The 55,536-nt window shown below is 62.5% G+C and carries 57 protein-coding genes (2 of these 57 cut by a window edge); 20 read left to right on the top strand and 37 right to left on the bottom strand.

Features of this window, described 5'->3' with window-relative positions:
- From ACSQ3L_RS19425 to lexA, 4 genes are all read left to right on the top strand, one after another.
- On the top strand, nt 1-312 hold the 3' end of the coding sequence (locus ACSQ3L_RS19425) for an AMP-binding protein (protein ID WP_436161412.1). 1,314 nt of this gene lie to the left of the window's left edge; the window shows 312 of its 1,626 coding nt (coding positions 1,315-1,626); the start codon falls outside the window, past its left edge; it ends in the stop codon at nt 310-312.
- The gene (gene kynA, locus ACSQ3L_RS19420) at nt 309-1,145 is read left to right on the top strand and encodes a tryptophan 2,3-dioxygenase (protein ID WP_436161411.1); all 837 of its coding nucleotides are present in this window, start codon (nt 309-311) and stop codon (nt 1,143-1,145) included. Before ACSQ3L_RS19425 ends, kynA begins: the two co-directional genes overlap by 4 nt.
- Before the next feature lie 81 nt (nt 1,146-1,226).
- Nucleotides 1,227-2,474 (top strand): kynureninase, encoded by a 1,248-nt coding sequence (gene kynU, locus ACSQ3L_RS19415; RefSeq protein WP_436161410.1) that lies wholly within the window; start codon nt 1,227-1,229, stop codon nt 2,472-2,474.
- Between the two features lie 446 nt (nt 2,475-2,920).
- A complete protein-coding gene (gene lexA / locus ACSQ3L_RS19410) occupies nt 2,921-3,661 on the top strand; it encodes a transcriptional repressor LexA (protein WP_436161409.1) in 741 nt (246 codons plus the stop codon).
- Here the strand turns inward: lexA and ACSQ3L_RS19405 are convergent.
- Nucleotides 3,655-6,120, bottom strand: coding sequence for a ComEC/Rec2 family competence protein (locus ACSQ3L_RS19405; protein ID WP_436161408.1), 2,466 nt, complete (start codon nt 6,118-6,120; stop codon nt 3,655-3,657). The genes lexA and ACSQ3L_RS19405 overlap by 7 nt on opposite strands.
- Before the next feature lie 103 nt (nt 6,121-6,223).
- Between ACSQ3L_RS19405 and gltX the strand changes: the two genes are divergently transcribed.
- Nucleotides 6,224-7,648, top strand: a complete 1,425-nt coding sequence (gene gltX / locus ACSQ3L_RS19400) for a glutamate--tRNA ligase (protein WP_436161407.1) — start codon at nt 6,224-6,226, stop codon at nt 7,646-7,648.
- 185 nt (nt 7,649-7,833) lie between these two features.
- The gene (gltA, locus tag ACSQ3L_RS19395; RefSeq protein ID WP_292177476.1) at nt 7,834-9,162 is read left to right on the top strand and encodes a citrate synthase; all 1,329 of its coding nucleotides are present in this window, start codon (nt 7,834-7,836) and stop codon (nt 9,160-9,162) included.
- A 55-nt stretch (nt 9,163-9,217) separates the two neighbouring features.
- Here gltA and lpxB read toward each other — a convergent pair whose 3' ends face one another.
- The 13 genes from lpxB to ACSQ3L_RS19330 form a co-directional block, all read right to left on the bottom strand.
- On the bottom strand, nt 9,218-10,396 hold the full coding sequence (lpxB, locus tag ACSQ3L_RS19390) for a lipid-A-disaccharide synthase (RefSeq protein ID WP_436161406.1): 1,179 nt from the start codon (nt 10,394-10,396) through the stop codon (nt 9,218-9,220).
- Entirely contained in the window at nt 10,389-11,306 is a 918-nt protein-coding gene (locus ACSQ3L_RS19385; protein ID WP_436161405.1) for an LpxI family protein, read from the bottom strand. Before ACSQ3L_RS19385 ends, lpxB begins: the two co-directional genes overlap by 8 nt.
- Nucleotides 11,278-12,111, bottom strand: coding sequence for an acyl-ACP--UDP-N-acetylglucosamine O-acyltransferase (gene lpxA, locus ACSQ3L_RS19380; protein ID WP_436161404.1), 834 nt, complete (start codon nt 12,109-12,111; stop codon nt 11,278-11,280). Before lpxA ends, ACSQ3L_RS19385 begins: the two co-directional genes overlap by 29 nt.
- 13 nt (nt 12,112-12,124) lie before the next feature.
- Complete coding sequence (gene fabZ, locus ACSQ3L_RS19375; protein WP_027036657.1) at nt 12,125-12,592, bottom strand: 3-hydroxyacyl-ACP dehydratase FabZ; 468 nt, start codon at nt 12,590-12,592, stop codon at nt 12,125-12,127.
- Nucleotides 12,585-13,643: a UDP-3-O-(3-hydroxymyristoyl)glucosamine N-acyltransferase gene (gene lpxD / locus ACSQ3L_RS19370; RefSeq protein WP_436161403.1), complete on the bottom strand. Its 1,059-nt coding sequence runs from the start codon at nt 13,641-13,643 to the stop codon at nt 12,585-12,587. Before lpxD ends, fabZ begins: the two co-directional genes overlap by 8 nt.
- 75 nt (nt 13,644-13,718) lie before the next feature.
- Nucleotides 13,719-16,088 carry an outer membrane protein assembly factor BamA gene (bamA, locus tag ACSQ3L_RS19365; RefSeq protein ID WP_436161402.1) on the bottom strand — a complete coding sequence of 790 codons (2,370 nt, stop codon included), beginning with the start codon at nt 16,086-16,088 and terminating at the stop codon, nt 13,719-13,721.
- A gap of 217 nt (nt 16,089-16,305) precedes the next feature.
- Nucleotides 16,306-17,448, bottom strand: coding sequence for an RIP metalloprotease RseP (gene rseP / locus ACSQ3L_RS19360; protein ID WP_436161401.1), 1,143 nt, complete (start codon nt 17,446-17,448; stop codon nt 16,306-16,308).
- Nucleotides 17,449-17,550: 102 nt separating this feature from the next.
- On the bottom strand, nt 17,551-18,366 hold the full coding sequence (locus ACSQ3L_RS19355; RefSeq protein WP_436161400.1) for a phosphatidate cytidylyltransferase: 816 nt from the start codon (nt 18,364-18,366) through the stop codon (nt 17,551-17,553).
- Nucleotides 18,363-19,097 (bottom strand): isoprenyl transferase, encoded by a 735-nt coding sequence (locus ACSQ3L_RS19350; protein ID WP_436161399.1) that lies wholly within the window; start codon nt 19,095-19,097, stop codon nt 18,363-18,365. The genes ACSQ3L_RS19355 and ACSQ3L_RS19350 overlap by 4 nt, the downstream gene beginning before the upstream one ends.
- A gap of 35 nt (nt 19,098-19,132) precedes the next feature.
- Nucleotides 19,133-19,687, bottom strand: coding sequence for a ribosome recycling factor (gene frr, locus ACSQ3L_RS19345; RefSeq protein WP_292177496.1), 555 nt, complete (start codon nt 19,685-19,687; stop codon nt 19,133-19,135).
- A 102-nt stretch (nt 19,688-19,789) separates the two neighbouring features.
- Entirely contained in the window at nt 19,790-20,512 is a 723-nt protein-coding gene (gene pyrH / locus ACSQ3L_RS19340; protein ID WP_436161398.1) for a UMP kinase, read from the bottom strand.
- Nucleotides 20,513-20,658: 146 nt separating this feature from the next.
- Nucleotides 20,659-21,768 carry an aldo/keto reductase gene (locus ACSQ3L_RS19335; protein ID WP_436161397.1) on the bottom strand — a complete coding sequence of 370 codons (1,110 nt, stop codon included), beginning with the start codon at nt 21,766-21,768 and terminating at the stop codon, nt 20,659-20,661.
- A 36-nt stretch (nt 21,769-21,804) separates the two neighbouring features.
- Complete coding sequence (locus tag ACSQ3L_RS19330) at nt 21,805-22,332, bottom strand: nuclear transport factor 2 family protein (protein WP_436161396.1); 528 nt, start codon at nt 22,330-22,332, stop codon at nt 21,805-21,807.
- Nucleotides 22,333-22,448: 116 nt separating this feature from the next.
- Here ACSQ3L_RS19330 and ACSQ3L_RS19325 point away from each other — a divergent pair, with 116 nt between their 5' ends.
- Entirely contained in the window at nt 22,449-23,375 is a 927-nt protein-coding gene (locus ACSQ3L_RS19325) for a LysR family transcriptional regulator (RefSeq protein ID WP_436161395.1), read from the top strand.
- A 21-nt stretch (nt 23,376-23,396) separates the two neighbouring features.
- Here ACSQ3L_RS19325 and tsf read toward each other — a convergent pair whose 3' ends face one another.
- From tsf to ACSQ3L_RS19300, 5 genes are all read right to left on the bottom strand, one after another.
- On the bottom strand, nt 23,397-24,317 hold the full coding sequence (tsf, locus tag ACSQ3L_RS19320; protein ID WP_292177506.1) for a translation elongation factor Ts: 921 nt from the start codon (nt 24,315-24,317) through the stop codon (nt 23,397-23,399).
- Between the two features lie 109 nt (nt 24,318-24,426).
- Complete coding sequence (rpsB, locus tag ACSQ3L_RS19315; RefSeq protein ID WP_292177508.1) at nt 24,427-25,215, bottom strand: 30S ribosomal protein S2; 789 nt, start codon at nt 25,213-25,215, stop codon at nt 24,427-24,429.
- 203 nt (nt 25,216-25,418) lie between these two features.
- Entirely contained in the window at nt 25,419-25,697 is a 279-nt protein-coding gene (locus ACSQ3L_RS19310) for a DUF4031 domain-containing protein (RefSeq protein WP_436161394.1), read from the bottom strand.
- Nucleotides 25,698-25,740: 43 nt separating this feature from the next.
- Nucleotides 25,741-27,039, bottom strand: coding sequence for a hypothetical protein (locus tag ACSQ3L_RS19305; RefSeq protein WP_436161393.1), 1,299 nt, complete (start codon nt 27,037-27,039; stop codon nt 25,741-25,743).
- Nucleotides 27,040-27,154: 115 nt separating this feature from the next.
- Nucleotides 27,155-27,982, bottom strand: coding sequence for a cell envelope integrity EipB family protein (locus ACSQ3L_RS19300; RefSeq protein WP_436161392.1), 828 nt, complete (start codon nt 27,980-27,982; stop codon nt 27,155-27,157).
- 138 nt (nt 27,983-28,120) lie between these two features.
- Here ACSQ3L_RS19300 and ACSQ3L_RS19295 point away from each other — a divergent pair, with 138 nt between their 5' ends.
- The 5 genes from ACSQ3L_RS19295 (at nt 28,121) to ACSQ3L_RS19275 (ending at nt 32,470) form a co-directional block, all read left to right on the top strand.
- A complete protein-coding gene (locus ACSQ3L_RS19295; protein ID WP_436161391.1) occupies nt 28,121-28,585 on the top strand; it encodes a RidA family protein in 465 nt (154 codons plus the stop codon).
- 14 nt (nt 28,586-28,599) lie between these two features.
- Nucleotides 28,600-29,328, top strand: coding sequence for a glycerophosphodiester phosphodiesterase (locus tag ACSQ3L_RS19290; RefSeq protein WP_436161390.1), 729 nt, complete (start codon nt 28,600-28,602; stop codon nt 29,326-29,328).
- Nucleotides 29,329-29,384: 56 nt separating this feature from the next.
- Complete coding sequence (locus ACSQ3L_RS19285) at nt 29,385-30,599, top strand: GNAT family N-acetyltransferase (protein WP_436161389.1); 1,215 nt, start codon at nt 29,385-29,387, stop codon at nt 30,597-30,599.
- Nucleotides 30,600-30,690: 91 nt separating this feature from the next.
- Nucleotides 30,691-31,122: an HIT family protein gene (locus tag ACSQ3L_RS19280; RefSeq protein WP_436161388.1), complete on the top strand. Its 432-nt coding sequence runs from the start codon at nt 30,691-30,693 to the stop codon at nt 31,120-31,122.
- A 205-nt stretch (nt 31,123-31,327) separates the two neighbouring features.
- Entirely contained in the window at nt 31,328-32,470 is a 1,143-nt protein-coding gene (locus ACSQ3L_RS19275; protein WP_436161387.1) for a phosphatase PAP2 family protein, read from the top strand.
- A 28-nt stretch (nt 32,471-32,498) separates the two neighbouring features.
- Here ACSQ3L_RS19275 and ACSQ3L_RS19270 read toward each other — a convergent pair whose 3' ends face one another.
- From ACSQ3L_RS19270 to ACSQ3L_RS19255, 4 genes are all read right to left on the bottom strand, one after another.
- Nucleotides 32,499-33,125 (bottom strand): chloramphenicol phosphotransferase CPT family protein, encoded by a 627-nt coding sequence (locus ACSQ3L_RS19270; protein ID WP_436163482.1) that lies wholly within the window; start codon nt 33,123-33,125, stop codon nt 32,499-32,501.
- Nucleotides 33,126-33,197: 72 nt separating this feature from the next.
- Nucleotides 33,198-35,666, bottom strand: coding sequence for an ATP-dependent Clp protease ATP-binding subunit ClpA (gene clpA, locus ACSQ3L_RS19265; RefSeq protein WP_436161386.1), 2,469 nt, complete (start codon nt 35,664-35,666; stop codon nt 33,198-33,200).
- Between the two features lie 6 nt (nt 35,667-35,672).
- Nucleotides 35,673-36,002 carry an ATP-dependent Clp protease adapter ClpS gene (clpS, locus tag ACSQ3L_RS19260; protein WP_010909565.1) on the bottom strand — a complete coding sequence of 110 codons (330 nt, stop codon included), beginning with the start codon at nt 36,000-36,002 and terminating at the stop codon, nt 35,673-35,675.
- Between the two features lie 297 nt (nt 36,003-36,299).
- A complete protein-coding gene (locus tag ACSQ3L_RS19255; RefSeq protein ID WP_436161385.1) occupies nt 36,300-36,623 on the bottom strand; it encodes a phasin family protein in 324 nt (107 codons plus the stop codon).
- A gap of 285 nt (nt 36,624-36,908) precedes the next feature.
- Between ACSQ3L_RS19255 and ACSQ3L_RS19250 the strand changes: the two genes are divergently transcribed.
- On the top strand, nt 36,909-38,321 hold the full coding sequence (locus ACSQ3L_RS19250; RefSeq protein WP_436161384.1) for an SPOR domain-containing protein: 1,413 nt from the start codon (nt 36,909-36,911) through the stop codon (nt 38,319-38,321).
- A gap of 46 nt (nt 38,322-38,367) precedes the next feature.
- On the opposite strand, the gene ACSQ3L_RS19245 is transcribed toward ACSQ3L_RS19250, so the two are convergent.
- From ACSQ3L_RS19245 to ACSQ3L_RS19230, 4 genes are all read right to left on the bottom strand, one after another.
- On the bottom strand, nt 38,368-39,066 hold the full coding sequence (locus tag ACSQ3L_RS19245) for a DnaJ domain-containing protein (RefSeq protein ID WP_436161383.1): 699 nt from the start codon (nt 39,064-39,066) through the stop codon (nt 38,368-38,370).
- Nucleotides 39,066-39,797: a VWA domain-containing protein gene (locus ACSQ3L_RS19240; protein WP_436161382.1), complete on the bottom strand. Its 732-nt coding sequence runs from the start codon at nt 39,795-39,797 to the stop codon at nt 39,066-39,068. Before ACSQ3L_RS19240 ends, ACSQ3L_RS19245 begins: the two co-directional genes overlap by 1 nt.
- Before the next feature lie 72 nt (nt 39,798-39,869).
- Nucleotides 39,870-40,307 (bottom strand): DUF1489 family protein, encoded by a 438-nt coding sequence (locus ACSQ3L_RS19235; RefSeq protein WP_436161381.1) that lies wholly within the window; start codon nt 40,305-40,307, stop codon nt 39,870-39,872.
- 77 nt (nt 40,308-40,384) lie between these two features.
- Nucleotides 40,385-41,788 carry an L-serine ammonia-lyase gene (locus tag ACSQ3L_RS19230; RefSeq protein WP_436161380.1) on the bottom strand — a complete coding sequence of 468 codons (1,404 nt, stop codon included), beginning with the start codon at nt 41,786-41,788 and terminating at the stop codon, nt 40,385-40,387.
- Between the two features lie 179 nt (nt 41,789-41,967).
- On the opposite strand from ACSQ3L_RS19230, the gene ACSQ3L_RS19225 reads away from it, so the two are divergent.
- Nucleotides 41,968-42,681 carry a DUF599 domain-containing protein gene (locus ACSQ3L_RS19225; protein ID WP_436161379.1) on the top strand — a complete coding sequence of 238 codons (714 nt, stop codon included), beginning with the start codon at nt 41,968-41,970 and terminating at the stop codon, nt 42,679-42,681.
- On the opposite strand, the gene ACSQ3L_RS19220 is transcribed toward ACSQ3L_RS19225, so the two are convergent.
- The 7 genes from ACSQ3L_RS19220 to ACSQ3L_RS19190 all read right to left on the bottom strand — a co-directional run bounded on the left by ACSQ3L_RS19220 (nt 42,660) and on the right by ACSQ3L_RS19190 (nt 47,584).
- Nucleotides 42,660-43,451: a YdcF family protein gene (locus ACSQ3L_RS19220; protein WP_436161378.1), complete on the bottom strand. Its 792-nt coding sequence runs from the start codon at nt 43,449-43,451 to the stop codon at nt 42,660-42,662. The two genes, ACSQ3L_RS19225 and ACSQ3L_RS19220, sit on opposite strands and share 22 nt — an antisense overlap.
- A gap of 7 nt (nt 43,452-43,458) precedes the next feature.
- A complete protein-coding gene (locus ACSQ3L_RS19215) occupies nt 43,459-43,905 on the bottom strand; it encodes a hypothetical protein (RefSeq protein ID WP_436161377.1) in 447 nt (148 codons plus the stop codon).
- Nucleotides 43,906-43,990: 85 nt separating this feature from the next.
- Nucleotides 43,991-45,556, bottom strand: coding sequence for an amidase (locus ACSQ3L_RS19210; protein ID WP_436161376.1), 1,566 nt, complete (start codon nt 45,554-45,556; stop codon nt 43,991-43,993).
- Nucleotides 45,556-46,011: a GNAT family N-acetyltransferase gene (locus tag ACSQ3L_RS19205; RefSeq protein WP_436161375.1), complete on the bottom strand. Its 456-nt coding sequence runs from the start codon at nt 46,009-46,011 to the stop codon at nt 45,556-45,558. The genes ACSQ3L_RS19210 and ACSQ3L_RS19205 overlap by 1 nt, the downstream gene beginning before the upstream one ends.
- A 7-nt stretch (nt 46,012-46,018) precedes the next feature.
- Complete coding sequence (gene gatC, locus ACSQ3L_RS19200) at nt 46,019-46,306, bottom strand: Asp-tRNA(Asn)/Glu-tRNA(Gln) amidotransferase subunit GatC (protein ID WP_292179006.1); 288 nt, start codon at nt 46,304-46,306, stop codon at nt 46,019-46,021.
- 129 nt (nt 46,307-46,435) lie between these two features.
- Nucleotides 46,436-46,822, bottom strand: a complete 387-nt coding sequence (locus tag ACSQ3L_RS19195) for a hypothetical protein (RefSeq protein WP_436163481.1) — start codon at nt 46,820-46,822, stop codon at nt 46,436-46,438.
- Between the two features lie 54 nt (nt 46,823-46,876).
- Complete coding sequence (locus tag ACSQ3L_RS19190) at nt 46,877-47,584, bottom strand: metal-dependent hydrolase (protein ID WP_436161374.1); 708 nt, start codon at nt 47,582-47,584, stop codon at nt 46,877-46,879.
- Nucleotides 47,585-47,707: 123 nt separating this feature from the next.
- Here ACSQ3L_RS19190 and ruvX point away from each other — a divergent pair, with 123 nt between their 5' ends.
- A complete protein-coding gene (ruvX, locus tag ACSQ3L_RS19185) occupies nt 47,708-48,214 on the top strand; it encodes a Holliday junction resolvase RuvX (RefSeq protein WP_436161373.1) in 507 nt (168 codons plus the stop codon).
- Here ruvX and ACSQ3L_RS19180 read toward each other — a convergent pair.
- The 3 genes from ACSQ3L_RS19180 to ACSQ3L_RS19170 all read right to left on the bottom strand — a co-directional run bounded on the left by ACSQ3L_RS19180 (nt 48,132) and on the right by ACSQ3L_RS19170 (nt 50,853).
- Nucleotides 48,132-48,473, bottom strand: coding sequence for a DUF6105 family protein (locus ACSQ3L_RS19180; protein WP_436161372.1), 342 nt, complete (start codon nt 48,471-48,473; stop codon nt 48,132-48,134). The two genes, ruvX and ACSQ3L_RS19180, sit on opposite strands and share 83 nt — an antisense overlap.
- The gene (locus ACSQ3L_RS19175; RefSeq protein WP_436161371.1) at nt 48,473-49,030 is read right to left on the bottom strand and encodes a hypothetical protein; all 558 of its coding nucleotides are present in this window, start codon (nt 49,028-49,030) and stop codon (nt 48,473-48,475) included. The genes ACSQ3L_RS19180 and ACSQ3L_RS19175 overlap by 1 nt, the downstream gene beginning before the upstream one ends.
- Nucleotides 49,031-49,224: 194 nt before the next feature.
- Nucleotides 49,225-50,853: a DNA alkylation response protein gene (locus ACSQ3L_RS19170; RefSeq protein WP_436161370.1), complete on the bottom strand. Its 1,629-nt coding sequence runs from the start codon at nt 50,851-50,853 to the stop codon at nt 49,225-49,227.
- A gap of 159 nt (nt 50,854-51,012) precedes the next feature.
- Between ACSQ3L_RS19170 and ACSQ3L_RS19165 the strand changes: the two genes are divergently transcribed.
- The 5 genes from ACSQ3L_RS19165 to ACSQ3L_RS19145 form a co-directional block, all read left to right on the top strand.
- Nucleotides 51,013-51,978: an aspartate carbamoyltransferase catalytic subunit gene (locus ACSQ3L_RS19165; protein WP_436161369.1), complete on the top strand. Its 966-nt coding sequence runs from the start codon at nt 51,013-51,015 to the stop codon at nt 51,976-51,978.
- On the top strand, nt 51,975-53,261 hold the full coding sequence (locus tag ACSQ3L_RS19160) for a dihydroorotase (RefSeq protein ID WP_436161368.1): 1,287 nt from the start codon (nt 51,975-51,977) through the stop codon (nt 53,259-53,261). The genes ACSQ3L_RS19165 and ACSQ3L_RS19160 overlap by 4 nt, the downstream gene beginning before the upstream one ends.
- Nucleotides 53,262-53,321: 60 nt before the next feature.
- Nucleotides 53,322-53,909: a glycerol-3-phosphate 1-O-acyltransferase PlsY gene (gene plsY / locus ACSQ3L_RS19155; RefSeq protein WP_436161367.1), complete on the top strand. Its 588-nt coding sequence runs from the start codon at nt 53,322-53,324 to the stop codon at nt 53,907-53,909.
- A complete protein-coding gene (gene dprA / locus ACSQ3L_RS19150; RefSeq protein WP_436161366.1) occupies nt 53,906-55,045 on the top strand; it encodes a DNA-processing protein DprA in 1,140 nt (379 codons plus the stop codon). Before plsY ends, dprA begins: the two co-directional genes overlap by 4 nt.
- 146 nt (nt 55,046-55,191) lie before the next feature.
- Nucleotides 55,192-55,536, top strand: partial view of a dihydrodipicolinate synthase family protein gene (locus ACSQ3L_RS19145; protein WP_436161365.1) — the start only. The gene runs 540 nt beyond the window's last position; the window shows 345 of its 885 coding nt (coding positions 1-345); the start codon lies at nt 55,192-55,194; its stop codon lies off the right edge, out of view.

The following is a 55,536-nucleotide window of genomic DNA, read 5'->3' as shown; positions in this document are numbered from 1 at the left end:
ATGATCGTCAGCGCCGGCTACAACATTGCCGGCCCCGAGGTCGAGGCCGCACTTCTGTCGCATCCGGACGTCGCTGAATGCGCTGTCATTGGCGCAGACGATGCCGAACGCGGCCAGATCGTCGAGGCGCATGTCGTGCTGGTGCAGGGCGTGGCGCCTGACGCATTGACCACCAAGCGCCTGCAGGACCATGTCAAAGCGACGATCGCGCCCTACAAATATCCGCGATCGGTAAAATTCATCGCCGCTCTGCCCAAGACCCAGACCGGCAAGATCCAGCGCTTCCGGCTGCGCAAGGAGAAGATCCATTGAGCGAGCCCTACGATCCGGCGTCCGAAGGCGCACAGATGTCGTTCAAGGAGCGCATGTCCTACAGCGACTATCTGCACCTGGAGAAAGTGCTGGAGGCGCAGACGCCGCTGTCGTCGGCGCATGACGAGATGCTGTTCATCATCCAGCACCAGACCTCGGAACTGTGGATGAAGCTTGCTTTGCATGAGATCGGCGCCGCGATCCGCTCCATCCGCGCCGACCGGCTTGAGCCGAGCTTCAAGATGCTGTCGCGCGTCGCACGCATTTTCGAGCAGTTGAACAATGCCTGGGATGTGCTGCGGACGATGACGCCCAGCGAATACACCGAGTTCCGCGACGCGCTCGGCCAGTCCTCGGGTTTCCAGTCCTGGCAGTATCGCGCCATCGAATTCATGGCCGGCAACCGTAACCTCGCCATGCTCGGGCCGCACAAGCACCGGCCGGACCTCAGCGGGAAGCTGGAGGCGATCCTGGCCGAGCCTTCGCTCTACGATGAGGCACTGCTGCTGCTTGCCCGCAACGGATTCGACATCGGTGCTGATGCCAGGCGTACGGACTGGCGAGAAACCCGCGCCGAGAATGAAGCAGTCTTGGTTGCTTGGCAGACCATCTATCGCGATCCGCAGCGCTACTGGATGTTCTACGAACTGGCTGAGAAACTGGTCGACTTCGAGGACTATTTCCGCCGCTGGCGCTTCAACCACGTCACCACGGTCGAGCGCATCATCGGCCTGAAACGCGGCACCGGCGGCACGTCGGGTGCTTCGTATCTGAAGAAGATGCTCGAGGTCGTGCTGTTCCCGGAGTTGTGGAACGTTCGCACCCGGCTCTGACATATCGAAATAGGACAGGCACAGTAAGGAGGACGCGCTCGTGGCGGGAATCCTTTGCGAACAACCGAGGACTGACTGACCATGAGTGGAATTCCCGATCTCGCTGCAATCGAGGCGATGGATGCCACGGATCCGCTGCGCGCCATGCGCGATCGTTTCATACTGCCTGAAGGGGTGATCTATCTGGACGGCAATTCACTGGGAGCGGCCTCGCATGCCGTCCTCGGCGAGCTGCAACAGGCGGCGACGCAGGAATGGGGCCACGATCTCATCCGAGCCTGGAATACAGCCGGATGGTTCGAGATGCCGATCGAACTCGGCGACCAACTCGGGCGCCTGATCGGAGCCGCGGCCGGCCAGACCGTGGTCTGCGACACGACGTCGACCAACATCTACAAGGTGCTGCATGCGGCGCTGGAGATGCGGCCCGGTCGATCGGCCATCGTCGCCGAGGGTGACAGTTTTCCTACCGACCTGTACATCGCCGAAGGCGTGGCCTCGACCCGAGATGGCGTCTTGTTGCGCCTTGCCGGCGTCGACGCACCAACCATCGAAGAGCTGATCGATGAAAACGTCGCGGTGGTGCTGGTCAATCACGTCAACTACAAATCAGGTGAACTGCGCGACATGGCGGCGCTGACCCGCAAGGCTCATGCAGCCGGAGCGTTGATCATCTGGGACCTTTGCCATACCGCGGGTGCCCTGCCCGTCGAACTCGACCATGCAAAGGCCGATTTCGCCATCGGCTGCACCTACAAGTACCTCAATGGCGGTCCGGGCGCGCCGGCCTTCATCTACGCCGCGCGGCGTCACCACGGCGAGATCAGCCAACCACTCACCGGCTGGTGGGGCCATGCGCGGCCCTTTGCGTTCGAACGAGGCTATGTTGCCGGCACCGGTATTCGCCGCTTTCTGTGCGGCACGCAGCCGGTGCTGTCGATGCGGGCGCTCAAGGGTGCGCTTGCCATCTGGGACGACGTCGACATGCCGGAATTGCGAAAGAAGAGCGTCGCGCTGACCGAACTGTTCATCCAGCTCGTCGAAGCGAAGTGCGGCGCCTATGGTCTCACCCTGGAAAGCACCCGCGACGCTACTAGGCGCGGCAGCCAGGTGTCGTTCCTTCACGATCATGGCTATCAAATCATGCGGGCGCTGATCGAGCGCGGGGTGATCGGTGATTTCCGCGCGCCGTCGACCATACGTTTCGGATTTACGCCGCTCTATGTCGGCTACAAGGATGTGTGGCTGGCGGTTGAAGTGCTGGAAGACATTCTGCGCACAAATGCATGGCAAGACCAGCGTTTTGCCGTCAAGGAGGCCGTTACCTGACGCAGCCCTCTCGCCGATTGTTGTCGCCGACTTACCTCCTGGTCGGATGACCGAGGGACGAATTTCTAGCTCGCAAATGCATTCCCCGCCGGGCTGCCGCGCTGGGTGCAATAATTAACCAAGGTTGGCATTTTGGCTTCGTTTCGTTCACGGCAAGCGAACGCCGGGAAAGCTGGGAAATGCCCCGGCTGCGGGTCCATCAGCGGCTGATGCCACGCCTGGGATGAGGGTAGGGCCACAGCCTATTAACCATAATAATTTCAATGCCGGCAAGCGCAGTACGGCGGCGCGCAATCGTGCGTGCGGCTCGCTGGCCACCACCGAATAATTTCGGCCCCCTTAATAAATTCATTAAACTTTAAACAGTTGCAGAACACAACTGGAACAGATAGGGTTTGTTCTGGGTTTGTTTTTCGATTCTGGTTTCAGGCAACCTGGGGGCCGCCATGCTGACACGCAAGCAACATGAACTGCTGATGTTCATCCATGAACGCCTGAAGGAGAGCGGCATTCCGCCGTCCTTCGACGAGATGAAGGAGGCGCTCGATCTTGCCTCCAAATCCGGGATTCACCGGCTGATCACGGCACTCGAGGAGCGCGGCTTCATTCGCCGGCTGCCCAACCGGGCACGCGCGCTGGAAGTGCTGCGGCTGCCGGATTCGATCGCGCCCGGCCTCAACGCGGCAAAGAAGTTTTCGCCAAGCGTCATCCAGGGCAGCCTCGGTCAGGGTGGTGGTCTGGGCCGGCAGCTCAAGCCGGCGCCTTCGCGGATGCCTTCGCCCGGTAATGACGACGACGCGGTCTCCGCAGTGTCGATCCCGGTCATGGGCCGCATCGCCGCCGGTGTGCCGATCGATGCCATCCAGCATCAGACGCATTCGATCTCGGTGCCGCCGGACATGATCATGGGTGGCGAGCACTATGCGCTGGAAGTCAAGGGCGACTCGATGATCGAGGCCGGTATCTTCGACGGCGACACCGTCATCATTCGCAACGCAAACACGGCGAGCCCCGGCGAGATCATCGTGGCGCTGGTGGATGAAGAGGAAGCGACGCTGAAGCGGTTCCGCCGCAAGGGTGCCTCGATTGCGCTGGAAGCCGCCAATCCGGCCTACGAGACACGGATTTTCGGGCCGGACAGGGTCAAGGTGCAGGGCAAACTCGTCGGCCTGATCCGCCGCTACTGAGACGTCTGCGGACTGACCATTGGCTTCTCGGGTTTCTTGAAGGGTGGCAGGCCCCTCGCCTCGCGCGAGAATTTGCGTTGCGCGTGCCAGGGCCGATATGGGCTGTCCACCGCGAAGCTAATCGTCGCCGGCGTGGTTGCCGATTGGCGATCGAAGAAGATCGCGGCACTGCCTTTGCGAGCCAGTTGCCGCTTGGTGACCACGAGAACTAGCGGGTTGTGGCAGGCGTCATACGCGGTGGCGTCGTTGATGACGATCAGGTCTGCGAAGCCGCAGGTTTTCCACGTGTCTTTCCGGTCTTCGATATAGGCAATGATCGCGCCGGACGGGTGCTTGGCCAGACAAACGCCCGAGGTGCAATAGAACGGCGATCCCGGCGGCAGTTCTGTGGCATCCGCGATCTCGAATTGTCCGTCACCCTTGTCAAACACCTCCGGCACGATGATGGTTTCGGATATCAGCGCGCGTTTCCAGTTGTCGACCGTGAATTCGTTCGGCCGTGCGCGGCTGACGGCGAGCTCGCCGCCGCCGATTGGCAGCGCCACCAGCCTGGCGTCCTCCGAGATCAGCACGTCGGGCGTGCGTGTGTCCGAGACGGTCAACAGGCCGGCAAGCGCGACTGGGATGGCTGCGAGCCGCAGCCATGTCGTCGCCATCGTCGCAGTGACCAGGGCGATCGCTACCAGCAGGACGGACTGCTGCGAAATCAATCCGACCGCATCGACAGGCGAACGCTCGGAGATCCACCCCGATATGGCGATCATCATCGTCAGGCCCTTACCCATCAGATAGAGGGCCGGCCAGTCCAACCCGAACGGCATCAGCAGCGCGCTGGCAACGGCCAGAAACATGACGACTGTCACGATCGGCATTATCGCCAGATTGGCGAACAGGCTGAGTGGCGACACACGCTGAAAGTGCCAGATGGCAAACAGCGCCGTCGCGCCGCCGGCGATGATGGAAGTCATGGAAAGGCCGCCTGCCGCCAGCAGGAATTTTCGCGTCAGGAAACCGGACAGCGATCGCTTTGGCGGCGGCGGTCTCGTTTTCCCCGCGCGATGATCCGACCAGCCGGCATAGGCACCGACCAGCGCCGCGGTCGCGGCAAAGGACATCTGGAAACTCGGGCCGACCACCTCATGCGGCGACACCACGATGACGGCTATCGCCGAGATCGCCAGGTTGCGCATGGTGAGCGCTGCCCGATCGAACAGCACGGCAATCAGCATCACCGCCAGCATGATGAAGCTACGCTCGGCGGCGACGACGATGCCTGAGATGACGAGGTAGGCGGCAATCGAGAACAGTGCCGCGGCGGCGGCATATTTCTTGACCGGTCGGCGCGCGGAAAAATCCGGAAACAGGGCGAAGGCGCCGCGCAGCAAACCCATGATGGTTCCTGCGACCAACGCCATGTGCAGTCCGGAAATGGAAATGATGTGGTAGATGCCGGTCCGCCGCATTGCTTCGTTGATGTCATCGGGGATGCCGGCGCGCACGCCGACGATCAGTGCCGCTGCGATCTCGCCTTCGGCGCCACCGACGCTGCCTCTGATGTGGTCGGCGATGGCTTCACGGGCTTTTTCGATCCTCGAGGAAAGGCGGGCCGCCAGCGGCATGTCATCGTCATCGGTGATGACAAGCTTTGGATTGCCGAGAAAGAACCCGCTGCCGCCGATGCCGGCGAAATAGCTGTCGAAGGAGAAATCGTAACTGTCCGGCCGCACCGGACCGGTCGGCGGCAACAGCTTGGCATATCCAGTGATGAGGGACCCGGCGGTTATGTCTGCCGGGATCTTTCGTGCCGAAAGCCGCACCCGCTTCGGCGCATAGCGCAGTTTCGGCCTTGCGGTCGACGCCACGTCGATGGTCAGCCGGATACGACCGCTCTCCATCCGGTCGATCGAGACCACCCGGCCGGTCACTTGCGTCGAGATTTCCGAACCCAGCATCTGCGTCCCCGCCCGCCACGTCTCGACCTTTGCGGCGAGCAGGCCGAGCGCGCACAACAGAGCGGCCATGAAGCACAGGTGGGTTTTCGGCCAGGAGCGAGAGACGAGCGCACAGAGCGCCGTCAATGCGGCGACCGCGACAGGTTTCGCAAAGCCGGGCTCCGCCGCCAGCGAAAAATAACCGATCGCTCCGATCGCCAGGCAGACCGGCACCAGCAGGAAAGCGATGCCCCGGTCGAGTTCCAGGCTTGCTGCCGTGGTCACGTGGTGGCGCAGGCGAGGCAGTGATGTTCGGCCGATCTGCCGGCGCACGCGCACGATCCTGCCGGTTTCGGCGACTGGACCAGGGGCGGAGACTTCCGCCTGCAAAGGCGCCTTGCCGGGGTCTGGCACCAGGGGCGATGATGGCGGCAGTGGGACCGGCAGCGGCGTCGCAAACAGGGACCGCTCGCTGACGCCGATGACAGCGTCCTCGCCCTGATCCGAGCCCCGGCCTCGTCCAGCCATCGGGTCTGCCCCTTGCGCCCTCGACACCCTATGCTACATGAACGCCGGGCGCGCGAAAGTCCGCGCAACCGCACCCCGCTTCAGATGGTTTTCCGAGAGTTCCATGTCCGACAAGGTCGTCACCCGTTTTGCCCCCTCGCCCACCGGCTATCTGCACATAGGCGGCGCGCGCACGGCGCTGTTCAACTGGCTGTATGCAAAGCACACCGGCGGCACGATGCTGCTACGCATCGAGGACACCGATCGCGAGCGTTCGACGGATGCTGCCACCGCGGCCATTCTCGACGGGCTTTCCTGGCTCGGATTGACCTGGGACGGCGAGCCGGTGTCGCAGTTCGAGCGTGCGCCGCGCCATCGCGAGGTGGCCGAGGAGCTCGTGCACATGGGCAAGGCCTATTATTGCTATGCCACGCCGGCCGAGCTGGAGGCCATGCGCGAGGCCGCCAGAGCCAAGGGCCTGCCGCCCCGCTATGACGGCCGCTGGCGCGACCGCGACCCCTCAGAGGCGCCTGCAGGCGCCAAGGGCGCCATCCGTATCAAGGCACCGACCGAGGGCGAGACGGTGGTGCACGACCGTGTCCAGGGCGAGGTACGCTTTCCCAACAAGGATCTCGACGATTTCATCATCCTGCGTTCGGACGGCAATCCGACCTATATGCATGCCGTCGTCGTCGACGATCACGACATGGGCGTCACACACATCATTCGCGGCGACGATCACCTGACCAACGCCGCCCGCCAGACCGTGATCTACAACGCCATGGGCTGGGGCGTGCCGTCCATGTCGCATATCCCGCTGATCCACGGCGCCGATGGCGCCAAGCTGTCGAAGCGGCACGGCGCGCTCGGCGTCGAGGCTTATCGCGCCATGGGCTACCTGCCGGAGGCGTTGCTGAACTACCTGGCGCGCCTCGGCTGGAGCCATGGCGACGACGAGATCATGTCGATCAAGGACATGATTTCCTGGTTCGACATCGGCGACGTCAACAAGGGCGCGGCTCGCTTCGATTTCGCCAAGCTGGAGGCGATCAACGGCGTCCACATGCGCCGCATGAGCGATGCCGAACTGTTCGATGTCTTTATCGCCACCCTGCCCTATCTCGAGGGCGGCCCGGCAATGGCCGCGCAGCTGAATGACCGCAACAAGGCGCAGTTGCTGGCAGCCCTTCCAGGCCTGAAGGAGCGCGCCAAGACGCTGGTCGAGCTCGTCGACGGCGCGGCCTTCCTGTTTGCCGCGCGACCGCTGCCGGTCGACGACAAGGCGGCCCTTCTGCTCAATGACGATGCCCGCAAGATCCTGCGCGGTGCTCACGAAGCTTTGAACGGGCTTACAGGTGGCTGGACAGCCGCTGCAGCGGAGGCCGCGATCCGCGAGGTTGCAGCGGCCGGTGGCCACAAGCTAGGCGCCGTGGCCCAGCCTTTGCGCGCCGCCCTGACCGGCAAGAGCACGTCGCCGGGCGTGTTCGACGTGCTCGCCGTGCTCGGCCGCGAGGAAAGCCTGGCGCGCATAGCAGATCAAATCGATTAGGGGCAAACTGGCCCAAGAAGATTGGCATTGAAAGGCGGGTTTCGCAGTGCAACATTAGGCCTTGGCCCAATCTGGCACGCACCTCCTAAAATGCGGTGGCGAATACGCGCATTGCGGTGATTTTCGACGTGTCGCTTTGCAGAATTTTGCCTTTGCCGGCATGAGGAAACAAGAAGGAGTTTGCAATGACCGAAGCTGCTAAAAAACTGGATTTGGGCGGCAAGACCCAGGGGGCCACGGCAACGCTTGAATTCGCCGGCAAGACGCATGAATTCAAGGTGCGAAGCGGCTCGGTCGGGCCAGATGTCATCGACATTGCCTCGCTCTACTCGACCACCGGCGCGTTCACCTACGATCCCGGCTTCACCTCGACCGCAAGCTGCGAATCCGAAATTACCTTCATCGACGGCGACGCCGGCATCCTCTTGCACCGCGGCTATCCAATCGACCAGTTGGCCGAACACGGCGACTTCCTCGAGGTTTGCTACCTCCTGCTCTATGGCGAACTGCCGACCAAGGCGCAGAAGGACGATTTCGATTACCGCGTGACGCGCCACACCATGGTGCATGAGCAGATGTCGCGCTTTTTCACCGGCTTCCGCCGCGACGCGCACCCGATGGCGGTGATGTGCGGCGTGGTCGGCGCGTTGTCGGCCTTCTACCACGACTCCACCGACATTTCCGACCCTTACCAGCGCATGGTCGCTTCCATGCGGCTGATCGCCAAGATGCCGACGATCGCGGCGATGGCCTACAAATACCACATCGGCCAGCCCTTCATTTACCCGAAGAACGAGTTGAACTTCGCCGCCAACTTCCTGCATATGTGCTTCGCGGTGCCGTGCGAGGAATACAAGATCAACCCGGTGCTGGCGCGCGCCATGGAGCGCATCTTCATCCTGCACGCCGATCACGAGCAGAATGCCTCGACCTCGACCGTCCGTCTCGCCGGCTCTTCGGGCGCCAATCCGTTCGCCTGCATCGCCGCCGGCATAGCCTGCCTGTGGGGTCCGGCGCATGGCGGCGCCAATGAGGCCGCGCTCAACATGCTGGGCGAGATCGGCCATGTCGACCACATCCCCGAGTTCATCGCCCGTGCCAAGGACAAGGACGATCCGTTCCGGCTGATGGGCTTTGGCCATCGCGTCTACAAGAACTACGATCCGCGCGCCAAGATCATGCAGAAGACCGCGCACGAGGTTCTGGGCGAACTCGGCATCAAGGACGATCCGCTGCTCGACATCGCCATGGAACTGGAAAAGATCGCGCTGACCGATTCCTATTTCATCGAAAAGAAGCTCTACCCGAACGTCGACTTCTATTCCGGCATCACGTTGAAGGCGCTGGGCTTCCCCACCACCATGTTCACCGTGCTGTTCGCGGTCGCCCGCACCGTCGGCTGGATCGCGCAGTGGAAAGAGATGATCGAGGATCCGCGCCAGAAGATCGGCCGCCCGCGCCAGCTCTATACCGGTGCGCCGGAGCGTGACTACGTGCCGATCGCCAAGCGGTGAATTAGGAAATAGTGAGTAGTGAGTAGTGAGTAGTGAAGTCGGCCATTTCTACTGACTACTCACTACTCACTCTCTTAACATACCGCATCACTACCTGAGCCGCGATCTCGCCGGAGGGTTTGTCCGTCGTCATGCGCCGCGCGATCTCGGCAAATCCGTCCTTCTGCCAGGCGCGCATGCCGCTGTCGGCGAACAGTGCTTCCAATTGCCGGGCCAGATTGTTCGGCCTGACGTACTCGTCGTAGAATTCCGGAATCAAGGCTCGATCCGAGATCAGATTGGGCAGCAGCGCCGACCACACGGAAACGAGATACGACGCCACGACGCGCGCGACCGGGTCGAGCCTGTAGCAGGAAATCATCGGCACGCCGGCCAATGCCAGTTCGAGCGATACGGTTCCGGACGCGATCAGCGCCGCATCGGCCTTGCCGAAAGCCTGCCATTTACGCTGGGGATCGACGATGATCTCAGGCTTTTCATCCCAACGGTTGACCGAGGATTTGACGAGGTCGGCGACATGCGGAACCGTCGGCAGCAGCAGGCGCAGGCGATGGCCGCGTGCGCGCAGCATCGACACCGTCTCGCCGAACGGGTCGAGCAGGCGCCGCACCTCACCACGCCGCGAACCGGGCAGGACGAGCAGGGTCTTGATGCGGTCAGGAGAAAGGTCGCGCGGCAGTTCCTGCGCCTTGGCCGCGGCAAGTACACCCGCATCATGGGTCAGGCGATGCCCGACATAGGTGCCGGGCGGGCCGCCCAGCCGCTCGAGTTCCTTCACCTCAAACGGCAGGATGCAGAGAATATGATCGACATAAGGCTTCATCGCCACCGCCCTGCCCGGCCGCCATGCCCACACGCTTGGGCAGACATAGTGGATGATCGGGATCGACGGGTTGGCCGCGCGCACCTTTTTGGCGACGCGAAGCGAAAAGTCCGGGCTGTCGATGGTGACGAGGCAGTCGGGCTTCTCGTCCGCAACCGTCTTGGCCAGTTGATTGATCCGCCGCATCAGGCGCGGCAGGTCGCGCAGCACGGCGCTGAACCCCATGAGGGCGACCTCGCCGGCATCGAATGGCGGCACTAGTCCCAGCGCCTGCAAATGGCGGCCGCCAAGGCCGAGGAGTTGCACTTCGCGCCCGCTAGCCTGCTTGAGCGAGCGCACGATGTCGGCGCCGAGAAGATCGCCGGACTCCTCGCCGGCAACGATGGCGATCTTCAAGGCCCTGTCAGCCATTGCGCGGCTCCGTCGCGGCGGGCAGGCCAATGACGAACAGGCCGAGTGCGTTGGCGCGCGCGATGGTTTCGGGGCCTTCGAGAACCAGCGAACGTCCCGCCTCGACGGCAATGCCGGCAAGCCCGGCCGCATGCACGGCTTCGATCGTCTGCGGACCGATGGAAGGAAGATCCGCGCGCAGTTCCTGACCGGGCTTGGCGCACTTGACCAGAACGCCGCGGGTCTTGCCCGCTAGACGGCCGTGGCCGCGCAACAGCTTCGCACGATCAAGCAGACTGGCCGTTCCTTCGATGCCTTCCAGCGCGATTGTCCGGCCACCAACGGCGATCGCCGCCTGGCCGATATCCAGCGCCCCGATGGCCTTTGCCGCTGCAAGGCCTGCCTCGATATCGCGCCAGTCCGATTTTCGTGGCTCGGCCTTGGTCAGTACACCTTCGGCGGCGACAAGGTTCGGCACGATTTCGTGGGCGCCGACCACCTTAATTCCACGCGCTTCGAGGCCTCGCGCCAGGACCTTCAGCAGGCCGTCGTCGCCACGCGCCAGCGCCATGACCACCAAAGGGACTACCGCGAGCAGGCTCAGACTGGGGCGCAGCGCAAGCAATCGCGGCCGGCGCTTGATCTCGCCTGCAAGCACCAGATGGGTGATCCGGTGCCGCCGCAGCAATGGGACCAGCGAGCCGATCCCTTCCAGGGCGAGGCTTTCATGCTCATAGCGGGAGAGCTCCGCCATGCGGTCGGCCTCGCCTTCCATCAGGATGACAAAGGGCGGATAACCCCGTTCGGTTGAACCGGCCGCGACTTCGACCGGCAGGCTGCCGCCGCCGGCAATGATGCCGACCCTGGAGCCCGGCGGAAGGTCAAGACGCGCTGCCGCCGTCTCAGTCTTCGTCATCGACATCGTCGCCATCGCCGCCCTTGAGCGACGGCACAGCATAGTGCCGCTTGCCGCGACTGGTGATGAAATCGATGATCTTCATGGCGGTCGGCGACGACGCGAACTCCGCCTTGGCGAATTCGATGTTCTCACCAACGGTGCGGGAGCGATCGAAGATCGTCCTGTAAGCCTTGCGCAGCACATGGATTTCGGACCTCGGCAGGCCGGAGCGCTTCAGGCCGATGATGTTGAGGCCGCGCAGGCTGGCGCGGTTGCCGACCGCGATGGCAAAGGGAATGACGTCGCCGACGATCGCCGAGCAGCCGCCCAAAAAGGCGTTGTCACCGATGCGGACGAACTGATGCACAGCCGTCAGGCCGCCGATATAGACGTTGTTGCCGACCTCGCAGTGGCCGCCCAGCGTCGCGCCATTGGCGAAGGTGGCGTTGTTGCCGACGACGCAATCATGGGCAATGTGGGCGTAGGCAAGGAAATTGCCATTGTCTCCGACCGTCGTCTCGCCGCGGCTGGAATCGGTGCCCAGATGCATGGTCACGCCTTCGCGGATCGTGCAGTTCTTGCCGATGACCAGCGTGGTGCGGCCGCCCTTGTGCTTGGTGTTCTGCGGCGGTGCGCCCAATGTCGCCATCGGATAGACCTTGGTCGAGGCACCGATCGATGTCGCGCCCATCACCGAAACATGGCTGACCAGTTCGACGCCGTCGCCGATCACCGCATCGGCGCCGACGTGGCAAAACGGCCCGATGCGCACGCCTTGGCCGATTTGGGCGCCTTCCTCTACAACCGAGGAGGCATGGATGGACGTCTTGATTTTCATAAGCATTCGATCGTCAGTCGCTGGTGACCATCATGGCTGAAATCTCGGCTTCGGCCGCCTTGGCGCCGTCTACCATGGCTTCACAAGCGAATTTGAGCAGGTTGCCGCGTTTCTTGATTTTCTTGACGTAGATTTTCAACTGGTCGCCGGGAACGACCGGTTTGCGGAATTTGGCGTTGTCGATGGTCAGGAAATAGACCAGCGACGGCTTTTCGGTGCCCAGGCTGCGGATGCAGATGGCGCCGGCGGTCTGCGCCATCGCCTCGACGATGAGCACACCCGGCATAACCGGCTGCTCGGGGAAATGACCCTGAAAATGCGGCTCGTTTATGGTCACGTTCTTGATGCCGACAGCGGACTCGTCGCCATCGATGTCGACGATGCGATCGATCATCAGGAACGGATAGCGGTGCGGCAGGAGCTTCATCAGCCCCATGATGTCGACCGCTTCCAGCGTCGTCGACGCGATCATGTCAGCCATTGCCTCCCTCGCCCTGTTTGCGGGTCCTGGCGAGCCTGCGCAGCATGGCTATTTCCCGCATCGCTTCCGCCATCGGCTGTGCCGGATAACCGCCCCAGATCTCGCCTGCAGGGACATTGCTCATAAATCCACTTCTGGCGGCAAGCTTGGCCCCTGTCCCTATGGTCAGATGATCCGCGAGCCCGACGCCGCCGCCCATGGTGACATTGTCACCAACCACCACGGAACCCGAAATACCCGAAAGCCCAGCTATTATGCAATTGCGGCCGATGCGGACGTTATGGGCGATCTGTACGAGATTGTCGATCTTGGTGCCCTGACCGATGATCGTATCGGACATAGCGCCGCGATCGACTGTGGTGTTGGAGCCGATCTCGACGTCGTCTTGAATGACGACACGGCCGATCTGCGGCACGCGTTCGGGACCTTTGGCACCACCGACGAAGCCAAAACCATCCTGGCCGATCCTGGCGCCGCCATGGATGATGACGCGGTTGCCGATCAAGGCATATTGGATGCTGGCGCCCGGGCCGACGTAGCCGTCGCGGCCGATCTGGCAGGATTGCCCGATGACCGCGTTGGGCGCGATGACGGTGCCGCCGCCGATCGAAGCACCCGGCCCGATGACAGCACCTGCCTCGATGATGGCACCGGCTTCGACATGCGCCGTCGCATCGACATGAGCATGCGGCGAGACGCCGGTTTCACTTGTCATCGGCCCCGGCGTCGCCGCCCTCGGAAACAGCAGACGTCCAACCAGCGCGAAGGCCTGCTGCGGACGCGGATGGACCAGCACGGCAACGCTGGCCGGCGCCTTGCCGGCGAATTCCGCCGGGCACAGGACCGCGGCCGCGCGCAGCGACGGCATCAGCGCGGAATTACGCTTGCCGTCGACAAAGACGAGCGCATTCTCGCCGCCTTCGCTGGCCGGCGCGAGTGCCTCGATGAAAATATCGGATTGGCCGGAATCGACAAGCACCGAGCCGGTCAGATTCGCGACTTCGCCCGCCGTATACCGGCGTGATGGCGCGAAGAACACCGGATCGGTCATTCCAGAAGCTATATCCAGCTAGGTCGGAACATTTCCCCCGGACCCGAAAGGCCCGGGAGCATCGTTAACCGCCGATCAGAAGCGGGTCGATATGCCGAAGTTGAATTCCTGCACGTCGTCGGAGGCTTCCTTCTTGACCGGGATCGCATAGTCGATACGGATCGGGCCGAACGGTGACGCCCACATCAGGCCGACACCGATCGAGGCGCGCAGCTTCATGTCGGTGCTCGATTGATTAACGTCGCTAGCCTTGACCTTGCTGCCGTAGAGCGTCGCCGCGTCGGCGAACACCGCGCCACGCAGGCCGAAGCTTTCCGGAACGACCGGCAGCGGGAACTGAGCTTCCGCCGAAGCATTGAAATAGGTCGTGCCGCCCAGATGGTCACCAGCATCTTCGCTGTCGACCGGACCGATGCCGCCATAGCCGAAGCCGCGGATCATGCGGTCGCTGCTCTGGAAGTGATCGAACACGCGCAGATCACCGCCGCCGTAGCCCTCGACATGACCGGCGCCGCCCGAAAGCAGCCCGACCAGATCGTACTGCTCGGACAACGTCTGGTAGATGCTGCCACGTCCAGTGATCTTGACGAACTTGGCGTCGCCACCGAGGCCTGCCACTTCCACCGTCGTGTTGGCATAAATACCCTCATGCGGGTTCTTCATGTCATCGATGGTGTTGTAGACCAGCCCCAGACTGACCGACGACTTGATCCATGGACTTTGGTCGATGCCGTCAAGGATAGCCGTGGAAACATGGCACTTGGCAGGATCATAAATGCCACCGGTCACGCAATCATCATCCAGCTCGTATTTCTCTTGCGAGATGTTGTAAGCCAGCTGGGTCGTGATGTTGTTGGTGATCGGCAGGCCGAAGCGCACCGTCGCGCCCACGGTGTCACTGTCGTAGTTGTCGTATTCCCTGGTCTGCTTGTAGATGTCGAAGCCGGCGGCGATGCGCCGTCCGAGGAAATAAGGCTCGGTGAAGGACAGGCTGTAGTCGCGAGAATTCTTGCCGCCGCCGGCCGACACCTTGATGAACTGGCCACGGCCGAGGAAGTTGCGCTCGGTGATCGATCCTTCGACGGACGGACCGGACGTGTCGCCACCGGTCGAATAACCGGCACCGACCGAGAATTCGCCGGTCGACTTCTCGACCACGTCGACCACCAGCACGACCTGGTCTGGCTGCGAACCAGGCACAGTCGAAATATCGACTTTGTCAAAGTAATTGAGGTCTTCCAGGCGCTTCTTCGCGCGCTGGATGAGCACCTGATTGAAGGCGTCGCCTTCACTGACGTCGAACTCGCGGCGAATGACATAGTCACGCGTGCGGTCGTTGCCGCGGATCTCGATGCGCTCGATATAGGCCTTGGTGCCCTGATCGATCGTGTAGACCACCGAAATGGTGTGATTCTCGAAATTGCGGTCGCCACGCGGCGTCACCTGCGCGAAGGCATAGCCGGAACCGGCCACCTTCTCGGTCAGCGCGATGATGGAATCCTCGACATTCTTGGCGTTGTAGACGTCGCCCTTGCGGGTCTCGATCACCGATTCCAACGCCTTGCCGTCGACTTCCGGGATCGTGCTCTCGACGCTGACATCACCGAACGTGTAACGGTCGCCTTCCTGAACGGTGATCGTGACCGTGTACTTGTTCGTCGCGCTATCAAGCTCGCCGACAGCGGACACGACCTGGAAGTCGGCATAGCCGTGATTGTAGTAGAAGCGCCGCAGCAGTTCCTGGTCGGCGCGCAGCTTGTCGTCGTCATAGACGTCGTCGCGCAGGATGAACGAAACCCAGGACGAACGTTTGGTCGTGATCACATCCGACAGGCGGCGGCTCGAATAGGCGCTGTTGCCGACGAAATTGATCGCCGCGATCTGCGTGCGATCGCCCTCGGTAATGTTGAAGACCACGTTTACGCGGTTGTCGCCGAGCTGCATGACCTGAGTGGTCACGGTCACGTCGTCGCGACCAATGCGCCTGTAGGCTGCCTTGACCGATTCCACGTCGGCATCGAGCGTCGCCTGCGAGAACGTTCCGCGCGGCTTCAGCTGCACCGCCATCGCCAGCGCATTGTCCTTGAGCTTCTTGTTGTTCTGGAACAGCACCTGGTTGACGACCTGGTACTCGGCAACCTTGACCACCAGCGTCGAGCCGACCTGGTTGATCTGCACATCCGAGAACAGGCCGGTGCCGAACAGCGCCTTGACCGCACTGTCGATGTCGGAACTGGAGAAGGCCTTGCCCGGCTTGATGGTGATGTAATTGCGGATGGTCTCAGCGTCGATACGCTGGTTGCCGCTCACTTCGACTCTGCTGACGACAGCCGCTTCGGCCGCCGATGTGGCAACGAACTGCACTGCGAGCGCGCCTGGCACGACAAGAGCCGCGGACAGGGTCACCGCGGAAGCGGCGCTCAGAAACTTGGATGCTGCCTTCATCGGGCTTAATAACCTTTTCTCGTAGTCCCCACGGCGAGAAAACCGGACGTGCGGTAATTTCCCCTACCGTATTAACCGGATTTTCCCTACACGCAAGGCTTCTGGTTAATTTGTATTTACTTAACCCTGCGGCGTGGCTTTCGCGTCACTCATATCCCCGTGCATGGTAAACGGCGTCTCAACATCGTCCATGCAGAAGCCAAATTTCTTCATGATTTCAGCACCCAAACAGATCGTTCCAGAAAACGAACCCCATGAAGCACAGCACCAGAAGCAACCCGGCCCGATAGGCCATTTCCATCATCCGTTCCGACACCGGACGGCGGATGACAGCCTCCACCCCGTAGAACAAGAGGTGGCCGCCGTCGAGGGGGGGAATCGGCAAAAGGTTCAGAATTCCGATGCCGACCGACAGCAACGCTACCAGCTGCACGAGCCATTCGAATCCGAGTTTCGCCGCCCTGCCGGCCATGTCGGCAATCTTCACCGGGCCGCCCAGCTGACACTTGTCTTCACGCCCGACGACAAAGCGTTGCAGGAACTGTCCAGTGCGCTGGATGACGTGCCCGGTTTCCTCGACAGCTGCTGCAACCGCCCCGACGGGCGTGTAGGTGACGAGCCGCGGCTGGCCGAGTTCCTTGTTGTTGACGACGCCTATCACGGCGACCTTGACCTTGTTGCCGAGCGCGTCTTCCTGTTCCATCAGCCGCGGCGCCGCGGTCACGGTGACTTCCTTGCCGTCGCGCAGCATGACGAAGGTGATGATATCGCCGGCGCGCCCCGACACCAGGCGCTGGACGTCGCCAAAGGTCTCTACCTTGGCGCCGTCGACGCTGACGAATCGGTCGCCGGGAAGGATGCCGGCCTTCGCCGCCGGGCTGTCGGCGGTCACCTCGGCCACCATTGGCTCCGCGACATAGCGGCCATAGGCGGTGAACAGCACGGCAAAGACGACGATCGTCAGCAGGAAATTGAACAGCGGCCCGGCCACCACCGTCGCCGCGCGCTTCCAGATAGGCTGCGTGTGGAAGGCGACCTTGCGCTCGTCCTCGGTGAGCGTTTCCAGCTCTTCCGACGTGGGCTGGCTCGAGGTGGCGCTCATGTCGCCGACGAATTTGACATAGCCGCCAAGCGGTATCGCGCACAGTTTCCAGCGCGTGCCGTGGCTGTCGTTGAAGCCGAAGAGTTCCGGGCCGAATCCGATCGAGAAGGCCCTGACGCCGATGCCGCACCAGCGCCCGACAAGGTAATGGCCCATTTCATGGACGAACACGACCACGGTCAGCACAAACAGGAACGGCACGAGCGTGCCCAGGACAAAGCCCTGTGTGCTGAAAAGCGCGTGAAGAATCTCGTTCAAGACAAATCCTCAAATTCTTCCATGGCGCAGATTCGCCGTGACTGTGACATCAATCAGGGCGAATCCAAGGCGCACCGCGCATTGGACCTGAAATGACACCACTCAAACGGGAAACAGACCCTGCGCCGGATGATCGGCGGTCGCCGAAATCCAGCCGATGACGTATAGGGCGAAAGCCGCCGCGACAAGCCCGTCGACACGATCCATGACGCCGCCATGACCCGGGATGAGCGCACCTGAATCCTTGTGGCCGTGGCGGCGCTTGACCCACGATTCGAACAGGTCGCCGGCCTGAGCGACAATTGAAAGCACCAACGCCACAAGGCCGACCAGTGCCAGATTGCCGACACCGGCGGCAGCGGCCAGAATCAGCCCCGCGACGACACCGCCGACAGCACCGCCGAACGCGCCGCTGCGCGTCTTGCCGGGCGAGATCGACGGCGCCAGTTTCGGCCCCCCAACCGCACGGCCGACGAAATACGCAAAAATATCGGTGGCCCAGACGACCGCGAACAGGAACAGGATGGCGACCAGTCCCGAACGGTCGCCGTCGCGCAGCAAAGCGAGCGACAGGCCTGAAACCGCGGCATAGGCAAGGCCGCTCGCATCCCATTGCCCGGTCTTGCGAACCGAGGCAGCAAGCGCCGTTGCGACAACCATCACCACGACAAGCGGCAGCAGCCAGGATGCGGCAAGGCCGGCAATCAAGGCGCCTATGAAGACAACCAGCAGCGCTTCCGGCAGGAAGCCCAGACCCGTGGCGCCGGCCGGGCGCGCCATGCGGGTCCATTCATAGAAGATCGCCGCCACGATCACGACGCACAGCAAGCGGAACGGCAGGCCGCCGAGCCAGGTCAAGCCAAGGGTGATGATGGCAAGCACGATCGCCGAAATGACGCGCAGCCGGAGATTGCTCATCCCGCGGCCGGTCGCGAAGCGACGTCCTGGCCCCCAAGTCCGCCGAAACGGCGTTCGCGGCTGGCAAATTCGCGCAAGGCCTCGGCAAGGTGCTCGTGGCTGAAGTCGGGCCAGTAGCAAGGCAGGAAGACCAGCTCGCTATAGGCGGCTTGCCACAGAAGGAAGTTCGACAGCCTGAGTTCGCCGCTGGTGCGGATGACAAGTTCCGGGTCGGGAATGCCTTGCGTGTCGAGAGCGCCGGCGAAGCTTTCGGCTGATATCGCTTCGCTCTCAAGTTCGCCACGCGCCACGGCTGCGGCAAGCTTGCGCGCCGTGCGCACGATCTCGTCGCGACCACCATAGTTGAAGGCGATCACCAGCGTCAGCGATTCATTCGCGGCAGTCAGCGATTCGGCCTCATCGAGCAGCCCCCTGATGTCCGACTGCAGCCCTGCCCTGTCGCCGATGATTCTGACCCGCACGCCGCTTTGATGCAGTTCGGCCAGGTCACGGCGGATGAACATTTTCAGGAGGCCCATCAGGTCGCTGACCTCGGATTTCGGCCGCGACCAGTTCTCCGACGAGAAGGCGTAAACGGTCAGGTAGGAGATGCCGAGCCCGGGTGCCGCGCGCACCGCCTTGCGCAGCGCCTCGACGCCGGCACGGTGGCCAGCAAGGCGCGGCATGCCGCGCGCCTTGGCCCAGCGTCCGTTTCCGTCCATGATGATCGCGACATGCGCGGGCGTTGTCATGTTCTCGCTTTCGGGTCAGCCCGTGGCCAAGACCCCTAAACCTGCATGATTTCAGCTTCCTTTTCGGAAAGCAGGTGGTCGATGGTGCTGATCGTGTCGTCGGTAAGTTTCTGGACCTGGTCGGAGCGCTTGCGCTGATCGTCCTCGCTGATGTCGCCGTCCTTCTCCGCCTTCTTCAGGAAGTCCATGCCGTCGCGGCGCACATGGCGCGCGGCAACCCGGGCATTTTCGGCGTAGGTGTGCGAGATCTTGACCAGTTCCTTGCGGCGCTGTTCGTTGAGTTCCGGCAGCGGAATCCTGAGGTTGGTGCCGTCGACGATCGGGTTGAAACCGAGATTGGATTCGCGGATGGCGCGGTCGACCGCGCCGACCATCGACTTGTCCCAGACCGATACCGAGATCATGCGCGGCTCCGGCACCGAGACGTTGGCCACCTGATTGATCGGCATGGTGGTGCCATAGGCCTGCACCTGGATCGCATCGAGCAGATTGCTGGAGGCGCGGCCGGTCCGCAGCGAGGCAAGATCATGTTTGAACGCGGCGATAGCCCCATCCATGCGCCGCTTGAGATCGTCGTACTCACCACTCATCTTAATCTCCTCGACCCGTCTAACGCGGGTTCACTGCTTCGGGTCGTGTTCGAGCCTGATTTTCGAAAACCAGCTTCCCCTTTTTCGGGATCAGGCCCCCGATCAATCGTCCGCGACGACCGTGCAGCGGCCGCCGCCCCTCAGAATATCGCCGAAACCACCTTTTTCGTGGATCGAATAGACGATTATCGGAATGTTGTTTTCGCGCGCAAGTGCAATCGCTGCCGTATCCATGATGGAAAGGCCACGTTTTATAACTTCGCCATGGCTGATGCGCTCGAAACGTGTCGCATTCGCGTCCTTCTTGGGGTCCGCCGAGTAGACGCCGTCGACCTGGGTGCCCTTGAAAAGCGCGTCGGCGCCAATTTCAGCCGCGCGAAGTGCGGCGGCCGAATCAGTGGTGAAGAACGGATTGCCGGTGCCGCCGGCGAAGATCACCACCTTGCCCTGGTTCATGTAGGCGGTTGCCTGGCGCTGCGAAAAGCTCTCGCAAAGTTCGGGCATGGCGATCGCCGAAAGCACCACGGCTTCGACGCCTATCTTGTTCAATGAGGTGCGCAACGCCAGCGAATTGATGACCGTGGCGAGCATGCCCATGTGGTCGCCGGTGACACGGTCGCCGCCCTTGGAGGCAACGGCCACGCCGCGAAAAATGTTGCCGCCGCCGATGACGACGCCGACCTCGATGCCCAGCGCACGCGCCTCGGCGATGTCGCTGGCAATGCGATCGACGACCGAAACATCGATGCCGAAATGCTGTTCGCCCATCAATGCTTCGCCCGACGCTTTCAGCAAGACACGTCGGTAGAGCGGCTTCACCGTCATCTGGGCCTCTTCATTTGCATATGGCGCGTTCCGGGTGGCTGCTCTCGCGCAGGCGCCACCCGAAACAATGGCGTTCCGATACACGAAGGGCGCCGCGATGTCACGCGGCGCCCAAACGGCAAATTCGTAGGTGTCCTGTCCGTCGATCAGTTGGTGGATACGCTGACCGACTCGCCTTCGATGAGCACCGGCGACGCGTAACTGGAGGGCTTGTCGCCGGTTGTCGCGCCGCCGGTAACGCGCCCCTGTATCTGCGAGCCGAAATAGGAATAGGGAAATGGCGCCGGTGTTCTACTGACTGCCTCCAGCCGGTCGCGATGCGATGCGGGAATCTCGAAATCCAGCGCGCCAAGATTGTCCTGCATTTGGCTGAGCGTTGTTGCACCGAGGATGACGGTTGCGATCCCCGGCTGCGTCGCCGCCCAGTTGAGCGCGACCTGGGGCATGCTGCGGCCGAGCTCGGATGCGACCTTCTCGAGTTCGGCCACGATAGCCCAGTTGCGCTCCGTGAATTTTTGGAAACCCGGATGCGTCGAGTTGCGAAATCCGTCGAGCCGGCCGGCGTTTCCGGCCTGGACCGGTCGATATTTGCCGCTCAGCAAACCGCTGGCCAGTGGGCTCCAGACCATGATACCGACGCCATGGCGCGTGCCGAATGGCACGAATTCGTTCTCGATCGCGCGTTCGGTCAACGAATATTCGAGCTGTAGCGCCGAAATCGGCTCATATCCGCGCAACTCGGCGATCGCCTGTGCCCGGCCCGCGTACCAGGCCGGCACATCGGACAGCCCCACATGGCGAACCTTACCCATGCGAACCAGGTCGTCCAGCGTGCGCATGACCTCTTCGGCAGGCGTCAGCCTGTCCCAGATGTGCATGAGATAGAGATCGATATAATCGGTCCCCAACCGTTTCAGCGAAGCATCGACGGCCCGCATGATGTTCTTGCGGCCGTTGCCGCCAGCATTCGGATTGCCGGGCTGCATGTTCATGCTGAACTTGCTGGCGATTACAGCCGTGTCGCGCAGCCCGCGCTCGGCGATGAATTCACCAAGCCAGGCTTCGGCCGTACCGCCGGTGTAAAGGTCCGCTGTGTCGAAGAAATTGCCGCCCGCCTCGACATAGGCGTCGAATATTGCTCGCGCCGTGTCCCTGTCGGCTCCCCAGCCCCATTCCTTGCCGAAAGTCATCGTGCCCAGTGCCAGCCGGCCGACCTTGAGGCCGCTGTTGCCAAGAGTGTAATAAGTCATGGTCATGATCCTCTTCCAATGCTTGGTGATAGATGCCCCGTGTCACTGGCCCGGGGTCGTCTTGACCCACGGGTTGCCGCGCTCATGTGTCATGCGGAACGTGAAGCCATCGACCTTCCAGCCGCCGGCGGAACGCGTCAGGTGATGTTCATAGGTGCCCCAGACCTCCCAAAGCGGGTCGCCATTGCCTTCCATGCGGTTCCAGGCATAGCCGTTCGACAGGACAGTCGCCGTGTCCGCATCGAGAACGACCTGGTGATTGGTGCGCAGATGCAGGCTTGTCTTGCTGCCCTTGAGGTTGGACGCCCAAGCACCGATCAAATCGTCGGAGGCAATATTGGCCGCAGGCTGTCCGGAGAGACTGCTAAAGTCGGCAGTGACCCGATCCGCAAAATAGCTGCGTGCAAGCTTCCAGTCCTGGGCGTCGACGGCGCGGTCGATGGCATCGGCAATGCGAATGACCGCGCGTTCATCTGCGAGCACCTGCCAGTCGGATGGTTCCGCCCCGCCGGCGTCTATCGGCGCCAATGCCATGCCTGCCGCGAAAGTTACGTGCTTCAACGTCTTCATGTCTCGTCTCCTCGATGCCATCAGTCGATCGCCGATGTGTTGGCGATAATGTGGACCGCCGCCCGGACATCGATAAGGTTGCATTGTTCGCAAAGACTATGCGATATCATTCATGAATGGATCGCGATCTGCTCAGCCATCTCCCTGTCGTGGTCGCCGTTGCCCGGCGCGGCGGGTTCGCGCTTGCCGCTGCCGAACTCGGCATGAGTCCTTCGGCGGTCAGCCATGCGGTGCGCATTGTCGAAGAGCGGATCGGCCAGCCCCTGTTCGCCCGCACGACGCGCAGCGTTTCGCTCACCGAGGCCGGCAAGGCGCTGGTGGAAACGGCGGCTCCTGCCCTCCAGGATATTGCCGAGCGGATGGACCGCATCCGCAGCGTCAAAGGCAGGCCGTCTGGCCTGCTCCGGATCAACGCCTCCAACATCGCGATACCATTGGCGGTGACGCCGGTCGTCGCGGCGATGGCCGAGCGCTATCCGGAGGTTACGGTCGAGGTCTTCGCTGACCAGGGTCTGGTTGATATTGTCGGGGAAGGCTTCGATGCCGGCATCCGGCTTGGCGAGATGATCGCTCAGGACATGGTTGCGGTCCGGCTGACGCCGCCATTCTCCGTCGTCATCGTCGCCTCGCCCGCCTATATCGGAAGGCACGGCCGTCCCCGCAGCGTTGCCGACCTGGCGAACCACAATTGTATTGGCTACCGGCTCGTCCGCTCCGGCGCACTCTATCGCTGGGATCTGGTCGAGGATGGCAAGGAACTCGCCATCGAGACGCGGGGTAGCGTTGTCGTGACGGATTCGCTCGCGGCAATCGATCTCGCGCTTGCAGGCGTCGGGCTCGCCTATATGTTCGAGCCGCTGGCACGCGCCGATCTTGCCGCCGGCCGCCTAGTCCAGGTGCTGCCGCAGTCGGCAATCGAGGAGCCGGGGCTATTCCTCTATTTTCCGCGCCGGGCGGCAATGGCGCCGAAGCTCAGGGCCTTCATCGATGCCGCACAAGAAATCGGCCGGGCGTCCCTGCGGACACCCGGCCGAGTTGCCTGAGTTCGTTAGCCCTGGAAGGGGCTATTTCTTGACCGCGGCAGCGACTTCCGCGGCGAAATCGGTCTCTTCCTTCTCGATGCCCTCGCCCAGCGCAAAGCGCAAATAGGCGGTGATCTTGGCCGGCGCGCCGATCTCCTTCTCGGCATCCTTCAGCGCCTTCTCGACGGTGATGTCGGGATTGAGCACGAAAGCCTGCTTCAGCAGCACGACCTCTTCGTAGAATTTGCGCAGACGGCCTTCGACCATCTTCTCGATGATCGCTTCCGGCTTGCCGGACTGACGCGCCTGGTCGGAGAAGATCGCCTTCTCGCGCTCGATAGCCGCCGGATCCAATTCCTCGGTGGTCAGCGCCATCGGGCTGGTGGCCGCGACATGCATGGCGACCTGTCGGGCAAAGGCGTTAGCCGCATGCTCGTTGCCCGTGGTCTCGATCGCGACCAAAACACCGAGCTTGCCGAGGCCATCGGCCACTGCGTTGTGGACGTAGGTGGCAACTGCGCCGTGCGGAACGGTCAGCTTGGCAGAGCGACGGAAGCCCATGTTTTCGCCAATCGTGCCGACCGCGTCCTTGATGGTGTCGGCAACCGACTTGTCCGAACCAGGATACTTTGCCGCGGCCACAGCCTCTGTCGTGCCATAGGCCAGGGCAACCTTGGCAACGTTGGCGACGATTTCCTGAAACGCGGCATTGCGGGCAACGAAATCCGTCTCGGAATTGACTTCTACGACGGCCGCTTCGCGAACGCCGGAATCAACGCCGATCAGACCTTCAGCAGCGGTGCGGCCAGCCTTCTTGTCGGCCTTTGAAATACCCTTCTTGCGCAGCCAGTCGACGGCCTCTTCCATGTTGCCGTTGGTCTCGGTCAACGCCGCCTTGCAATCCATCATGCCCGCGCCGGTCAAGTCGCGGAGTTCTTTGACCTGTGCAGCCGAAATGCTCATTGTCGCCTCTTTGTTTTAAATGCACCGACGCACCATCGAACTTCGATGATGCGTCTGTTTAGCGTGCCAGAATATGAGAAAGATGAAGGCCGCAACCGGTCTTCGATTATCAAGCTTCGGGGGCTTCCGACGCCGGGGCCGGAGCCGGCTCGAGCGCCGGTTCGACCGGAGCTTCGACCGAAGCGCCGATGTCGACGCCGAGCGCGCCCTGCTGACGGGCGATGCCGTCGATCGCAGCCTTGGCGATCAGGTCGCAATAGAGCTGGATGGCGCGGGCCGCGTCGTCATTGCCGGGGATCGGGAAGTCGATCTTGTCCGGATCGCAGTTCGAATCGATGATGGCGACGACCGGGATGCCGAGACGCTTGGCCTCGAGGATGGCGATCGCTTCCTTGTTGGTGTCGATGACGAACATCAGGTCGGGCGTCGAGCCCATGTCCTTGATGCCGCCCAGCGCCTTGTCGAGCTTCTCGCGCTCGCGGTCGAGGTTCAGGCGTTCCTTCTTGGTCAACCCTTGCGCCTCGCCGGCCAGCATCTCGTCGAGCTTGCGCAGGCGTTGAATCGAGTTAGAGATCGTCTTCCAGTTGGTCAGCATGCCGCCGAGCCAACGCGAATTGACATAGTACTGGGCCGAACGCTGTGCCGCATCGGCGACGATGTCGGACGCCTGGCGCTTGGTGCCGACGAACAACACGCGGCCGCCCTTGGCGACAGTGTCGGAAACCTGCTTCAGCGCCTGGTGCAGCAAAGGCACCGTCTGCGACAGGTCGATGATGTGGATGTTGTTACGAGCGCCATAGATGTAGGGCGCCATCTTCGGGTTCCAGCGGTGGGTCTGGTGGCCGAAGTGAATGCCAGCTTCCAAAAGCTGGCGCATGCTGAAATCAGGCAGTGCCATTCAAAGTTCCTTTCCGGTTAGCCTCCACGGACACAGGCATTTTTGGACTTTGTCCTCGAACGCCACCGGAGGTTTCAGCCGGATTTCTCCCGGGCAGACACCAAAGTCCGTGTGTGGAATGAGCGCGCATATAGAGGGGATGCGCGACAAACGCAAGCGCCGCGGGATCTGTGGTGCGGCGTGCGACGATCCGCGCGCAGCCGTCAGCGCTTTATCTTCCCGTTCGGCACTCGCACGCGCCGGAAGACCGCGACGATCTCCTCGCGGCTGCATTCGATGGCGCCGAGCCGCACCGCACGGTCGCGCTCGAAGCCTGTTATATCGTAATGTGGCGCCGATGTCTTGGGCGGCCCCTGGTAGGACGAACGCTTGATCGCCAGATCCGCGGCGAAGCGATGCAGTTCGTCGGGGTCGTCGGCCAACAGATGGCACCAGCGATGGCCAGCCCAATTCCAGATCGCTGCGTCGACATAGACCGCCATGAGGCTTGCCGTATTCCTTCATCTCGCGCCGACCGGCACTCGTCTAGCGATGATAGAAGGGATTCGGATAGAAAATGAAGCCGCCGCCGGCCTCGATTTCAGCCACGGTGCGGGTGACGGTTTCCTGCATGCGACGATGCAACTCGGCAACCGCATCGTCGATCGAGCCCGCATACTCATGCATGCCGAGTGGATCGGGCACCCGGATATGGCCGCAACGCGGTCCGGCCGGCTGCGGAATGAACCGATTCATCGTGTCACGCAGTCCGCCCTGGCAATAGTCGTTGCGGATCCGCTTCAGATGTTCGGCGATCTCCTCCTGGGTGATGCGCGGGTTGGCCGAGGCCCACGGACCGATGCGTTGCAGCCTCTGAATGGTATCGGCGAGCGCGCGGACCTGTTTTTTCCCATCGGCGTCGCCGGTGTTTTCGCGCTGCCAGCGACGCGCGCGCCGCAAAAGCTCGGCGGTGTCGGTGACATCGGCGTCAGGTGAAGTGCTTTTACCGAGCCGGCGGCCAAGTTCGGCGAGCAACGCCTGCTGGCGCTCGGCATAGGACGCGCCTTGATCGGATGGCCTGTCCCAGGCCGCCTCATCGCGGGCCAGCAGCGTCACATAGATATGGCGGATGCGCTGCGGCAGTGTGTCGGTCGCCTCGCGTTCTATTTTCAGGCTTTTCTCTACATAGGCGCATTCCTTCGCCAGCGCCGCTTCGACATTCCTGGCGAAGGCAAGCTTCCAGACGACTGGCGCGATCCAGACCTTGAAATCCGGATTCGTGGCCCTGCCGCGTTTGAGAGCCTCTAGCCCCATCTCGACGGCGCCCGGCAGCAACGGCGCAACGACATTGGCATGCCAGCCGACGCCGCCTTCGGGATGCAGCAGCACGCCATGGCCTTTCAAGGCCCAGGCGACGGAGTGTTCCTTGGCTGCCCCGCTATTGCCGGGAATCTGGGCGATCAGATTGTTGGCCAGCCAAAATCTCTGCATCAGCCGGCCAAGGCCGTTGACGACACCGTTCGTCGCCCATGACGCAGTGAGCGGGCTGACCTGCGACACGATCTCCTTGTCGATCATCCAATCGGTGAAGAACTCGGGATGATTGGGCGTGATGAAGGTCGCCTTCCCTGCCCCGCAACTGGCCTTCAGCCGCTCGAGATCGGTGTGGGGAAAGTCGATATGGCGAACATTGGCGACCCCGCGCAAACCGGCCAGGCGGTTGAACGGCAACAGATCGCGAAATCCGGGAATGCCGCGCAGCATGACGATCCGGTTGACGGATGTCATGGCCCTGATCAGTGCCGGGTTGGGCCTCGGCGCCACGAACACATCGATCCTGCTCAAGCTGCTCCCCCTTGCGCCTGGGCGCTGGGAGGAGGTTGCGAGACGATTGCGGCGCGTTCAAGTCGTTCGCCACGACAACGCAATGTCGTGGTTAATCAACCGGCCAGCCGAAGCCCTATTTCGTCGGGCAGGTTTTCGCTTGGTCGAACAGCGTAAGATTGACCAGCTTTCCGGTCATCGAGAAGTCGTTGTAGTCCATGACTAGGTCACGGGTGATGCCGTTCTCGTGCAGCTTGAAGCTGATGCGATATTCCGGCACCTCTTCGCCTGTCTTGTCGGTGTCGCCGAAATAGGCGATGTCGACCGGCCAGTATTTGTCGGTGGCGAGCTTTGCCAGGGCCGGAGCCTCCGGGTCGGCCTTGTCGGCATCGGTCTTCTTACCGACAACGACGGTGGTCGTCATCACCTTGTTGGCGTCTTCGGAACCATCGAACAGGTTGGTTTCATAGAAGTTCTCGCCCTTTTCGGCCTTGCCGATCAGTTCGACCAGATGCTGGGTCGGGAATTGGGTTGTCGCCAGCTCGACGCTGTTCTTTTCAGGCTTGTCGATATCGACCTTCAGGCCTTTGGCCTCTTTCGTGGCTATGCCCTTGACCTCCTTGTCGAGATTCTGGTCGGAGAAGGATTTCGTCACGAACGAAAAGGTCTTGCCTTCGGCGTCCTCGAAAGTTGTCGTCTGCTGGTCCGTCAGCTTCGTGCCGTCGGCGGTGACGATCTGCGTGACGAAGCGGAATTTCACCGTATAGCCTTCGCAGGCCGAGCCGTTGAACTCATAGACCATGCGGCCGGATATCCCCGTGATGCCGGACTGATCGGAAGCCTTTTTCAGGGTAAGATCGTAAACGGCGCGGTGGGCTTGCAGCGCCGGCGCGGCAAAGGCTGGTCCTATCGAGAAGACCGCCGACAACAGAACGGCATGGAATGCAAGGCGCGTAGCGCGCATGAGGTACTCCGATCATCGCGGCTGATGGCAGGCCGCAGGGAAAGATGGTCCAGCTTAAAAAAAGTCGTGGCGGAAGCGAGGCAAAAATAGCAATTTCGGCCCGGCCGGCGCGGCGTCACCAAGCAATAGGGAAATACCATGAGTGAAACAATCGAAAAGCGGCTAAGCGATCTGGGCGTGACGCTTCCTGTCGCCGCCGCCCCCGCCGCCAACTACGTGCCCTATTGCAGAACCGGCAATTTGCTGTTCACAGCCGGGCAATTGCCGCTCAAGGATGGCAAGCTGCAGGCGAGCGGGCTGCTCGGCCGCGACGTCGACACGGCAGGCGGCAAGGACGCGGCAAAATACTGCGCGATCAACATCCTGGCACAGGCCAAGGCCGCGCTCGGCGACCTCGAGAAGATCCGCCGCCTGGTGAAGATTACCGTTTTCGTTGCCTCGACACCCGAGTTTGTCGAGCAGCATTTGGTTGCCAACGGCGCCTCCGATTTCCTGGTCGCGGCCCTTGGCGAGCGCGGCAAGCACGCCCGCTCCGCCGTCGGCACCGCTTCGCTGCCGCTTAATGCCGCGGTCGAAATCGAAGCCATCTTCGAAGTCGAGTGAGCCGGGAGACAATCATGACCGACCTATCCTGGCTGACTGCCCGGCCCGTCGCCCATCGCGGCTTTCACGACATGAACAAGACGCGCTGGGAAAACACGCTTTCCGCATTCGCGGCGGCAGCCGAGCGCGGCTATGCCATCGAATGCGATGTGCACCTGTCATCCGACCGCGTTCCCGTCATCATCCATGACGGCGATCTCAAGCGCCTGACCGGCCAGGATGGTTTCGTCTGGCAACGCACCGCGGCGGAACTGGCGGCGCTCAAGATCGGTGGCACGGCGGACCATGTGCCGACGCTGCGGGAAGCGCTCGACCTGATCGATGGCCGCGTGCCACTGGTCGTCGAGCTGAAAGGCGTGCCCGGCTATGACGAAGGCTTGGTGGCAAGCGTCGGCAAGATGCTCAAGCGCTACAAGGGCAGAGCCGCGATCATGTCGTTCGATCACTGGCTGATCCGCGATTTTCCGAAGGACGCGCCGGGTATCCCAGGGGGTCTCACCGCCTACGGCAAGGACGTCAGGTTGATCGAGGCGCATTTCGCCATGCTAGCGCATAAGATCGCCTTCACCTCCTATGCCGCAGGCGACCTGCCGAACCCCTTTGTCAGCTTCGTGCGTGAAAAGCTGAAAATGCCCGTTATCACCTGGACGGTGCATGACCAGCCGGCGATCGACCTGACCTTTAGATATGCCGACCAGATGACGTTCGAGGGGTTCGAACCCGATATGGTCGAAGTCGCCTGAACTCGAGTGTCTGAAACGTGACTTGTACCTGGCCCGACGGAGCTTAAATAAGCCTCATGGATCAAGGCGACGAGGGCGACGAACAAACAGCAAATGCGGACTATTCGATCCGCGTCGCCGCCGGCATTGGCGCCTTCACCTGCCATGAATGGAACGGCTTTGCCGGAACCACGCGTGGCGATGCAGAAACCAGCTACAATCCTTTGGTTTCATTTGCTTTCCTGAGCGCGCTCGAGGATTCCGGATGCGCCGTGCGACGCACCGGTTGGCAGGGCCACCATCTCAGGCTGGAGGATGGGCAGGGCAGATTGCTGGGCGCGGTGCCCTGTTATCTCAAATCGCACAGCCAGGGCGAATATGTGTTCGATCATGGCTGGTCGGATGCTTTCGAGCGCGCCGGCGGCCGTTACTATCCAAAACTGCAATGCGCTGTGCCTTTCTCCCCGGTTACCGGCCCTCGCCTGCTGGTCAGCAAGGGCGAGCACAGCGCGACCGTGAAGGCCGGTTTGGCAGCGGGCTTGAAGGCGGTCACGCAAAAACTCGGTGTCTCGTCCGCGCATGTCACCTTCGCGCCAGAGGAAGACGTAGAGGTACTGGAAGCGGCGGGTTTCCTGCACCGCACCGACCAGCAATTCCATTTCTTCAACGAAGGCTTTTCAACCTATGACGACTTCCTCGTCACCCTTGCCTCGCGCAAGCGCAAGGCGATGAAGAAGGAAAGGCGCGAAGCGCTCGCTGACGGCATTTCGATCGACTGGCTGACCGGCAAGGATCTCACCGAAAAGGCCTGGGACGATTTCTTTGCCTTCTACATGGACACCGGCAGCCGCAAATGGGGCCGGCCCTATCTCAACCGCCACTTCTTTTCGCTGATCGGCGAGCGCATGGCCGACGACATCCTGCTGGTGATGGCCAAACGCAACGGGCGCTATATTGCCGGTGCGATCAATTTCATCGGCTCCGACGCACTCTATGGCCGCAACTGGGGCTGCATCGAGGACCATCCCTTCCTGCATTTCGAGGTCTGCTATCACCAAGCGATCGACTTCGCCATCGAGCGCAAGCTGAAGGTGGTGGAGGCGGGCGCGCAGGGTGAGCACAAGCTGGCGCGCGGCTACCGGCCGGTGACCATGCATTCCGCTCACTACATCGCCCATCCAGGCTTGCGCAACGCCGTTGCCGATTATCTCAGGCGCGAACGGCACGAGGTGGAGCGGATGAGCGAATATCTGGAAGAGCACACTCCGTTCCGCAAGGATCTCGAGGAGTAGCGGCCGGCCCCTGATGGGGGCAGGGCGACGATCGTCTTGCCGAATTTCGACGGCTTCGCTACACGAAAAGTCACAATCCGGAGCGTTCGCCATGACCGAGGCCGCCTACGAGACCGACAACATTTTCGCCAAGATCCTGCGCGGCGAAATTCCCTCGCACCGCGTCTATGAGGACGAAGCGGTCGTCGCTTTCATGGACGTGATGCCGCAGGGGCCGGGCCATACGCTGGTGGTGCCGAAAGCGTCGTCGCGCAACCTGCTCGACGCCGATCCGTCAATTTTCGGCCATCTCTTCAGCGTCGTTCAGAAAGTGGCGCTGGCGGTGAAAAAAGCCTTCGGCGCCGATGGCGTCACCGTGATGCAGTTCAATGAGCCGGCCTCGGGGCAGACCGTCTATCATCTGCATGTGCATGTCATCCCGCGTTTCGATGGCATCCCCCTGAAGCCGCACACAGGGCAGATGGAGAAACCGGAAGTGTTGACCGAGAGCGCCGAAAAGGTCCGGGCTGCGCTCGGAAATTGAAGCTTGAACGTCCGCGACGTGCTGGACCCGCCGAGAGTCTCGACCTGACAAGCGCCGATCAGTTCCAGAAGACGATTTCCGGTTCCGACCTGCCCCGTCCAGCGCCGGATTCAACAGTTTGCAACTCTAATCGTCTGATTAGGAAATATCGAACCATCTCACGGTAAAACGCTAAAGCGTGGCGGGCTGTTGGGGTTTCAAAACGATGGAAAATTCGGTTGCGGCGTCGACCCTACTGACGAGGGCAATTGTCGGGCGTGTTTTTCTTGGCACTCTAGCGGATGCCTTTTGGCGACACCGGCTGCTGCACGCCATGGCTGTCGCCGCGCTGCTTCTGGCAAGCGCGGTCGGGTGGCACACGGGAAACATGCCCGATTTCGGCGCACTGGAGGAATACGCTGAGTATCTTGGCTTCGCCCTTTGGATTTGCGGCTCCGTCTTTGCACTTGGGATGTTTTTCCATCTTGCGCTGGTCAAGCGGGAGACCGAACCCCTCGGAACCTTCCTCCGATCGCTGGGCAGCTTCTTTGGCGACGCCGAACGCATTGCCAACAGCCTGAACGGCCTGGCCGCGAGTATTACTTTCATCTCCGCCTTCGGCGTGTTGAAGGGAGCCATCGCGATCCTTTCCCCATTTGCATGGGACAAGGCGCTGGCCCACGCCGATCGCATACTGCACTTCGGTCGAGCCCCGGACGAATGGCTATGGTTCATCGTCCAGTCGCCACTCGCATTGAGAACGCTCAACATCGCCTACAATTTCTGGTTCATCGTGCTCATCACCACGGTTTTCACCGCGTGCATCACCCGCAAGGATACGAAGCTGCGTCACCAGTTCCTGATGAGCTTCATGCTGGTATGGACGCTGGGCGGCTTTTTGCTGGCTATGGGGGTGTCGTCGGCAGGGCCATGCTTTTACGAGCGGCTTGGGCTCGGCGGCGACTTTCATCCCCTCATGCAAGCACTCGCCGCCGCCGATCGCATCTATCCGATCTGGGCGCTCAGCACGCAGGACATGCTGTGGAACGGCTATACCGGCGCGACGAACGGCAGCATCGGGATATCCGCCTTCCCGTCCATGCATGTGGCGATCGCGGTGCTTTTCGCTCTCTACGCAACGCGCCGTTCCCAGTTGGTCGGTCTCCTGATGTGGGCATTCGCCGGCGTCATCGTGATCGGCTCGATCGTCCTTGGCTGGCACTATGCCGTGGACGGCTATGCGGGCGCGTTCGTAACAATCGCGATCTGGAAGGCGTGTGGATATTTCCTGACCCTTTTCGCGCCGGACCGCGCCGACCGCTCTTTTTCTGCGGCCACCAGCCCTCCAGACGTAATCTCGACAACCTGAACGAGCTCGCCTGCGCGCGCCGCACTTGTCAAAGCGGCCCGCGAGCCGCGAGAGATGGATCGGATAGTTTCTGAAACGCCGTCGGTTGCGGCCCTTGCCGAAGTCGCCCTCTGATCGCATCCACGCATTGTGCCGGGGTCAGACGCGAGGTGTCGACTTCCAGGTCATAGAGGCCGGGATCGTGCACGGCCTGCTGCCACAGACGGACCGGCAGCGGCGTAGGATCGTGGCGGGATCCAGTCACGTAGCCTTTTTCCGCCGCGCTCGCGGCACGCCTTTCCAGGATCACATCGATCGGACAGCGAACACCCACGAACAAGGCCGGCAGACCGACAAGTCGGCGCGCGCAATCGGCCAGAATGTGAAGCGGCTTCGAATAAGCATCGTGGTGGCCGACATCAGCCACGACATTCAGCCCCAGCCGGCTGTGGGCGGCCATCGATTCGTAGAGCGCGGCGTATAATCCCGGCACAAGCCCCTCAAGGTCAGGACGCTCGCCGCCCGGCCGCAATCCAATTCCAGGCCGATAACGCGGTGGCGTGGCCTGCTCGTAAACATCGACGCCGAGATTGATCCAGACGCCATCGAAGCTCTCCTGAATAGCCCGGGCGATGCTTGATTTTCCCGATCGCGGCGCACCGTTGAGGATGACGATCCGCCGATCATGCTTGCCCTCGTACCAATGGAAAAAGCCCCGTTTCCGGGGCTTTTTCGACTTTCGTCAAGGTCAGTTCTTTCTAGGCAGCTGCGGCACCAGGCTGCGCTTACCGCCGTCCTTACCCTTGGCCTCGGACTTCGGCGCCGCCAGCTTCTTGGCCGCGGGCTTTTTCGCGACGGCCTTTCTGGGCTTCGGCGTTTCTTCCGGCTCTTCCTTCTTCGGTTTCACCGGCGCCTCGTCGGCGAGCGATTCGAGTTTCAGGCCGGTCTCGCCGGTTTCCTTCTTCTCGACGGTAACACGCACCGTGCCACCCTTCTTGAGCTTGCCGAACAGCACCTCGTCGGCCAACGGCTTCTTGATGTGCTCCTGGATGACCCGGCCGAGCGGCCGCGCTCCCATACGCTCGTCATAGCCCTTCTCAGCCAGCCAGGCGATCGCATCCGGCGACAGGTCGAAGGTAACGCCACGCTCCGAAAGCTGGGCCTCGAGCTGCATGACGAACTTCTGCACCACCTGATGGATGACCGGCACCGGCAGCGAGCCGAACGGGATGATCGCATCGAGACGGTTGCGGAACTCCGGCGTGAACAGCCGGTTGATCGCCTCGACATCGTCGCCTTCGCGCTTGGTCGAACCGAAGCCGATCGCCGCGCGCTGCGCATCCGATGCACCCGCATTGGTGGTCATGATCAGGATCACATTGCGGAAGTCGATCTGCTTGCCATTGTGGTCGGTCAGCTTGCCGTGGTCCATCACCTGCAACAGGATGTTGAACAGGTCCGGATGCGCCTTCTCGACCTCGTCGAGCAACAGCACACAGTGCGGATGCTGGTCTACGCCATCGGTCAAAAGACCGCCCTGGTCGAAGCCGACATAGCCGGGGGGCGCGCCGATCAGCCGCGAAACGGTGTGGCGTTCCATATATTCCGACATGTCGAAGCGGATCAGCTCGACGCCGAGCGAGGCAGCCAACTGCTTGGCCACTTCGGTCTTGCCGACACCGGTCGGGCCGGAGAACAGGTAGGAGCCGATGGGCTTCTCCGGTTCGCGCAGGCCTGCACGCGCCAGCTTGATCGCCGAGGTCAGAGCGGTGATCGCGGTGTCCTGGCCATAGACGACGCGCTTCAGCTCGATATCGAGACCCTGCAGCACCTTCTCGTCATCGGCCGAAACCGTCTTCGGCGGGATGCGGGCCATGGTGGCGATCGTCGCTTCGATCTCCTTGATACCGATGGTCTTCTTGCGCTTGGCTTCCGGCACCAGCATCTGCGAGGCACCGGTCTCGTCGATCACGTCGATCGCCTTGTCCGGCAGCTTGCGGTCGTTGATGTAGCGTGCCGACAGCTCCACCGAGGCCTTGATCGCCTCGTTGGTGAACTTCACCTTGTGGAACTCCTCATAATAGGGCTTGAGGCCCTTCATGATCTCGATGGCGTCCTCGATGGTCGGCTCGTTGACGTCGATCTTCTGGAAGCGCCGCACCAAGGCGCGGTCCTTCTCGAAGAACTGGCGGAATTCCTTATAGGTGGTCGAGCCGATGCAGCGGATCGCGCCCGACGACAGCGCCGGCTTCAACAGGTTGGACGCGTCCATGGCGCCGCCTGAAGTAGCCCCTGCCCCGATCACCGTGTGGATCTCGTCGATGAACAGCACAGCACCTGGATAGTCCTCCAGCTCCTTGACGACCTGCTTAAGCCGTTCCTCGAAATCGCCACGATAGCGGGTGCCGGCGAGCAGCGTGCCCATGTCGAGCGCGAAGATGGTGGCGTTGTGCAGCACTTCGGGAACGTCGCCCTCGACGATGCGCTTGGCCAGACCCTCGGCGATCGCCGTCTTGCCGACGCCTGGATCGCCGACATAGAGCGGGTTGTTCTTGGAGCGGCGGCACAGCACCTGGATGGTGCGGTTGATCTCGGACTCGCGGCCGATCAGCGGGTCGATCTTGCCGGCCTTGGCCTTGTTGTTGAGATTGACGCAATAGGCGGTCAGCGCGTCCTGCTGCTGCTTCTTCTTGCCGCCTTCCTCTTGCGGCTCGGCGCCGTTCTGGCCGCCCTGCTCGTCATCGGCACCGCGCGGCGAGCGTGTCTCCGACGCGCCCGGACGCTTGGCAATGCCGTGCGAGATGTAGTTGACCGCGTCGTAGCGGGTCATCTGCTGTTCCTGCAGGAAATAGGCGGCGTGGCTCTCGCGCTCGGCGAAGATGGCGACGAGCACGTTGGCGCCCGACACTTCCTCGCGGCCCGACGACTGCACATGGATCACGGCGCGCTGGATGACGCGCTGGAACCCGGCCGTCGGCTTGGAGTCCTCGTCGTAACCGGTGACCAGATTGTCGAGTTCGGTGTCGATATAGGTAAGCACTGTGTGCTTCAACTCATCGAGGTCGACATTGCAGGCGCGCATGACGGCGGCCGCCTCGGTGTCGTCGATGAGCGCGAGCAGCAGATGTTCAAGGGTTGCGTATTCATGGTGCCGCTCATTGGCGAGCGTCAGCGCCTGGTGAAGCGCCTTTTCCAGGCCTTGGGAGAAAGCCGGCATGTTACCTCACTTCTTCTCCATCACGCATTGCAGCGGATGCTGATTCTGTCGGGCGAAATCCATGACCTGGGACACTTTGGTCTCGGCCACCTCGAATGTATAGACCCCGCACTCGCCCACTCCATGATTGTGAACATGAAGCATGATGCGTGTGGCGGCTTCGCGGTCCTTCTGGAAAAAACGCTCCAGCACGTGAACCACGAACTCCATGGGCGTGTAGTCGTCGTTGAGGATGAGGACCCGGTAAAGGCTGGGCTTCTTGGTTTTGGTTTTGGTGCGCGTGATGACAGCCGTCCCGCGGCCGGCCTCATTGCCGTCGCCGCCGCCGTTTTGCATCCGCACCACGTGTCTCGTGGCAGTCAAACCGATCGTCACGTATTCCTGCCTCTTTCGAATCCCCATGCGAGTTCGACATGTAGGTGTTCGATGGACGATTTTAAGCCCTTCTGTTTAGCTGACAATATGGCTAGGTGACCAAACTTGGACGATTTTCGCAATCGTGAAGGCGCGCGAGGCCCCGAAGCGGAAATTGACATGAAAAAGCCCGGCCGCGTTTCCGCAGCCGGGCTTTTTCCCGAACCCAAAGGGCCGGATCTGGGTCACGTCGGGCGAAATTGCCCCGCCCGGGTGAAATTACTTCGCCTTGGCAACGATCGATTCGAACGGCTTGTAGGCTTCCTTGGCGAGTTCGGCATAGAGGTCGCCAATCTTGGTGGCCTCGGCGACGAACGCCTCATAGGACTGCTTGGCGTAATCCGACTGGATCTCGATCGCCTTTTCCAGCGACTTGGCCGAAAAGATTTTTTCGGCAGCGGCACTGCCGGCCTCGAAGCTCTTCTTAGTGTATTCGCCAGCTTCGGTGGCGATCGCCTGCGCGCCCTTGGAGAGCGACGCGAAGCTCTTCAATCCAGTGTCGGCGAACTCTTTGCCGTATTTGCTGAAGTCGGTCTGGGTCATTTCGCGATTCCCTTGACGGTTGAGGCGTCCTTCTTCGGGGGCACCTTTGTGCAATGCGAGATAATATATTGTGCGTCGCACAAAAGTCAATATTTCGCAGGCTTGCGGACCCGCCTGCGCAGCCAATGGCTAAAAATCGAATAAAGAGAGCTTCAAGCCCGAAGAAAATGGTGAACGCGGCGGTTACCATAAACGGATTGGTAACGCTGCCCCGGTAGCTTGGCCGGAAGCGAGGCAGAACCCTTTGCCGCCTCCAACGCAACGAAGAATCCAAGGGAAGTACCAGTGCGTCAGGCGTTGTTGGGCATCGTTTCCAAATACACCTCCCCCCTCAAAACGATCATGATCATCGCCATGGCGATGGCATTCGCTTGTGGCGATGTCGCCTCGTCGCTAGCGGCCAGGCAGGCGGCCATTGTCGTGGATGCCAAGACCGGCAAGGTGCTGTACTCCGCCGATGCCAATGGCAGGCGTTATCCGGCATCGCTGACCAAGATGATGACGCTCTACCTGACCTTCGAAGCGCTGGCGAAGGGCAAGATCAGCAGGAATTCGCAGGTCGTATTTTCGGCCCGCGCCGCGGCCGAGCCGCCGACGAAGCTCGGCGTGAAGGCAGGCGGCTCGGTCACTGTCGAGACAGCGATCCTGTCGATGGTCACCAAATCGGCGAACGACTCGGCAACCGCGCTCGGCGAAATGCTCGGCGGCGATGAAGCCACTTTCGCCAGGATGATGACCGCCAAGGCGCGTGCGCTGGGCATGAATGGCACCGTGTTTCGCAACGCCAACGGCCTGCCCGATCCCGGCCAGTTCACCACCGCGCGCGACATGGCGACGCTCGGTATCGCGCTGCGCGAGCATTTCCCGCAATACTACGGCTATTTCTCGCAGCGTTCCTTTCTCTACGGGCGCCAGCGCATCAACGGCCACAACCGCCTGCTCGGGCGCATCAAGGGCGTCGACGGCATCAAAACGGGCTACACCCGCGCCTCCGGCTTCAACCTCGTCTCGTCGGTTTCCGACGGCAATCGCCGCATCGTCGGCGTCGTCATGGGCGGCACCTCCGGCGGCAGCCGCGACAACCAGATGGCCACCTTGATCAACACCTATTTGCCGAGGGCATCGACCCGCGGCGGCGGCGATCTGGTCGCCAAGGCCGGCGGCAACAACCCGATCACCGCCCTTGCCAAGGTTCTCCTGCCCAAGCATGACGCGCCAACGCCGGACGACAAGCCGGTGGTGGCGCAGGACGATGCCACCGTTGCCCAGGACGCCACTGTCGCGGAAGACGATACCGCGCAGGCCGAAGAGGAAGCCCCCGTCGTCAAGACCAGAAAGGTCAAGACCGTCATCGTATCGGCGCCTCAAATTGCCACCGCCCAAGTGGTGGCGGCCTATGCCGAGCCGACGCCGGCGGCGGCTGTCGATCCGGTCAACACAGCGTCGGTGCCGTCGGGCTGGGCGATTCAAGTCGCCTCGTCGCCAAAACAGTCCGAAGCCCAGGCCTTCCTCGACAAGACCACCAAGCAGGCACCCAAGGCGCTGGCCGACGCGTCCGGCTTCACCGTTGCCTTCGACAAGGACGGCGTCACCTACTACCGCGCCCGCTTCGGCGGCTTCGGTTCGAAGGCCGCCGCCTGGAAGGCCTGCACCGCTTTGAAGAAGAAGAACATCGAGTGCTACGCCGTCCAGCAGTAGGACGGTGTGGAAGTCATCTCCCGGAAAAATTCTGCGTCGAAGGAGACTAGTTGTGATTGGAGAGCAAGACGTCCTTGGCTTCGTTAATCCGCGCCGCCAGGAAAGACGTGCCGCCGATATCGGGGTGCAGGCGCTGCATCAGGCGGCGGTGCGCCTTGCGGACATCCGCCGCGGCGGCCCCCGCTTCAAGACCAAGGACCTTGTAGGCCTCCTCCTTAGTCATGGCGCCCGGACCTGGCGCAACACCCAGCCCTTCGCCACCGTTCGTCTCAGTGTTTTTGCGCCAGACGGGAAATCTGCCGTCAAGATACGTCTCTAGCAACTGCCGGCTCTCCGGATCGCCGGAGAGTTCACGGTAGAGATGCTGCAACTCCGCCAGCCCCATCGCGCCAAGCATCTTGCCTTCGTGGCGGCCCGCCAACACAAGGCCCTCCAGTCCGCCCGTAGCGTGATCAAGCTCCATTTCCAATGCCGCGGTGCGCACCGTCGACCGCTTGCCTGGTGCCACTCCGGCCGGCTGGCGTTTCATGCGCATCGAACCATACCAGGCAAGTGCCGCGGTGAGGATCATGCCGCCGATGCCTTCACGGCCGACCACAAGTACGGCAACGCCGACAAGTGCCAGAAGAGCCGGCCCAAGCGTTCGCATCGTGCTCGCCAGTTTCGCGGGCTCGGCGCGCAGAAAGATCGTCACCGCGCCGAGAAGCAGCAGAAGCAACGCTACAAAACCGATGATTGCGCCCATTATTTTCCGCCGCCCCGCAGATGCTCGATCATCAGCCGGTCTTCCGGCCTGCCCCTGGCTTCGAGCGCCTTCAGCCCGCCGGTTGCAAACACAGCAACCGCCGAAAGCAATCCCGCCAGGGTCGCGGCCGCCCGCCGATCAAATCGGAACCAAGCCCCTTTGGACAAACGCGCGATTTCCTTAAACGCTTTTTCCGCGCCCGAATCATGACCTTCCTGGAAGACGAAGACCGGAACGCCATGCAGGCCGAGGCTGCCGGCCTTTTCGGCCAGATCGTCGATGTTCTCTTCCATCGCATCGCCGATATAGACCAGCGCATTGACCTTGGCCGTCACCGTCTGTTTCAGTGCATGCGCCAGCACCTTGCCGATCTGGGTGTGGCCGCTGCGGCATTGGATTCGCGTCATCAGCTGCTTCAAGGCGTTAGTATCGGTCACGAAAGCGGACGAACGGCACTCGCCCAGGCCGCGGAAATAGACCAGTTGGACGCTGAGGATTCCGGCCTTGCCGACGGCATCGAACATCTGGCCCTGCAGTTCACAAGCCAGATCCCAGGTCGGCTGGCGGCTCATCGTCGCGTCGAGCGAAAGGATCAGCCTGCCCGAACCCGTCGCCGACGCGGCCAGCGTCCTTGCCTGACGAAGAAAGGCTTCGATCTCGCCTGCATTGGATTGAGGTTTGACCGGCGCAGGATTGGCCCTTGCGGGCACGGGCTGCTTCTTGTCGTTCATGAAAAGAAGATGTGGCGTGTTCCACCGCTTGCAAGTCCTGCCCAAGCCAACATTGAGGGCCAGAAGCTTGGATCAGAGCAGGCCGAGATCGGCAAGCTCGCGCCGGAGTTTCGGCGGCATCTCGATCAATCCGGCCTTGCCCTTGCCGAGATCGAGCGGCGCGTCCGCCGGCTTCAGGTAGCGCCAGCCCTGAAAGGCCCGGCGCGGCTGCCAGTCGGTGCGCACGACTTGCGGGTCGAGCATCAGATGGCAGCGGCCAATGCCTTCGTCATCGGTGAACGGCCGAATTTCGGTGATCAACTGGCGGCATTGCACATTGCCCTTGATCACCCAGTAGAGCGAACCGCCATCGGTGACCTCGGCGGCGCGCGTCGGCACCATGCGCGTCGTGTGCCAATGCTCGGCCGGCTCGCCGGCGCGGCGCTTCTCGTCGAGGCGAAAAGCGATCCACTCTTCGAGATCCTCGACGCTGTCGCAGCCGACGCAGAGTTTTAGGAGATTAAGTGCCATGGCTTAAGGTTTAGTCCGGCGCGCCGATGCGTCAACGGTCTGATGGACTTCTCCACAGCGCCAGTTTAGGCCAGCCCTCAGCACTCCACGACATTGACGGCAAGTCCGCCAAGGCTGGTTTCCTTGTACTTCTCGTTCATGTCGAGGCCGGTCTGGCGCATGGTTTCGATCGCAGCGTCGAGCGGCACGAAATGGACGCCGTCGCCCTTGATGGCCAGTGACGCGGCCGTCACCGCCTTGACCGCGCCCAGCGCATTGCGCTCGATGCACGGCACTTGCACCAGCCCGCCGACCGGATCACAGGTCATGCCGAGATGGTGCTCCAGCGCGATCTCGGCGGCATTCTCGACCTGCTCAGGGGTGCCGCCCATGACGGCGCACAGGCCGGCCGCCGCCATTGCCGACGCCGACCCGACCTCGCCCTGGCAGCCGACCTCGGCGCCGGAGATCGAGGCGTTGGTCTTGATGATGCCGCCGACGGCGGCGGCCGTCAGCAGGAAATCACGAATGCTCGGCTGGTCGGCCTCGGGATGGAAATGCAGCCAGTAGCGCAGCACCGCCGGCAGCGTGCCGGCAGCACCATTGGTCGGCGCGGTGACGACGCGGCCGCCCGCCGCATTTTCCTCGTTCACCGCCATGGCGTAAATCGACAGCCAGTCATTGGCGAGCAACGGATTTGGCTTGTTCTGCTGCCACTGTTCCTGCAGCTTGTCGTGCAGCATGCGCGCCCGGCGGCGCACCTTCAGTCCGCCCGGCATGATGCCGTCCTGCGACAGGCCGCGGTCTATGCAGCCCTTCATGGCGCTCCAGATGCCGTCGAGGCCGGCGTCGAGCTCCTCGCGCGACATCTGCGTCTCCTCATTGACACGTTTCATGTCGGCGATGGAAAGGCCGCTTTTGCCGGCCATCGCCAGCATCTCGACCGCGTTTTTGAAGGGGTAAGGTACTTTCTTGCCCTCCGTCGTCACCGAGCCCTTGGCCTTCATCCGCTGCAGCTCTTCCTCCGACACCACGAAGCCGCCGCCGATCGAATAGTAGATACGCTTGAGCAACAGCCGGCCGCCAGCATCATAAGCGTAGAACGCCATGCCGTTGGCGTGGCCGGTGAGCGGCGTCTTGCGATCCAGCACCAGATCGGTGGCCGGGTCGAAGCGATAGGACGGATGGCCGGGCGGCGAAATGCGCTTTTCGGCAGCGATGTGGCTGGCAATGCCGTCGGCCTGATCGGGATCGACTGTCTGCGGCGTCAAACCGGCAAGGCCGAGCACGACGGCGCGATCGCTGCCGTGGCCGATGCCGGTATAGGCGAGCGAACCATGCAGGCTGACGCCGAGCCGGTCGACCTTGACGCCCGCCGGGCGCGGCCAGTCATTTCCCGCGACCTCGTCGAGAAACCGCGCAGCGGCGGTCATCGGTCCCATCGTATGGGAGCTCGAGGGTCCGATGCCGATCTTGAACAGGTCGAAAACCGAAAGGAACACGCGGCGCTGTCTCCTGGAGTCACGTCGAGGACTACATATAGGAATTCCCAGGATGTTTCCGCTCTTTTGGCACTCGCGGCGCGGCACCCGCCGACCTTGTATGCTCCGGCAGCGACATTGGCGCAGATCGCTGTATGCGGACATCGAAGTGATCGCGCCGAATGTGATAAATTCAGGGCATGGGCGATTCCTTCGATCTTTCGATGGCCGATCTCGCGGCGCTGGCTTTCTTCCTCGCCGCGTGGCTGCTGCACACGCTTGCCTCCGACGGCAAGTTGACCAGCCGCGTATCGCTGACCACGGCTATGAATACGCAGCGGCAAGCCTGGATGCGGACCATGGCCGAGCGCGAAATCCGCATCGTCGACACCGCCATCATGAGCGGGTTGCAACAGGGAACCGCCTTTTTCGCCTCCAGTTCGCTGATCGCGATCGGTGGTTGCTTCGCCTTGCTCGGTGCATCCGACCGGGTTCTCGAAGTGCTGAGCGACCTACCCCTGGGCGGCGCGCCGTCGCGCGCGGCCTTTCAGATAAAGGTGCTCGGGCTGGTGCTGATCCTGGCGTTTTCGTTCTTCAAATTCGGCTGGGCGTACCGGCTGTTCAACTACTGCACGATCCTGATAGGCGCCGTGCCGATCCCGCATGGCGAAGCCTCACGCAATCCGGTCACCGAAACCGCGGTGTGGCGTGCGGCGCAAATGAACATGCTCGCCGGGAAGCACTTCAACTCTGGCCTGCGCGGCGTGTTTTTCTCGATCGGCTATCTCGGCTGGTTCGTCGACCCCATGGTGTTCGTGTTGTCGACGCTGTTGCTGCTGGCCGTGCTGGTGCGGCGCCAGTTCTTCTCGGCGGCCAGGCAAGCGGTGATCGGTCAGCCGCCTGGAAAAGGCTGATCGATCCGCCCTGACAACCAGTAGGCGATCAAACCGATCCATTCGCGGATGGCTGTCGTGGTGGCCTGCAGCGAATCGGCTGGATTGTCGCGGAACAAGCCGATGCCTTCCCGTCCCGAAGTGCGATAGTCGACCGGCCAGGGAACAGTGGCGAAGCCGGCCTTGTCGAAAAGCGCCTTGGCACGCGGCATATGGAAGGCCGAGGTCACCAGCAGCCACGTCTCGCCGGCCTTCGGCGTTACCAGCTCCTTGGTGAAGACGGCATTCTCATAGGTGTTGCGGGATTTGTTTTCGAGGATCAGGCGATCGGCCGTCACGCCAAGCGCGGTAAGCAAACGGGGCGCCGTGGCCGCATCGCCCTCGCCGTCGAGAAACAGTTCGCCGGTGCCGCCGGAGACGATCACCTTGGCTGCTGGAAAACGCCGGGCCAGAATTGCGGTCTCGACCATCCGATCGCCGCCGCTGTTCAGTTCATAGCCGCCGCGCACCAGATTGATGGTGCCCTCGAGGCCACCGCCGAGCACGACAATGCCGTCGACCTTTTCCGGCAGCGACTGGCGTGGGAAGCGCTCTTCGAGCGGATTGAGCATCATGGCGCCAAGCGACGTCCAGGCCGACAACGCAAGGATCAGAAATGCCAGCACGCTGCCCGTCGCAGCCAACCGCCGGCGGCCGATCATGGCCGCGAGCAGCCCCGCCAGCAGCAGGAAGATCGCCAGATTGAGTGGTTGGACGAAGAACCAGAATATCTTGGAGAGATAGAAGAACATTGGCTGCCTATCGTCGACTCGAATTCTCACGACCGATGAAGTGCTCGACGGCGCTCGTCACAGCCTCGGCCTCGGACCGGCTCAACTCCCTGCCGAAAACAAGGACGCCGTCAGTGTTGGTCAACCTGATGACTTCCGACAGACCGGCTTCATCCGTTGGATAGGTATGGTCGAGGATTTCGATCTGAAGGTGCCCTTTCAAAGGCAATGACGAACGATTTCGCAAAAAACCCCTGACGTCGCGCACGGCTGCGGCGTTGGTTAGCCGCAGGGTTTCCTTGCCGAATACCAGCCAAATGAAATCCTTGCCGAGGAAATAGGTGAAGAGGGCAATGATCACCGCGAACGAGAGCAGACCGAGAGTGCCGCTGGCGACGGTTGCGGGCGACGTGTCGGTCAATCCCATGTAGCCGGTGTAGGCAACGATCGCGGCCCCAACCAGGACGAAACCCATCCTGAAATCCGAGATGCGTGGTGGGTTGGTTATCAGCAGTTCGTCTCCCGTCTCGACGATGGAAATGCGAGACGGGGGCGGCATGCTACCACCACTTCTCCGGCTGGAATGTGCCTGCGGCCTGCTCGATGACGGCAGCGGTCTGGAACAGGGTTTCCTCGTCGAACGGCCGACCGATCAGCTGCAAGCCGAGCGGCAGGCCCTTGGCGTCGAGCCCGGCGGGCACGGCAATGCCTGGCAGTCCGGCCATGTTCACGGTGACCGTGAAAATGTCGTTCAGGTACATCTTGACCGGATCGGCGGCCATATCCTCGTCGGCGATGCCGAAGGCGGCGGACGGCGTTGCCGGCGTCAGGATCACATCGACGCCGGCGGCGAAGACGGTCTCAAAATCGCGCTTGATCAGATTGCGCACCTTCTGCGCCTGCAGATAGTAGGCGTCGTAATAGCCGGCCGACAACACATAGGTGCCGATCATGATGCGGCGCTTGACCTCGCGGCCGAAACCGGCGGCGCGGGTCTTCTCATACATGTCGACGATATCCTTGCCCGGCACGCGCAAGCCGTAGCGGACGCCGTCATAGCGGGCGAGGTTGGACGACGCTTCGGCGGGCGCAACGATGTAGTAGGCCGGCAGCGCGTATTTGGTGTGCGGGAGCGAAATGTCGACGATCTCGGCGCCGGCGTCCTTCAACCAAGCAATGCCCTTCTGCCACAGCGCCTCGATCTCTTCGGGCATGCCATCGACGCGGTATTCCCTAGGAATGCCGACCTTCATGCCCTTGATCGGCTTGCCGATCGCCGCCTCATAGTCCGGTACCGGCCGGTCGACCGACGTCGTGTCCTTCGGATCGACGGACGCCATCGACTTCAGCAGGATCGCGGCGTCGCGCACGTCGCGGGCGATCGGTCCGGCCTGGTCGAGCGACGAAGCGAAGGCGACAATGCCCCAGCGCGAACAGCGGCCATAGGTTGGCTTGATGCCGACCGTGCCGGTGAAGGCGGCCGGCTGGCGGATCGAGCCGCCAGTGTCCGTCGCGGTCGCACCGGCACACAGGAAGGCCGAGACCGCGGTTGCCGAACCGCCGGAAGAGCCACCCGGCACCAGCTGCGCATTGTCCAGGCTGCGCGCGGTTCTGGTGCCGCCGGCTGAGACGAAGCCGCCATCGCCCTGATGCGTCGTCGGCATCACCACCGTGTCGAGGCGCGAGCGCCGCCACGGATTGATGACCGGGCCATAGTAGGAGGTCTCGTTGGACGAGCCCATGGCGAACTCGTCCATGTTGAGCTTGCCCAGCATGACAGCGCCGTCGGCCCACAGGTTTGATGTAACGGTCGATTCGTAGTGCGGCTTGAACCCGTCGAGCACATGGCTGCAGGCCTGCGTATGGACGCCTTCGGTGCCGAACAGATCCTTGATCCCCAACGGGATGCCTTCCAGCGCACCGCCCTCGCCCTTGACCAGCCTGGCGTCGGACGCCTTGGCCATGTCGCGCGCCTTGTCGCCGGTTACCGCGACATAGGCATTGAGCGCCGGATTGGCGCGATCGATGGCCGAGAGATAGGCCTCGGTGATCTCGGTCGCGGTGATTTCCTTGCCGCGCAGCTTGGCGCGGGCCTGTGAAATCGTCAGCTGGGTCAGGTCGCTCATCAAAGGCTCTTTTCGTAAAACACCGACCACTGAGAATCGGGATAATCCAGCACCGGGCCGCAGCGCGAAAACCCGGCGCGTTCGTAGACGGTCCACGCCGCGGGATGACGATCGCCCGTCTCCAGCACCAGGCGCTTCAGCCCCTCATTGCGTGCCAGCGCCTCGACCTGCTCGACGATTTTCGCGCCGATCTTCTGCCCGCGATGCGAAGGCCGCGTGTACATGCGCTTGACCTCGCCGACGGCACCGTCATGGCGTTTCAGCGCGCCGCAGCCGATGGCTGTGCCATTATCGCGGGCGATGAAAACGGTCGTGTCCTCACCGGCCATCTGCTCGACCGTCAGATGGTAGCAGTGCTCTGGTGGCGTCAGTTCGAGCAAGGTCTCGTTGAGTTCCTCGACCAGACCGCGCACATCGTCCTGCAGCGGCGTCTCAATGGCGATCTCGATTGCCATCGGCCGGCTACTCCACGACCTTCGGCACGAGGAAGAAATTCTCTTCGGTCGCCGGCGCGTTGGCGACGATGTCGGCCGCCTTGCTGCCGTCGGTGACGACATCCATGCGCTTCTTCATGTCCATCGGCGTCACCGAGGTCATCGGCTCGACGCCGGAAACATCGACCTCGTTCAGCTGCTCGACGAAGCCCAGAATGGCGTTCAGTTCGCCGGTCATGCGTTCGGCATCTTCTTCGCTCACCGCGATGCGGGCGAGATGCGCAACGCGCTTCACTGTCTGAAGATCTACGGACATGTTTCTGCCTCGGGGGAAAACCAGTTCGGGCTATAGCGGCGCCGCGCGCGCTGCGCAACATGCATCGTGCGAGGGACCAGGCAGTGGTGGCTGCCCGGCTCTTCGGTCATCGGTTCTACAGAGTGCTGTCTACGGCAGGGCAACGCCCTCGCACAAATAGTAGCTGCCGCTGTTGCCGCTGGCCTCGCTTTCGTCGCCAGCCGGCCGGACCGACACGAGATCGACTTGTTTCGCGTTCATTTGCGTCACCGAAAGGACATCCGGAAACACATAGCCCGGTTCCTGGCAGATGGCCGTCACCGCCCAGCTCGGCGAAGCCGTCGCCTTGCTGATCTGCAGAAACTCGCAATTGTATTCAACGCTTTGCAGGCCATGCGCCGAAAGCACGATATTGCCCGCATCGATCAGGGGTTGCAGCGTATCCTTCTTGGCCTGTTTGCAAAGCTCCTCGGACTGAAGGTAGACGCCTTCGATGAAATCATCGGCGGCGAGCGCGGGCGACGCCGCAACCAGCATGGACACACAAAGAGATCGTCCCAACACCATGGATTTGTTCCGCTTTAGCTGCGTCTAGATCGTAATCGTCTCACCTATCTTCGGCAATGCGACTTTGATGCCGGATCCTTCCAGGCCGGCCTCGAACTTGTCGGCGGTCGGATCGATCATCGGAAAGGTGCCGAAGTGACAGGGAACCACGGTGTCGAACTTGAAGAGGCGGCGGCAGGCAAGTGCCGCCACCGCACCGCCCATGGTGAAGCGGTCGCCGATCGGCACAATGCCGATCTTCGGCTCGTGCAACTCGTTGATCAGCGCCATGTCGGAGAAGATGTCTGTGTCGCCCATGTGATAGAGCGTTTTGTCTTCGGGGAAATGCAGGACGAGGCCGCCGGGATTGCCGAGATAGGTGTTCAGGCCGCCCTCGCCCGGGAATGAGGAGGAATGCAGCGCCTGGACGAAAGTGGTGGTGAAGCCGCCGCAATCGACGGTGCCGCCGATGTTGCCGGGATTGATCTTCTTGTCGCTGGCGCCCTTGCCGACCAGGAACATGCAGATCTCGAAATTGGCGACCAGCTGCGCGCCGCTTTTGCCGAGCACTTCCAGCGCGCCGCTGATGTGGTCGCTGTGGCCATGCGTCAGCAGCACATGCGTGACCCCTTCAGCCGGTCCCTCCCAGCCGCCCGTCCAGGACGGATTGCCGATCAAATAGGGATCGATGAGGATCTTGGCGTCAGCCGTTTCGATGCGAAAGGCCGAGTGGCCGTACCAGGTCAGTTTCATGAATGCATTCCTCGATTTTTGGCTTGCCAGAGGATAGAACGCCGATAGCCCGGAGATCAAAGGGTTACTGTGCCCGTTGTGCGTTTGAACGAACACATGGCGGTGAAAGGTGAAGGACGGCCGGTGGGCATTATCACGATAGAGGAATTGCCGGCGCGGCTGGCCGGCGGCAAGACGCTGGCCGGGCTTGACCTTGGCGACAAGACAATCGGCGTCGCGGTCTCGGACCAGAGGTTTTCCTTCGCCCATCCGCGCCCGGTCATCATGCGAAGGAAATTCTCGCTCGATGCCGCCGTGCTGCTCGCTTTGCTGCAAAAGGAGAATGCCGGCGCGGTGGTGATCGGGCTGCCGATCAACATGGACGGTTCGGAAGGGCCGCGCGCGCAGAAATCTCGCGCCTTCGTCCGCAACATGGCACAGCTAAGCGACCTGCCCTTCGTGCTCTGGGACGAAAGGCTATCGACGGTCGCGGCCGAAAGGACGCTGATCGAGATGGATTTCTCGCGCCGCAAACGCGCCGGCAAGATCGATTCGGCGGCAGCCGCGTTTATTCTGCAGGGAGTTTTGGACCGGCTTCAGTCGCTCCACGCATCCGCTCGAACGGAACCGGATCCGCCCAGCGCCGTCTGACCCAGCCTGTGATCTCACGGCGACGGCGAAACGCCCACAGCGCCATCAGCAGAAACCCGTCGAAGACGCAGGCCTTTGCCACCATGCCGGGGATAGTCGCCGGATCGATACCGAGCATCTGGCCATAGAGCTCGAAGACGAAGTCGTGCAGCCGCCGGCTGAGCATGACATAGCCGAAATTCATATCGTTGAGGGACAGGTAGAACCAGCCCCAGAACAGCGCCATCGGGGCAGCCCACAATGCAAAGATGTAACGCATCAGCGGCCTCCCGTGGGGTTGGAGCCAGTGCGGCCCGATATGAGTGAAAGCAGGGAATTGTGGGCCGCGGCCTTTGCCATGCCATGCGCGACGGCGTGGACCTCGCCCTCGCCCGAAGCAGATGCCGCAACCGCGGACCGGCGCTCGGCAAGCATGGCGACGTAGGACGCCAGAAGTGCGGCCAGTTGCACGGCGACAACCATGAACAGTCCGTTGATGCCTTGCGCGGCGCCACCGATGACGATCAGCGACAGCACGCCGGACGCGGAGATGAAGGCGATGCGGGCAACGCTATCAGAGCCCGGGCTGGTCGCGTCGTTGATCAGGGCTTCGACAAAAGCCCAGCAGAACAGCACTGCCACGACGAGCAATGCGGTGGCAAGCGGCGCCACGACGACAGTGTTGTCGAGGTCGACGAAGCGAGTGCCCTCGATCGTGGCACCCAACACGCCGAGCGCCGCCGCCACACCACGGTTTCCGTCGATGCAGATGAGCGCAAGCAGGGCGAAAACAATCGCCCAGTGCAAGGCCAGAAAAGAGGTCAGTACCTGTCGCATCGGCGTTCCTGCTTCGCAAAGCAAGGGACGGCCAATCTGAACCATTCCCTGCTCTCGCTGGGACAGTGGGCTTTGCCGCCCGCCACCGCAACGGAAACCATTTGTTAAGGTTAACGGCGATTAGCCATACGCGTGCGGAAACCCACCAACGCCTCAAAACAGTGGATGGCGTCGGTTTTTGCGATGCTCGCGGTTCAATTCACCGGCGGATAGAGCGTGTCGATGATCATGCGCGCATCGTGGCGCGAATCGAGCATGCCATAGGTGTTGCGCCATTGGCCGGCCAAACGCGTCTCGACGAAAGCGTCGGCGATCCGCCCTGCCCCAAGCCGGCGCAACTCCGCTGCCGCGGCCGACAGCGCCAGCTGTTCGGTGAGCAGACGGGCCGAGCCCTCATCGGTTGCAGCGACCTGCATCGCCGCCTTCAGCACGCCGATCGTGCCGCGTCCGCCGGCGCCGAGATCGCGATCGATGCCGGCCAGCACGTCCTCGAACAGGCCGGGTGCACGGCCAAGCACGCGCAGCACGTCGAGCGCCATGACATTGCCTGACCCTTCCCAGATCGCGTTGACCGGGGCCTCGCGATAGTAGCGCGCGAGTGGCGCTTCCTCGACATAGCCATTGCCGCCCAGACACTCCATCGCCTCGTAGAGCAGCGGCGGCGCGATCTTGCAGACCCAGTATTTGACCACCGGCGTCATGGCGCGGGCAAACGCTGCCTCGCCGCGATCGCTTGCCGCCTCGTCGAAGGACCGCGCCAGCCGGAACGACAGCGCGGTGGCGGCGGCGACATCGAGCGCCAGGTCGGCCAGCACGCGCTGCATCAGCGGCTGCTCGATCAAGGTTGAGCCGAACACCTGTCGGTGGCGCGCATGATGAACGGCCTCGGCGAGGCCCGCGCGCATGATCGCCGACGATGCGATGGCACAATCGAGGCGGGTCAGGGTGACCATGTCCATGATCGTCTTCACGCCGGCACCCGGTTCACCGACCATCTCGCCGATGGCATTGACGAATTCGACTTCGGAGGACGCGTTGGAACGGTTGCCGAGCTTGTCCTTCAGCCGCTGGAAGCGGAAGCCGTTGCCCGTGCCGTCACCGAGAACGCGCGGCACGAGGAAGCACGACAGCCCCTCCGGCGCCTGCGCCAGCACCAGGAAGGCATCCGACATCGGTGCCGACATGAACCATTTGTGTCCGGTCAGGCGATAAAACCCGCTGCCGGCGCGTTCCGCCCTCGTCACATTGGCGCGCACATCGGTGCCGCCCTGTTTCTCGGTCATGCCCATGCCGAGCGTCAGCCCGGTCTTCTCGACCGGCGGCTTCTGGCTCTGGTCGTATTTGCGCGTCGTCACGCGCGGCGCCCATTCGCGAAACAGCTTTGGGCTGGCCATCAAGGCGGCGAGTGAAGCGTTGGTCATGGTGATGGGGCAGAGATGCCCGGTCTCGAGCTCCGCCGTCAGATAGAACCGGGCAGCCCGCACCTGATGGCGGCGGCCGATCTCGGCATCGCCGTTTTCCCAGACCGAGGAATGCAGCCCGTTGGCCACCGAACGGCGCATCAGAGCGTGATAGGCGGGGTGGAATTCGACCACATCGATGCGCCGTCCCTGGCGATCGTGCGTCCTCAGCTTCGGCGTCTCGACATTGGCGAGGCGCGCCAACTCCTGCGCCTCCTGCGTCAGCACGAAACGGCCGAGCCCGTCGAGTTCCCGGCGTACCGGATCGGAAAAACGCTCCGCGAGCTGGATCAGCAACGGATCGCCCCGCCAGGCGTTGCCGCCCGTCAGCGGCGGCGGCTGGTTCGTCACGTCGTCGGTCACGCCCAATCCTTCTATCGGTAGAAAGCCACGAATCCGGGGCCGTCGGCTAGATATAGCCAAGCCATGCGGCGCGCGCGATGAAAATACCGGGGAGAACGGCTGCAATGCAAAGCTGGCGCTTGCGGCCGCAAAAACTCCACCCTATAGCAGCGCCTTGAGATGACCGACGCTTCGTCCCTGCCACTCTACCCTCATCGCCATCTTTTGGGCATCCGCGACCTTTCCCCCGCCGACATCGAGCTATTGCTCGACAGGGCGGATCGAGCGGTCGCGATCTCGCGGCAGTCCGAGAAGAAAACCTCGACGTTGCGCGGCCGCACCCAGATCAACCTGTTCTATGAAGCCTCGACGCGCACGCAGTCGTCGTTCGAGCTTGCCGGAAAGCGGCTCGGCGCCGACGTCATGAACATGTCGGTGGCGAGTTCCTCGGTGAAGAAGGGCGAAACGCTCATCGACACGGCGATGACGCTGAATGCTATGCGTCCCGACATATTGATCATCCGCCACCAGTCGGCGGGTGCGGCGGCCCTTCTGGCGCAAAAGGTCGGTTGCTCCGTCGTCAATGCCGGCGACGGCGCGCATGAACACCCGACACAAGCGCTGCTCGACGCGCTGACCATCCGCCGCGCCAAGGGGCCGCTGTCGAAGCTGATCGTGGCGATCTGCGGTGACATCCTGCATTCGCGCGTGGCGCGCTCGAACATCATGCTGCTCAACGCGCTCGGCGCGCAGGTGCGCGTCGTCGCGCCGTCGACGCTGCTGCCCACCGGCATCGAGAAAATGGGCGTCATCGTTACCCGCTCGATGGCCGAAGGCCTCAAGGACGCCGATGTGGTGATGATGCTGCGCCTGCAGCGCGAGCGCATGGAAGGTTCCTTCGTGCCTTCGGTGCGCGAATATTTCCGCTATTTCGGCCTCGATGCGGAAAAACTGAAGGCCGCCAAGGACGATGCGCTGGTGATGCATCCCGGGCCGATGAACCGCGGCGTCGAGATCGCCTCGGAAATCGCCGACGGTCCGCAAAGCGTCATCCAGGAACAGGTTGAGATGGGCGTTGCCGTGCGTATGGCGGTGATGGAAGCGCTGCTTGACCCGCGCCGCAACCACGAAGGCCGCGGCGCATGAGCATAACGGTTTTTGAGCGCGCCCGCATTGTCGACCCCTCGCGCGGTATCGACGAAGTCGGCGCCGTCATCGTCGATGGCAAGAAAATCCTTGCCGCCGGCAAGGCGGCGCTGAACCAGGGCGCCCCCGAGGGCGCCACCGTCATCGACTGTGCCGGCAAGGCGATCATTCCGGGCCTGATCGATGGCCGCGTCTTCATCGGCGAACCGGGCGGCGAGCATCGCGAAACCATTGCGTCGGCAAGTGTCGCGGCGGCGGCTGGCGGCGTCACATCGATCGTCATGATGCCCGATACCGATCCGGTGATCGACAATGTCGCGCTGGTCGAGTTCGTGCTGCGCACAGCCAAGGATACGGCGATCGTCAACGTCTTTCCGGCGGCGGCGATCACCAAGGGCCTCGACGGCCGCGAGATGACCGAGTTCGGTCTGCTGCGCGAAGCCGGCGCAGTCGCCTTCACCGATGGCCGCCACACCATACCGAGCGCCCTGGTGATGCGCCGCGCGCTGACCTATGCGCGCGACTTCGGCGCCACCATCGTGCATGAAACGCAGGATGCCGACCTCAGATCGTCCGGCGTGATGAACGAGGGCCTCTATGCAAGCTGGCTCGGCCTTTCCGGCATTCCGCGCGAAGCCGAATCCATCCCGCTGGAGCGCGATCTTGCGCTGGCGCGGCTGACGCGCGGTTCGTACCATGCGGCGAAGATCTCGACGGCGATGGCGGTGAACGCCGTGACGCGTGCGAAAGCCGATGGTGCTGCCGTCACATCGGGCGTTGCGATCCACAATATGTCGCTGAATGAAAACGACGTCGGTGAATACCGCACATTCTTTCGCCTGACGCCGCCATTGCGCGCCGAGGAGGACCGGCTGGCAATGATCGAGGCGGTCAGGGACGGCACGATCGACATCATCGTTTCCTCGCACGATCCGCAGGACGTCGACACCAAGCGCCTGCCTTTCGCCGATGCCGCGGCTGGCGCCATTGGGCTCGAAACCCTGCTTGGCGCCGCCTTGCGGCTCTACCACAATGGCGACGTGCCGTTGCTCCGGCTGATAGAGACCTTGTCCACCGCTCCCGCAAAGCTATTCGGGCTGCCCGGCGGCACGCTGAAGCCGGGTGCGGTCGCCGATCTTGCGCTTGTCGATCTCGACGAACCCTGGATCGTCAGCGAAAGCGGCATTCGTTCGCGCTCGAAAAACACCTGTTTCGAAGGCGCGCGGCTGCAAGGCAAGGTCTTGCAAACGCTGGTTGCGGGCCGCACAGTGTTTTCCGTCTGAGCCGGACACCCGCGCACCGCGCCTGATCCGGCCAAACTGGGGGAAAATGCGGGGGAAACAATGACTTACAGCCTAATCCCAGCGCTCGTGTTCGGCTATCTCCTGGGCTCGATTCCGTTCGGGCTTCTGCTCACCCGCGCGGCTGGCCTTGGCGATGTGCGCAACATCGGCTCGGGCAACATCGGCGCCACCAATGTTCTGCGCACCGGTAACAAGGGCCTTGCCGCCGCGACGCTGCTGCTCGACGCGCTGAAGGGCACGGCCGCCGTGCTGATAGCAGGCCATTTCGCGCCTGAGTTGGCGATCTGGGCCGGTCTCGGCGCCTTTCTCGGTCATCTCTTCCCGGTATGGCTCGGATTCAAGGGCGGCAAGGGGGTCGCAACCTATCTTGGCGTGCTGATCGGTCTTGCCTGGCAGGTGGCGCTGATCTTCGCCGTCGTCTGGCTGGTGATGGCATTCCTCTTCCGTTATTCCTCGCTTGCGGCGCTGACGGCGGCGGTCATCGTGCCGATCGCCCTCTATTTCATGAGCACACCGCAGAATGCCGGGCTGTTCGTAGTGATGAGCATCATCGTTTTCATCAAGCACAGGGAAAACATTTCACGCCTGCGTGCCGGCACCGAGGGCAAGATCGGAGCCAAGGGATGAGTGAGCCGACCGCCGGTCCGCGCCTCAGCGACCGGCAGCGGCTGAGCTGGCTACGACTGATCCGCACCCAGAATGTCGGCCCCGCCTCCTTTCGCGACCTGATCAATCGCTTCGGTTCGGCCGAGGTGGCGCTGGAAATACTGCCGGAACTGATGATTTCAGGCGGCGCCAACCGGATCGCCCGCATCCCTTCCGTCGCCGAAGCCGAGGCCGAACTGGAAGCGGCCCGAAAGGCCGGCGCGCGCTTTGTCGGCATCGGTGAAACAGACTATCCGCCGCTGTTGCGCAGCATGGACCATCCGCCGCCATTGCTGGCGGTAAAAGGCAATGCCGCTGCCTTCCGACTGCCCGGCGTCGCCATCGTCGGCGCGCGCAACGCATCGCTGGCAGGCATCAAGATGGCGCGCATGCTGGCGGCCGATCTCGGCCGCGACGGCTACGCAATCGTCTCCGGCCTGGCGCGCGGCATAGACACGGCGGCGCATCAGGGCAGTCTTGCGACCGGCACGATCGGAGTGCTGGCCGGAGGTCTCGACCTGCCCTACCCGCCTGAAAATGCAGACCTGTGCGATGAGATTGCCGAGCGCGGCGCCGTCATTTCGGAAATGCCCTTGGGCTGGCAGCCGCGCGCCCAGGATTTTCCGCGCCGCAACCGCCTTGTCGCGGGTGCGGCCCTTGGGCTGGTGGTGGTCGAGGCAGCGCAACGTTCGGGCTCGCTGATCAGCGCCAGGCTTGCCGGCGAAATGGGCCGACTGGTCTTCGCCGTGCCCGGCTCACCGCTCGATCCACGCGCCGCAGGCTGCAACGGCCTGCTCAAGGATGGCGCCACCCTGGTCACCGAGGCATCGGACATTGCCAGGGCGATCGCCCCGCTGACGGGCATGCGAGCGCGCGATGTGCCGCCGTTCGAGGAGCCGCCCGACTTCTCGGCCACTGCACCGCCCGGCGAAAGCGACCGCGCCCGCGTCATAGAGGCGCTTGGACCCACGCCAGTGTCGATCGACGAGATCATCCGCCACACCGGCCTGCACCCGGCCCAGGTCTTCATGGTGCTCTTGGAACTCGACCTCGCCGGCCGGCTCGAGCGTCATGCCGGAGGCAATGTTTCGCTAGTGTTCGGGGATTCTTCCGTCTGACCGACACCTCCGGTGTGACGCTGTTCGCTTCCCGGCAAGAAGATTCGCCCACGTCATGCGGGGGGCAGAAAATTCGCACCAACCCGATTTACAACTGACATGTTAGTGGGATATCACTGCCTTCGAACTTCTTTCGGAGACCCCCGGTGACATCACGCTTTGGCCTTTCAGCCGCCCTTGCCACGCCTTTCGATGCCTCTGGGCAGATCGCCACCGCCCTCATGGTCGCCCAGGCCAGGCGTTGCCTGGCTGAAGGGTGCGGCAGCGTTACGCTTTTCGGCACCACCGGCGAAGGCGCGTCGGTGGGTACCGCGGAACGGCGTTCGGTGACCGAAGCCATGCTGGCTGCCGGCATCTTGCCGCATCAGCTTGTTGCCGGCGTGCTTGTCGATGCGGCTGAAGACGCCGCTGAACAGGCACGGCATGCCTTGCAACGAGGCGCCCGCAACATTCTGCTGGCGCCGCCGAGCTACTTTAAGAATGTCGGCGAC

This window comes from Mesorhizobium sp. LjRoot246, from assembly GCF_964254115.1.
Classification (GTDB): Bacteria; Pseudomonadota; Alphaproteobacteria; order Rhizobiales; family Rhizobiaceae; genus Mesorhizobium.
Note: the sequence above shows the minus strand (reverse complement) of the source record. Positions and strands in the feature narration are given on the sequence as shown.

What these genes read in the sequence shown, in the direction of transcription:
- kynU (WP_436161410.1), top strand. Translation starts at nt 1,227, where the DNA reads ATGAGTGGAATTCCCGATCTCGCTGCAATCGAGGCGATGGATGCCACG.
- lexA (WP_436161409.1), top strand. Translation starts at nt 2,921, where the DNA reads ATGCTGACACGCAAGCAACATGAACTGCTGATGTTCATCCATGAACGC.
- ACSQ3L_RS19405 (WP_436161408.1), bottom strand. Translation starts at nt 6,120, where the DNA reads ATGGCTGGACGAGGCCGGGGCTCGGATCAGGGCGAGGACGCTGTCATC.
- gltX (WP_436161407.1), top strand. Translation starts at nt 6,224, where the DNA reads ATGTCCGACAAGGTCGTCACCCGTTTTGCCCCCTCGCCCACCGGCTAT.
- gltA (WP_292177476.1), top strand. Translation starts at nt 7,834, where the DNA reads ATGACCGAAGCTGCTAAAAAACTGGATTTGGGCGGCAAGACCCAGGGG.
- lpxB (WP_436161406.1), bottom strand. Translation starts at nt 10,396, where the DNA reads ATGGCTGACAGGGCCTTGAAGATCGCCATCGTTGCCGGCGAGGAGTCC.
- ACSQ3L_RS19385 (WP_436161405.1), bottom strand. Translation starts at nt 11,306, where the DNA reads ATGGCGACGATGTCGATGACGAAGACTGAGACGGCGGCAGCGCGTCTT.
- lpxA (WP_436161404.1), bottom strand. Translation starts at nt 12,111, where the DNA reads ATGAAAATCAAGACGTCCATCCATGCCTCCTCGGTTGTAGAGGAAGGC.
- fabZ (WP_027036657.1), bottom strand. Translation starts at nt 12,592, where the DNA reads ATGGCTGACATGATCGCGTCGACGACGCTGGAAGCGGTCGACATCATG.
- lpxD (WP_436161403.1), bottom strand. Translation starts at nt 13,643, where the DNA reads ATGACCGATCCGGTGTTCTTCGCGCCATCACGCCGGTATACGGCGGGC.
- bamA (WP_436161402.1), bottom strand. Translation starts at nt 16,088, where the DNA reads ATGAAGGCAGCATCCAAGTTTCTGAGCGCCGCTTCCGCGGTGACCCTG.
- ACSQ3L_RS19355 (WP_436161400.1), bottom strand. Translation starts at nt 18,366, where the DNA reads ATGAGCAATCTCCGGCTGCGCGTCATTTCGGCGATCGTGCTTGCCATC.
- ACSQ3L_RS19350 (WP_436161399.1), bottom strand. Translation starts at nt 19,097, where the DNA reads ATGACAACGCCCGCGCATGTCGCGATCATCATGGACGGAAACGGACGC.
- frr (WP_292177496.1), bottom strand. Translation starts at nt 19,687, where the DNA reads ATGAGTGGTGAGTACGACGATCTCAAGCGGCGCATGGATGGGGCTATC.
- pyrH (WP_436161398.1), bottom strand. Translation starts at nt 20,512, where the DNA reads ATGACGGTGAAGCCGCTCTACCGACGTGTCTTGCTGAAAGCGTCGGGC.
- ACSQ3L_RS19335 (WP_436161397.1), bottom strand. Translation starts at nt 21,768, where the DNA reads ATGACCATGACTTATTACACTCTTGGCAACAGCGGCCTCAAGGTCGGC.
- ACSQ3L_RS19330 (WP_436161396.1), bottom strand. Translation starts at nt 22,332, where the DNA reads ATGAAGACGTTGAAGCACGTAACTTTCGCGGCAGGCATGGCATTGGCG.
- ACSQ3L_RS19325 (WP_436161395.1), top strand. Translation starts at nt 22,449, where the DNA reads ATGGATCGCGATCTGCTCAGCCATCTCCCTGTCGTGGTCGCCGTTGCC.
- tsf (WP_292177506.1), bottom strand. Translation starts at nt 24,317, where the DNA reads ATGAGCATTTCGGCTGCACAGGTCAAAGAACTCCGCGACTTGACCGGC.
- rpsB (WP_292177508.1), bottom strand. Translation starts at nt 25,215, where the DNA reads ATGGCACTGCCTGATTTCAGCATGCGCCAGCTTTTGGAAGCTGGCATT.
- ACSQ3L_RS19310 (WP_436161394.1), bottom strand. Translation starts at nt 25,697, where the DNA reads ATGGCGGTCTATGTCGACGCAGCGATCTGGAATTGGGCTGGCCATCGC.
- ACSQ3L_RS19300 (WP_436161392.1), bottom strand. Translation starts at nt 27,982, where the DNA reads ATGCGCGCTACGCGCCTTGCATTCCATGCCGTTCTGTTGTCGGCGGTC.
- ACSQ3L_RS19295 (WP_436161391.1), top strand. Translation starts at nt 28,121, where the DNA reads ATGAGTGAAACAATCGAAAAGCGGCTAAGCGATCTGGGCGTGACGCTT.
- ACSQ3L_RS19290 (WP_436161390.1), top strand. Translation starts at nt 28,600, where the DNA reads ATGACCGACCTATCCTGGCTGACTGCCCGGCCCGTCGCCCATCGCGGC.
- ACSQ3L_RS19285 (WP_436161389.1), top strand. Translation starts at nt 29,385, where the DNA reads ATGGATCAAGGCGACGAGGGCGACGAACAAACAGCAAATGCGGACTAT.
- ACSQ3L_RS19280 (WP_436161388.1), top strand. Translation starts at nt 30,691, where the DNA reads ATGACCGAGGCCGCCTACGAGACCGACAACATTTTCGCCAAGATCCTG.
- ACSQ3L_RS19275 (WP_436161387.1), top strand. Translation starts at nt 31,328, where the DNA reads ATGGAAAATTCGGTTGCGGCGTCGACCCTACTGACGAGGGCAATTGTC.
- clpA (WP_436161386.1), bottom strand. Translation starts at nt 35,666, where the DNA reads ATGCCGGCTTTCTCCCAAGGCCTGGAAAAGGCGCTTCACCAGGCGCTG.
- clpS (WP_010909565.1), bottom strand. Translation starts at nt 36,002, where the DNA reads ATGCAAAACGGCGGCGGCGACGGCAATGAGGCCGGCCGCGGGACGGCT.
- ACSQ3L_RS19255 (WP_436161385.1), bottom strand. Translation starts at nt 36,623, where the DNA reads ATGACCCAGACCGACTTCAGCAAATACGGCAAAGAGTTCGCCGACACT.
- ACSQ3L_RS19245 (WP_436161383.1), bottom strand. Translation starts at nt 39,066, where the DNA reads ATGGGCGCAATCATCGGTTTTGTAGCGTTGCTTCTGCTGCTTCTCGGC.
- ACSQ3L_RS19240 (WP_436161382.1), bottom strand. Translation starts at nt 39,797, where the DNA reads ATGAACGACAAGAAGCAGCCCGTGCCCGCAAGGGCCAATCCTGCGCCG.
- ACSQ3L_RS19235 (WP_436161381.1), bottom strand. Translation starts at nt 40,307, where the DNA reads ATGGCACTTAATCTCCTAAAACTCTGCGTCGGCTGCGACAGCGTCGAG.
- ACSQ3L_RS19225 (WP_436161379.1), top strand. Translation starts at nt 41,968, where the DNA reads ATGGGCGATTCCTTCGATCTTTCGATGGCCGATCTCGCGGCGCTGGCT.
- ACSQ3L_RS19220 (WP_436161378.1), bottom strand. Translation starts at nt 43,451, where the DNA reads ATGTTCTTCTATCTCTCCAAGATATTCTGGTTCTTCGTCCAACCACTC.
- ACSQ3L_RS19215 (WP_436161377.1), bottom strand. Translation starts at nt 43,905, where the DNA reads ATGGGTTTCGTCCTGGTTGGGGCCGCGATCGTTGCCTACACCGGCTAC.
- ACSQ3L_RS19210 (WP_436161376.1), bottom strand. Translation starts at nt 45,556, where the DNA reads ATGAGCGACCTGACCCAGCTGACGATTTCACAGGCCCGCGCCAAGCTG.
- ACSQ3L_RS19205 (WP_436161375.1), bottom strand. Translation starts at nt 46,011, where the DNA reads ATGGCAATCGAGATCGCCATTGAGACGCCGCTGCAGGACGATGTGCGC.
- gatC (WP_292179006.1), bottom strand. Translation starts at nt 46,306, where the DNA reads ATGTCCGTAGATCTTCAGACAGTGAAGCGCGTTGCGCATCTCGCCCGC.
- ACSQ3L_RS19195 (WP_436163481.1), bottom strand. Translation starts at nt 46,822, where the DNA reads ATGCTGGTTGCGGCGTCGCCCGCGCTCGCCGCCGATGATTTCATCGAA.
- ACSQ3L_RS19190 (WP_436161374.1), bottom strand. Translation starts at nt 47,584, where the DNA reads ATGAAACTGACCTGGTACGGCCACTCGGCCTTTCGCATCGAAACGGCT.
- ACSQ3L_RS19180 (WP_436161372.1), bottom strand. Translation starts at nt 48,473, where the DNA reads ATGCGTTACATCTTTGCATTGTGGGCTGCCCCGATGGCGCTGTTCTGG.
- ACSQ3L_RS19175 (WP_436161371.1), bottom strand. Translation starts at nt 49,030, where the DNA reads ATGCGACAGGTACTGACCTCTTTTCTGGCCTTGCACTGGGCGATTGTT.
- ACSQ3L_RS19165 (WP_436161369.1), top strand. Translation starts at nt 51,013, where the DNA reads ATGACCGACGCTTCGTCCCTGCCACTCTACCCTCATCGCCATCTTTTG.
- ACSQ3L_RS19160 (WP_436161368.1), top strand. Translation starts at nt 51,975, where the DNA reads ATGAGCATAACGGTTTTTGAGCGCGCCCGCATTGTCGACCCCTCGCGC.
- plsY (WP_436161367.1), top strand. Translation starts at nt 53,322, where the DNA reads ATGACTTACAGCCTAATCCCAGCGCTCGTGTTCGGCTATCTCCTGGGC.
- dprA (WP_436161366.1), top strand. Translation starts at nt 53,906, where the DNA reads ATGAGTGAGCCGACCGCCGGTCCGCGCCTCAGCGACCGGCAGCGGCTG.